The sequence below is a fragment of the Telluria sp. ZB2R32 genome (assembly GCF_059685715.1).
Map to the genome: position 1 here is coordinate 114,373 of NZ_JCASIG010000002.1, position 57,671 is coordinate 172,043.

The window sequence follows — 57,671 nt, forward strand, 5'->3', positions numbered from 1 at the left end:
TCATTCTTTCTCCTGCCGATCTGGTAAGGATGTTCAAAAGCGCCATCTATTCGAGCCTTGGTGTATCCAACGTGTTTTTCTGGCGTGAATATGGCAGTTACTTCTCGTCCGGAATCGACGAAGCGCCGCTTCTGCATACCTGGTCATTGTCGGTAGAAGAACAGTTCTACGTTGTCTGGCCGCTGCTATTGCTGGTGATTGCCCGCCTGCGGCCTGCGTACAGGAATAGCATGATCGGCATCGGCATCGTCGCCGCCATCGTCCTGTCTGAATTCGGAACCCGGAATGCGGCGTCGGCATCCTATTACCTGCTTCCCACCCGCTTCTTCGAACTCTTCATCGGCGGCGCCCTCGCCATTTTCTTTTTCTATCGAAAAGCGCCGCCAGGCCTGCGCACCTCGCATGTGCTCGGCGCGGCAGGGCTTCTGCTCACGTTCGGCAGTCTGTATTTATTGAACGAAAAATCTTCCTTCCCCGGATTGAATGCGCTCTACCCATGCCTGGGCGCCGCTTTTCTGATCGCGGCTGGAGAAAATGCAGGTTCGTTCACCGCCCGGCTCCTGGCTGTGAAGCCGCTGGTATTGGTTGGATTGATTTCTTATTCCCTCTATCTGTGGCACTGGCCGCTGATTGCGTTTATACATTACCTCGGCATTCGCATCGACATGCTTACCGGTACGCTCCTCTTCCTGCTGGCGATTTGCCTGGGCTGGGCATCATGGCGGTTCGTGGAACGTCCGTTCCGGCAATCGGGCGGGAAAATGCAATTCGGGGCTGTCGTTGGTTATCGCTATCTTGCCCCGGTTGCGGCCGTTGCCCTTGCTTTCGTCGGCGTGGCGCACACCGGGGGCGTGCCGGGCAGATTCGACGCCCGCGTTCCCAAGTATGAACAGATCATTGCCACTGCCCCGAACGAGCTGCGGCCGGACTGCCATTCCTCGGCATTCAATTACGATCGCAAGCCAGCGGCGTCGTGCCTCCTCGGCACCCCCGGCAAGGCGGCCGATGCCCTGCTCATTGGCGACTCCTATGGAAATCACTTTACCGGCATGGTGGACATCCTGGCAAAAAACGACCGGATTTCAGTGATGGACTACACCATGGACGGATGCCTGCCGGTGAAAGGCATGGGCTTCGGTGCGCAGGACTCGTATGCGCAGAAATGCAAGGCCAGAAATGCGTTCATCTACAACCACATTTCATTGAGCAAATACAAGCATGTCATCCTGGCCGGTTCATGGCACTCCCTTCGCACCGCGGGCGAACTCGCCGATGTAAAAAAAGGCTTGAATGACTCGGTCGCTGCCATTATTGCCGCAGGTGCAAAGCCAATTATTATTCTTGCAAACGAAGGTACCGAAAACGCCAACTGTCCGGTACGCCGCCTGTTGAACGGAAGTATAAAAAACTGCGACAGAAAACAGGAGCCGAACCGGATGTGGGACACGCTGTTTGCGGAACTGAAAGCGAACTTCCCGGTGCTGCATTTCGTCGATCCAAACCAGGCCATTTGCAGCAACGGCCTTTGTCACGCCATGCTGGGCGATATCCCCCTGTACCGGGACGCGGGACATCTGAACGATGTCGGATCGCGGGCGATCGGAAACGTGCTGGTTGAAAAGCGCATGCACATCGTTGGACCACAGGATTTCCTGTCGGCGCAACATTAAAGCCCGTGGGCGGTGCGCCCAATGACGCTCGGCTCACGCCCGGCGGCGAAGCACAGGGCCAGCGCCATATAACTAGTTCAACGCCCGTCAATACGCGCTAGCATGAAAGGAATATGAAATCCAGCGGCGCACAAACAAACTGCAACATTGTTACTTTTTCGCAAACGGATGCCACACACGATCCGAATTGCATTGCTGTCAGCTCATGAATTCGCCAGTATGGGGGTGGGTTTTCTCTGATCGACGTCAGATCTCATGCGAAAAACCCATCAAAAGAATGGCCGAACAATCGGCCACGACAAACAACATACGGAGAAGTTACACATGAGCTCGAACAGCATCTGGAAGTCGGCATTCGGTATCGCAGCCCTGACCCTCGCCGCCGCCGCGCAGGCAGGGTCGAACGGCGTGAAGGTGGACGTGGCCCTGGACAAGGCGGCGCTCGGCCCGAGCGACGACGTGTACGTGAAGGTCACCATCACCAACACCTCGGCCACCCCGCAGTATGTGCTCAAGGCGCGCACGCCGTTCGAGGGCCTGTCGGCGCCGCTGTTCGAGGTCACCCGCGACGGCGCGCCGGTCGCCTATACCGGCGCCCTGATCAAGCGCGCCAAGCCGACCCAGGCCGACTATTACCTGCTCAAGCCGGGCGCCTCGCACACGACCAGGGTCGAGCTGTCGTCGCTGTACGACATGAGCGTCAGCGGCGACTATGCGATTGCCTACCGCACCGCCTCTCCGGACCTGTTCCTGGCCAACGACAAGGGCGCCACCGCGGCCCGTGCCGTAGCGGACAAGGCAGCCGCCCGCGACATCGGCGAACTGCAGTCGCAAGCGGCGCAGGTGTACATCGAAGGCCGCCTGCCGCGCGGCGCCGAGTCGCCCATCATGCAGGCGCTCAAGCAAGGTAATGCCGGCGGCGGCATGGCGACCACGCAAGGCCTGAGCTATGCGTCGTGCACCGCCTCGCAGCAGAGCACGATCGCCTCGGCCATCGCAGCCGCCAAAACGATGAGCAATAGCTCGGTCACCTACATGGCGAAGACGAGCATGGGTCCGCGCTATACGAAATGGTTCGGCACCGTGAACTCGTCGCGCGTGGCGACCGTCAAGGCGAATTACGGCAAGATCAAGAACGCCTTCGATAACCAGAACGTGGTGGTCGACTGCAGCTGCAAGGACAGCTACTACGCCTACGTGTACCCGACCCAGCCGTACCGCATCTACGTGTGCAACGCGTTCTGGACGGCGCCGATGAGCGGCACCGATTCGAAGGGCGGCACCCTGGTGCATGAGATGAGCCACTTCGACATCATCGCCAACACCGACGACAACGTGTACGGCCAGAGCGGCGCCGCCAGCCTGGCGATCAGCAATCCGGCCGCGGCAGTGAAGAACGCCGATAACCACGAGTACTTTGCCGAAAATACGCCGGCGCTGAACTAACACGGCAGGCCAAAGGTCCCGGCACGCCGGGACCTTTTTATTTCAGGGTGGCGATAAAGGAGACGGGCCGCGCGGGAAATTCCAGCGGCTTGTCGAGCTGTTTCACGTCCGCCAGCACCAGACCGTTGTAGCCGATGTTGTAGTTGTGGCGGCCCTTGGCGAAGGCATAGGCGTTGGTAATGTCGATCGTATTCGTCAGCATCTTGCCGGGTGCCAGCGGCTGGTAATCGGCGGCGGTGAGCGCGGCGCGCTTGACCATCTTGCCGGTGTAGGCGATCGGTTTGCCGCCGGCGTCGCGCAAGTCGAAGCGCGCGCCCGTGAGTTCGCTTCCCGCCGCCAGCTCGCGCGGCAGCCAGACCGTGGTCTTGCCCTGGTTGGTGAACGTCATTTCCACCAGCACCTTGCCCGGTGGCGTTTTGAGGTCCATGCTGTGTTTCACGCTCACGGTCGGTTCTCCGGCAGCGCCCGCAAGCGCGGGCAGGAGGCTCGCCGCGCCCAAGGCGGCCAGCAGGATGATTCTGCGCTGCATACTTAGCTCCATATGGTTGTGTCGCTCATTGTGCGGGCGCAGGCCGAAAAAACCAAGAGTGACGGCCGCATCGTCACGGATGAAACAATATTTCATCCATGCGGTCAAAATGAAATTTTATTTCGCCCCATCCGGCACGGTGGCCAGAATGGTCACCGTCACCCGGCGGTTACGTGCCCTGCCCGCCTCATCCGTATTCGGCGCCACCGGCTGGTTCGCCGCATGCCCGACCGCCGTCAGGCGCCCCGCTGCCACGCCGCTGTCGATGAACAGGCGCACCACGCTGCTGGCGCGCACGGTCGATAATTCCCAGTTCGACGGATATAGCGGATTGGCAATCGGCAGGTTGTCGGTATGCCCTTCGACTTCGATCGCATACGGCTCGCCGCGCAGCAAGGTGGCGACCGAGCCGAGGGTGGCGCGCGCCTCGCCGCCGAGCGCGGCCTGCCCTTCCTCGAACAGGACTTTCGCATTGATCTCGACCGTCACTCCGCGCCCGGTCTGGCTCACGCGCACCTGCCCGTTCTGGACCAGCGGCGCCAGCGAGGCGCTCAGGTCGCGCGCCAGGGTATTTAACCGTTCGCGCTCGCGCCGCGCCGCGTCCGCGCGCTTGCGTGCGATCAGGTTCGTCAGGGGAAGTTGCTCGACGGTCGAGCTGGCCTGCGGCGTGTCCGGGCGTCCGCCAAAGGCGTCGCCCAGCGCATCCGATAGCGTCTTGTACTTGCCGGTGTTGACCACCGAAATCGCGTACATGACCACAAAAAAGGCAAACAGCAGCGTGATGAAGTCGGCGTAGGAGATCAGCCAGCGCTCGTGGCTGTCGCGGTCTTCCGCTTCGTCATAACGCTTTCTCGCCATCTCAGCGTTTCACCAGCAGGCTGGCGACGCGCTCCTCGACCACGCGCGCATGGTTGCCGCTGGCGATGTCGTGGAACACTTCGATCAGGATGTCGTATTGCGCGACCTGGTCGGCAACGATGGCTTTCAGCTTGTTCGCAACCGGCAGGAAGAACAGGTTGGCCAGCCCGACCCCGTACACGGTCGAGACAAAGGCCACGGCAATGCCGGAACCCAGGCGCGACGGATCGGACAGGTTTTCCATCACGTGGATCAGGCCGAGTACAGCGCCCAGGATGCCGATCGTCGGCGCATAGCCGGCGGCCGACTCCCACACGCGCGCGGCCTGGCGCTCGGCGAATTCGAAGGCGGTCACTTCCATCTCGAGCAGCCCGCGGATTTTCTCGGGCGCGATGCCGTCGACCACCAGGCGCAAGCCCTTCTGCACGAACAGGTCCTTGTTTCCCATGTACTGCTCGAGCGCGAGCAAGCCGTCGCGGCGCGCGGTATGGCTCCACAGTGCAATCTCGCGCGACAGCGGCTGGCGCCGGTTTTTGGGCGGGAAAAATACCCAGCGCAGCATGCGCATGCCGCGTGTAAACGTGCGCGCTTCGGATTGCAGCAGCACGGCGCCGAAAGTGCCGACCACGACGATGGCGAATGCCGCCGGCTGGATCAGGGAAGCGAAACGGCCGCCGTCGAGCGTGTGTCCGACCAGCAGACCGGCCAGGGCCAGGGCCAGGCCGATCAGGCTGGCGAAGTCCACAGTTTTTCCTTGAGCGAAGCACGCATGCGCGCCACGGCTTGCGTATGCAGTTGCGACACGCGCGATTCGGACACGCCAAGCACGGCGCCGATTTCCTTCAGGTTCAGCTCTTCTTCGTAATACAGGCCCATCAGGATCTTCTCGCGCGGCGGCAAGGCGTCGATGGCGGCGATCACGGCCGAGCGGAAGTCGGTGTCGAGCAGCGCGCGCAGCGGGTCGTCTTCATCCACCGCATAGCGGTCGAGGAAGCTGTCGTTGCCGTCTTCGTCGTGGAAATCTTCGTAGTACACCAGTTGGTGGCCGCCGCCTTCGAACAGCATTTCCTGGTACTCGGCCAGCGGCACGTCGAGCGACTTCGCCACTTCGAGCTCGCTGGGCGGACGCCCCAGTTGCTGCTGCAGCTTGGTCATCGCCGTCTCGACCTTCTTCATGGTCGAGCGCGTGCTGCGCGGCATCCAGTCGTTGCTGCGCAGCTCGTCGACCATGGCCCCGCGGATGCGCAGCACGGCATAGGTCTCGAACTGGGCGCCGTGGTTGTCTTCGTAGCGGTTGATGGCATCGAGCAGGCCCATCATGCCGGCCTGGATCAGGTCGTCCACCTCGACCGACGGCGGCAGCTTCGCTTTCATCTGATGGGCGAGGCGCTTCACGAGCGGGGCGTGCTCGGTGAGCAGGTGGTTCTTGTCGGCTTTTCCTTTGACGGTATACATGCTTGTTCTTTTTTCTCAGGAACCAAAATGCGCGCCGCCGCGCGTCATGCCGGACAGTGCAAAACGCCCGGCCAGCTGGCGAAAGGCCACCGAGGCCCCGGCCAGCGGAAAGGCATCGACCACCGAACGTCCAAGACGCGCGGCGCGGTGCAGGTATTCGTCCGCCGGCACCGAGCCCATCGAACTCAACGTTACTGCAAGGTAACGGCTTGCTGCCGCCGACATATTATCGTAAACCACTTTCGCCTCTGCCTCGCTTGCGCCCGTGACCAGCACGCCGAACGGACGGCGGCCCAGCGCCTGCGCCAGGCGTTTAATGAGGCCATAGGCGTTGGTGATCGAGGTGGCGCCGGTCGAGACCTGGACCACGATTTCGGAATCGGCCAGCAGCGGCACCGCAAAGCCGCCGTCGCCATCGACTTCGCCATCGACGATGACGATGCCGCCCTGCTTTTTCACCAGCACGTCGAAGGCCTTGGACAGGCGGCGCGCTTCGTCGGCATCCACCGCCGCCTGGCCGTCGCGCGCCAGCAGCGCCACATTGAAACCCTGGGGCGCGGTCTGCACCACCTGGTTCAGCGCGCATTCCTGGCGCGCCACCTGCAGCAGGCTGGCGTGGCGTTCCATCTCCAGGCGGCGGGCGACGCCATAGTCGCGCCGGCAAGCATCGACGATCAGGACATCGTTGCCGGCCTGGGCCAGCGAGGCGCCCAGGTTGACCAGCATCGCGCCCTTGTCGTCGCTCGGGGTGGCGGATAAAAACGTGACGATGCGTGGCTTGGGGCCGGCCAGCATGCGGCGCAGGCCTTCGGCCTGGTCGAAATCGAAACTAGACAAAGCGCACCTCGCGCAGGCTCTCGTCCTTGTGCACGTTGCCGGTGCCGGCCATCATCAGCGGCAGGTCGGCATCATCCAATTGATTGGCGCCGTCGCGGCGGCTGCGGAAGGCGCGGTCGACCAGCAGCGCGCGGTCGGCCAGGTGCAGGTCTTCCGGCACGCGCTGGCCATTCGAGATGTAATGCAGGTTCAGCTTCTGGCGGATGATCACGTCGAGCACGTTGCCGATCGACGCCGCTTCGTCCATCTTGGTCATGATGCAGCCGTGCAGGCCGCTGCCCTGGTAGGCGCGCACGACTTCGGCCAGGGTTTCGTTGGTCGAGGTGGCGTTCAGGCACAGCAGGCGTTTCACGTCGGCGCCGGCGCCGGCCAGCATGGCCACCTGTTCGGTGACCATCTGGTCGCGCTGCGACATGCCGATGGTGTCGATCAGCACGGTGTGCTTGTTCTTGAGTTCTTTCAGGGCGATGCGCAGGTCGGCTTCATCCTTCACCGAGTGCACCATCACGCCCAGGATCTTGCCGTAGATACGCAGTTGTTCGTGGCCGCCGATACGGTAGGCGTCGGTGGTGATCAGCGCCAGCTTTTCCGGGCCGTGGCGCATCACGCAGCGCGCGGCCAGCTTGGCGGTGGTGGTGGTCTTGCCGACGCCGGTCGGGCCGACCAGGGCGAACACGCCGCCCTTGTCGAGCAGCGTGTCTTCGTCGGCCATCGTGGTCAGGTTGCGCGCCAGCACGGTCTTGATCCAGCGCATCGCCTCGGCGGCATCCTTGTTCGCCGGCATCTTGTCGATCAGGTAGCGCGACAGCGACGCCGAGAAACCGGCGGCCAGCATTTCGCGCAGCACGACCGCCTTTTGCGGCTCGCGCGCTTGCGTGCCGCCCCAGGACAGCTCGGCCAGTTGCGATTCCATCATGCCGCGCATGGCGCGCAGTTCGCTCATCATGCCGCTCATCTCTTGCGCAGCCGATTCCTTGGCCTGGGAGATCGCGGCCGACATCATCGCGGTCATGGCGGCCATGTCGAAGGCCGGCTCCGGCTGCGGGGCGCGGCGGTTGGCGTAGCTGTGTTCGGCTGCGAATTCCGGCTCGGGTTGCGGCGCGCGGCGGCTCGCAAACATCGGCTCAGGGGCGAATTCCGGCTCAGGCTGCGGTGCACGACGGCTGGCGTAGATCTGTTCCGGCGTGGCGGCGGGCGCGGCGGCGCGACGGTTGACGAAGGCCGGCGCTTCCGGCTCGAAGGCGTTCAGGTCCAGGCGCGGCTGCGGCTGGGCCATGGCGGAATCCGGCGCCGGGGCGGCCAGGGAAGCGACGTCGTCGTTGTCGAGCGCCAGGATTTCGACGACGCCGTCGACGGGACGGTTCGAGAGGATGACGGCATCAGGGCCGAGCGCATCGCGCACCTTGCGCAAGGCTTCCCGGGATGTTGCCGCTGTAAATTTCTTCACATTCATCTTATTCTCCGCACTGCGCTATTCGATGGTGACCGGCGCGCACGAGGCCGGTCTATGGGATAGATTATTGACGATGCCGCAGAGCAAGCATCGGCGGAAAAGGATGGGGAAAGTGCGTTAATTCGATTTAGATGCGATCGGCACCCCCGCCTGCCTAGGCAAACGTCTCGACCAGGTGCAAGGGCTGCGCATGCGCATCCTTGTCCGCCAGCCGCGGTGCGAACCCGATCGGCCACACGATGCCCACGGCCGGATCGTTCCATTGCAGGATCCGCTCGAACTGCGGATGCCAGTAATCGGTCGTCTTGTACAGGCACTGTGCGCGCGCGCCGAGGACCGCGAACCCGTGCGCAAAGCCCGGCGGTATCCACATCTGGCGGCGATTCTCGGCACTCAACACCTCACCCACCCAGCGCCCGAACGTCGGCGAAGAGCGCCGCAAATCGACGGCGACATCGAACACGGCGCCTTCGATCACGCGAATCAGCTTACCCTGCGGACGCTCGACCTGGTAATGCATGCCGCGCAGGACGCCTTCTTGCGACAGGCTGTGATTGTCCTGCACGAACGGCGTGTCGATGCCGGTGGCGGCGGCGAAGTCCTGCGCGTTGAAGCTCTCGAGGAAGAAGCCGCGGCTGTCCTCGAAAGCCTGGGGAACGATCACCAGCACGTCCGAAATGGCGGTCGGGGTAACGCTCAGCCGCATACATGCCTCGTTTCGGTTAGCGAAGAGGTAATGGCGTAGTCGCCGTTCAGCGGCATCATGGTTCGCTTTCGAATATCTGTTGCAGTACCTGCATGACGCCCTCCTCCCACGGCGGCAGGCGCAGTCCGAAGGTCGAACGAAAGAGCGTGGTATCGAGGCGCGAATTGCGTGGGCGCCGTGCCGGCGTCGGATAGGCATCCGTTCCGATCGCCCGGATCGCATCCGGGCCTGCCTTCAAGGATTGTCCCGCGGCCTCGGCCGCGCGCAGCACGAAGCGCGCATAGTCATACCAGGTGGTGCTGCCGGCCGCGGCGACATGATACGTGCCGAACGCCATTGCCGGCGCCTGGCGGTAGTGCCGCAGCAGGTCGGCGCAGATGTCCGCCAGCAGCGCGGCCGACGTGGGTGCGCCGTACTGGTCGGCCACGATCGCGAACGCGGCGCGCTCCCTGGCCAGGCGCAGCACGGTTTTGGCGAAATTGCTTCCATGCGCGCCAAGCACCCAGCTCGTGCGCAGGATGAGGTGGCGCGCGCAGGCGCCGGCCAACGCGCGTTCACCCTGCAGCTTGCTGAGCCCATAGACATTCCCCGGCTGCGGCAGGTCGCGCTCGGTGTAGGGCTGATCCTGCGCGCCGCTGAACACGTAGTCGGTCGAAAAATGCAGCACCAATGCATCGAGGCGCGCAGCCTCCTCGCCAAGGATGCGCGGCGCCTCGGCATTCACGCCGAACGCCGCCGCGCGGTCGGACTCCGCCTTGTCGACGGCCGTGCAGGCGGCGGCATTGACGATCACGTCGGGGCGCAGCGCGCGCACCAGGCGACGCAAGGCCTCGGTGTCCGCCAGGTCGAGCTCGTTGCGCTCCGGTGCGACCAGCGCGCCAAGCGGTGCAAGTGCGCGCTGCAATTCATGCCCGACTTGTCCGTTTTTTCCTGTAAGAAGGATTTTCATGCCGTCCTCAGGTTACAACAAGGGGCAGGTGCCGGTAACGATGCGTCGGCCCGGCTGTACACATATCATCCACGACTCCTGAAGACCGCCGCGCCGGATATCGGAACGCTCCGCGCAGGCAATCGAGGATTATACGTGGTGCTCCTGCTCACCCAGGCGTCAACCCGCGCCGACCAGGCTGGTCACCCGGATCGTCTTGGTCTCCGGAATCTCCGAATGCGACAACACCTTCAGGTTCGGCAGCGCCCGGCGCAGGAAGCGCGACAGCAGGACGCGCAGCGGACCCGGCACCAGCAGCACCGGCGTGTGCCCCATCGCTTCCTGCTGCTGCGCCGCATTGTGCGCCTGCTGGGCGATGGTGTCGGCCAGGCCCGGCTCGATGCCGGTACCGTCGCCGCCGGCGCCCAGTGCTTGCATCAGCAGCCGCTCGAGGCGGTTGTCGAGGGTCATTACCGACAATTCGTTGGTCCCTGGGAACAGCTGCTGCACGATCGCGCGGCCGAGCGCCACCCGCACCACCGCCGTCAGGTCGCTCGGGTCTTGCGTACCGTTCGAGTGCTCGGACAGGGTCTCGATGATGGTGCGCATGTCGCGGATGTGCACGCCTTCGATCAACAGGTTCTGCAACACCTTCTGCAGCGTCGACAGCGACACCACCTTCGGCACCAGGTCTTCGACCAGCTTCGGCGTGTCCTTGCCCAGGTGATCCAGCAGCGCCTGCACCTCCATGCGGCCCAGCAATTCCGATGCATGCGTCGTGATCAGGTGGTTCAGGTGCGTCGCCACCACGGTGCCGGCGTCGACCACCGTATAGCCCAGGTTCTGTGCTTCGTCGCGCATGCCGCCTTCGATCCACACGGCCGGCAAGCCAAAGGCCGGATCGGTCGTCGCCTGGCCCGGCAACGTGCCGCTGGCCATGCCCGGGTTGATCGCCAGGAACTGGCCGTTGATCGCTTCGCCGGTGCCGACTTCCACGCCTTTTAATGTGATGCGGTAGGCCGACGGTTTCAGTTCCAGGTTGTCGCGGATGTGGACCGGCGGCGCCAGGAAGCCGACTTCCTGGGCGAATTTCTTGCGGATGCCCTTGATGCGCTTGAGCAGTTCGCCGCCCTGGGTCTTGTCGACCAGCGGAATCAGGCGGTAGCCCACTTCCAGGCCGAGGGTGTCGACCGGCATGATGTCCTGCCAGGTCGCCTCTTCCGCCTCGCTGGATGCCGCCTGCTGCGCGCCGGCCGCCGCATCGCTGGCGGCCGCTTCCGCTTCGCGCTGGGGTGCGTTTTTCGCACGCTTGGCCAGCAGGTAGCCGCTGCCGCCGAGCACGCCGCCCAGCAACAAGAACACCAGGTTCGGCATGCCCGGGATCAGGCCCATGCCGGCGATGATGCCGCCGGTGATGTACAGCACTTCGGGTTTGGCGAACAGCTGGCCGATCATCTGGCCGCCGATGTCCTGCTCGTTGGCCACGCGCGAAACGACCATACCGGCCGCGATCGAGATGATCAGCGATGGAATCTGCGCCACCAGGCCGTCGCCGATGGCCAGCAGCGTATAGGTTTCGGCTGCCTTGCCGACCGCCATGTCGTGCTGCACCACACCGACGATCAGGCCGCCGATGACGTTGATCAGCGTGACCATGATGCCGGCGACGGCATCGCCCTTGACGTATTTCGAGGCACCGTCCATGGCGCCGTAGAATTCGGCTTCCTGCGATACCTCGGTACGGCGCTTGCGCGCTTCCGGCTCGCTGATCATGCCGGCGTTCAGGTCGGCGTCGATCGCCATCTGTTTACCAGGCATCGCGTCCAGCGCGAAACGGGCGCCGACTTCGGCGATACGGCCCGCGCCCTTGGTGACGACGGTGAAGTTGATGATGGTGAGAATGACGAACACGACGATACCGACCGTGTAGTTGCCGCCGATCAGGAAGTGACCGAAGGCTTCGATCACTTTACCGGCTGCAGCGCCGCCGGTGTGGCCTTCGGTCAGGACGATACGGGTCGAGGCGACGTTGAGCGCCAGGCGCAGCATGGTCGACACCAGCAGGATCGCCGGGAAGGCCATGAAGTCGAGCGGCTTGACCGTGTACAGCGCGGTCAGCAGCACGATCACCGACAGCGCGATGTTAAAACTGAAGAACAGGTCGAGGATGAAGGCCGGCAGCGGCAGGATCATCATCGCCAGCAGCAGGATGATCAGGATCGGCGCGGCCAGGGCATTGCCCTTGGCGCCAACCGCTCCCATCCAGCCCGGCATTCTCAAACTATTCATTCAGCGGCTCCGTTATACGTTATCGGGTTTTTGTTTCACTTGCGATGCCGGGTTCAGCGGGTCCATCTCCGGCGGCACCTGCAACTTGGTCGGACGGTCCGGATAATGGCCGCCGGCCTTGCTGTAATTGCGCAGCTGGAAGACGTAGGCCAGCACTTCGGCCACCGCCGAGTACAGCTTCTCGGGAATTTCGTCGTCGATCTCGGTGTGCTTCCAGAGGGCACGGGCCAGGGCCGGCGCTTCCAGCAAGGCCACCTTGTTCTCGCGCGCCAGCTCGCGGATCTTGGCCGCCACTTCGTCGGCGCCCTTGGCGACCACGCGCGGCGCGCCGCCCTGCCCGTCCGTGTACTTCAGCGCCACCGCATAGTGGGTCGGGTTGGTGACCACGACGTCTGCAGTAGGCACATTCTGCATCATGCGGTTGCGCGCCATTTGCCGCTGCATCTGGCGAATCTTCCCTTTAATCTGAGGATTGCCGTCCGATTCCTTCGATTCCTGGATCATTTCCTGGCGCGTCATCTTCAGTTTGTTGTTGTAGTGCCAAAGCTGGTACGGCGCGTCGATCAGGGCCACCACGCCGAGCGAGCCGACGATGAACAGAAAGGCGTGCGCCATCAGGTCGGCCACGTGCCCGGTGCCCGACCCCAGCGGCTCGACGGCCAGCCCGAGTACGGCTTCCTTCTGGCTCATGACCACCACCCAGGCGACCGCGCCGACCAGCACCGTCTTGGCGATGGCTTTCAGCAGCTCGATCAGGGCGTTTACGGAAAACATGTTGCCGATCCCGCTGATCGGGTTCAGCTTGCCGAAGTTCGGCATGAAGGCCTTGGAACTGAAATTGAAACCGCCGATGGCCAGCGGCGCGGCCAAGGCGACCAGCATGATGGCAAACGCCAGCGGCAGGCAGGCCAGCATCACGCCGCCGACGTCGGCGGCGATGCGTTCGATCAGGACGTTCGGATTGTAGATTTGTGCGCGGTCGAGCGTCAGGCCGGAGGCCAGCGCGTCCGACAGGCGGCCGGCCAGGCTGCCGCCGGTGATCCAGAGGCCGGCGCCGGCGGTCATCAGGACGGCAAAGGTGGCGAGCTCGCGCGAGCGGGGAACGTCGCCGTCTTCGCGCGCCTTTTCCAGTCTTCTGGGGCTTGCGTCTTCTGTCTTTTCCGCGTCGCTGTCTTCGGCCATGCCATGCTCCTCTGCTGAGAGGAGACATTATCGCTGGAGTTGCCCTGCGGCCATATGGGGATTAGCCGGGCAAATACCTGCCTGTTCGTTCCCGGACAGCTTTGCAACATGATCAAAAAATAAAGAATCGCGCACGGTTGAATCTTGAACACCTAAGCGGCGGAATTCATGTATCGTGAGTATAGATAAACCACATTTATTGATTTACCGCAAATTCTATAAGAATGTAACGAACCCTGCGCTAGCCGTGCTAGACTCTATTTTGAACAGGGAAACAAATTTTTGGCGACTTGGAGGTCAATATGAAATTAAGAATGCCAAAACGCCCTCTGCAAAATCCCGACCCGACGATCGCCGCGCTGACCCAGTATTGCGACCGCATCGATCGCGCCGTCCCCCATCTGCGCACCCTCTTCCTGGTTGCCGGCCTGCTTGCCGCTGCATTGCAGGCAGGCATGATCGCTGACTACTTGTTTGGTGCAGGCCTGCTACTGCACTGGGCCATCTGGTTCCAGCGCTGGTGGACCAACGCCGATTGGCGCAACTGATTCACCGCGCTTTTTCCGCAGCAGCCTGCAAGGGCGCCATTCGCGCCTCCGATACCTGATCCTGATCGATTGATTAGCCGACGTTACGCACGCCGCTTGCCGCGGCATCGTCGATAGACATCGATTGCGCCGGTGATGCCGCGCCACCCGACGTGGCAGGCGCAAAGTAAAACGCCGCCTGATGCGGCGGCGTTCGAAGGAATGGTTCAGCTGACGGTACTGACGTCGTCGACTTCGACGGCGTCCATCATTGCCGGGCGGCGCGTGCGCACGCTCCAGCGTCCGCGCACGACGCGGCCATAGGCGGCCACGTAGAGTGCCAGTTGCATTGCAACGATCAGGATCGCGCTCGATACCGAATGTCCCAGGAACACGCTGCCGGCGATGCAGAGCGCGACCACCGGGCTGATGAACCAGACGACACCCGCATTGCGCTTCCACGAGCGGGCCGGATCGCGACGAATATGCTTGAACACTACGCGACGAAACACGAGCGTATGCAGGTGCAAGGCATCCGGGGCGCCAGGGCTGACATTCTGGATGAAGCGGCGGCGATAAATACTGAAGAGCACCTCGATAATCGGATAAGCGCATACGCCAAGCACTTGCCAGGCATTGATTTCGGCATGGCGCACCAGCAGCAGCACAGCCATTTCGGCCACCCAGAAACCCAGGAAATAAGCACCGCCGTCACCCAGGAACAATTTGCCCGCCGGGTAATTCAACAGGAAAAAGCCGCATGCCGCGCCACCGCTCAGGGCGGCCAGGGTCATGACGAAAGCGTCGTCGTATTGCCAGGCGATCGCACCCAGGCCGGCCGACATCAGGATAATCGTGCTGCTCGACAGGCCATTGAAACCGTCGATGATATTCACGGCATTTGCCGCTCCGGCGACAATCACGGCGGTCACCACAATGGCAACCGGTGCGAATACCAGCAGGCTGTCGAGGCCCCAGATATTCAGGTCGCTCAGCGTGGCGCCAAGCAAACCGCTGGCCAGCAGCGAGCTGGCGACCGTCGCCATCAGGCGCACGCGTACCGATACCTTCTTGGTGAAATCTTCGATCACGCCGGCGATAAAGGCAGGCAGACTGGCGGCCAGCAGCAACAGGATCAGGTTGATCTGCGATTCTTCGATCTGGCCTGGAAACAGCATCCGGAATGCCCACACGCCGAATATCAAGCCTGCAACGACGCCGATTCCGCCAATACGCGGAACGGCAACCGTATGCATCTTCTGCACACCACCGAGGTCATGATCATGAGACAGCTTCCCGTGCCAACGTTGGGAACCGACAATTGCGGCATTTGCTGCGAAGCTCGCACCTGCCGTCAGCAGGCCAATCTGTAAAACTTTCTCAAGAAGCATTCTTTTTTACATCCTTATGTTCCGTACCGCCGGGACGCCGCTCATGCCTGGCAGAGAAAATTTTGGGCAAAAAAACGGCGCAACGCGCCTGAAATTAAATGCCCTTGCTATGGCCACCCTCTGCTGCCGAACTGGGTTGAGCCTGATCAAAACGTGCGCTGAGTCAAGTTGAGACAATGCAAGATTATACTAGAGTAGCAGACTCATCCGCCACGATTCGTACTGTGCTGTCCGTTGTTTGTCTTTTTTTTGTCATCGTTGCGCCTCTGTCTGCCAATCTGCATAGATTCTATTCCCGATAAATCCGCTAGCAGTTTGTTCATTCGAGAACAAGGAACTAAAACAACACTTTGTGGTTTTTTTGAGGTCTGGCAACTTTCGTTGATATAATCATGAGGCAGTCTTTGCATCTGACCGATGTTTTGTTAATCGTAGATAAGGAAAACCACATGAAGAAGTTTCTCGCCCTGAGCGCCGCCCTGACCCTGGTCTCGGCCCAAGCCTTCGCACAAACCACCGCCCCAGCAGCCGGTTCGGCTCCTGCCGCCCCAGCCGCTGCTGCGCCAGCAGCTACCGGTCCTCTGGCTGGCCTGTCGACGGCTACCGGCCTGTCGACCGCAGCGCTGGTCGCTGTCGGCGTCGGCGTTGCAGCGATCGCTGTCGTCGTTGCTGACGACAACGATTCGAGCACCAGCCACTCGACCACGACCCACCACGGTCGTTAATTTCACGGGCATCCTGCCCGCGAAATGAAGCGTAAAAAAAAGACTGGCCGCGAAAGCGCCAGTCTTTTTATGTTTACAAGCCGGTTTTTACCGATTGCCGCCAACTGCGCTTAATACGCGGTGCTCCAGCTGACGCTGAGGGATTTCGATCCCGGCACCACGGCAAACTGCGAGCGCGAATCATCGCGTTGCGCCTGCCATAGCCAGCTGCCGATCGCATACCCCACCAACCCTCCCGCTACCACGTCGGACACCCAGTGCTGGCGCTCGGCAACCCGGCCCATCGAACTGACGGCGGCCAGCCCGTACAGCCACGGTGCATCGTATTCCTGCGCAAACGGGGTCACCGCGGCAAAGGCCACCGCCGCGTGATTGGACGGGAAGGACGCATCCGAGCGATTCGCGCTACGGTGCCAGGTGCCCAGCTCTTCGCTCGGGCGCGCGCGCTGCACGATCCGTTTGGTGAGCATCGACAAGCCGCCCGAAGCGGCAATCGACTGCAGCGAAATGATGCCGATGTTTTGCATGCGCCCGTCGCCAAAGGCAACGGCTGCACCGGCGGCACCGGCCAGCGCGACCGGCATTGCCTTGCCCACGTTGCCCCAGACGTCGGCGGCGCGTGAATCCTGGTGTTTGGCGACGAATTTGTCGACCGGCTTGTCGAGGGCCGCGCCGGCCAGTACGGCGCCGCCCGCCAGCAGCGAACCCTTGGCCCACTGCGGCAGGGTCGGCGAGTTCGACACCGATTGCTCCAGGCGCCAGCGGAACGCCGGCCAGGGGCTCGGCAAGGGCCGCACGGGTGGATTGACGCCCGGGTGGTTCTGCTCGTCCTTGCGCTCCGCAAAATTACCGAGGCCGTCCACGGTGGTCAAGTCGCGGCGCGGATCTTCCATCAGGTCATACAGGTCGCCCGGACTGGCGACCATCTGCCCGACGTCGCGCGTCCACGGCGCGATGCCGAAGCCCACGCCCGCCTGCGTATCGCTCAGCAGCATGATGTTGAGCGGTACGGAAAGGAAGACGCCCTTGTCGTTGTACGGGTCCGCCGGTGTGCCGGGGTTGGTGATGTCCTTGCCGTTCGTTTTGGTGTACCAGGCGCCGATCTCCACACCCGACCGGAAGCGGCGCTTGAATTCCATGCGCACGCCCTCGTCCTTGGCCAGGAAACGCCCCGCCCTGGCGGTGACGGTCATGTCGTAGGGCAGCTTGTAATGCAGGGCGCCGAGCGCGGTGACGGTGCGGTAGTCGCGCTTGTCGAACAGGCCCTTGAAACCACGCTGCTCGAGTGCGTCGACACTCAGGTCGACGGCCCAGCGCGTATCCTTCGGCAAATACAGGAGCTGGCCGCCGGCGCCGCGGTACATCTCTTCGTACAAGCCGGCGGAGACGCGCGCATACAGGCGCTCGTCGAGCGTCATGTACTTGTTGAGCAGCGCGCGGTTGATCTTGAAGCGGCTGCCGCGCTTGTACTCGGCAATGTCGGTACGCACGTGCGGCAGCAGGCTGTTCGACGGCTGAGTCACGCCCGACACGTTTTCGAACAGGTTCAGCTTTAATGCGCTGTTGAAATACAGCCCTTCGCCAAGGCGTCTGTCGAAGTTCGACACCGCCGCCACCTCGTAACGCAAGGCGCCGCTCGGGTCGTTGAAGAAGAACGATGCGCGCGGCGCGATCCGGAAGCGGTTGGACTCGCGGTCTTCCGACCTCAGCTGGACCATTTCGCCGTCCTGGTTGACGCGCACGCCGAGGCCGGCGCTGTCGTCGCGCACCGACGCCAGCAGGCCGCTCTCGTCCTCGCCCACCCGGTCGGCCGGATTGGCGTAGCGCACCAGCACGGTCTGCAGGAATGCCTCGCGGTCGACCAGGCCGGTAAAGTAATCGGTCAGGCGCTGCAGGTCGAAGAATTCGTAGGTCGCGATCGGCTGCTCGAGCCTGGTGTAGGTGACGTGGATCGCGCGCGTGCCCTGCGGCGCGAAGGCCAGCGCGGTACGGGTGGCGCGGCCGATGGCACGGCCCATGTTGGAAATCCGGCTGTTCGTCAGGGTCAGCTTCAGCGTACCGCTGTCGAGCTCGACGCGGATGTTCCTGAAGTTCTGCTTTGCCAGCGCCTGGACCAGCTGGGCGCCATGGCCGGCGTTCTTTTGCCACTCGGCGGCGCTGACGCGGGCCGGCGCTTTTTTCGGATCGAAAGGCGCAGGCTCGAGCAGCTTGGGCAGGAATTCGCGTTCCGCGAACGGAATGCTGACATAGGCGTTGGCGCTGAAGTGATCGCGGTGGCGCGCGATTTGCGCACCGAGCCAGCCCCAGCGGTATTCGAGGCCGACCGCGACGCCCTTGCGGCGCTCGCCGGCGCTGGTCGTACTCGCGCGGAAATCCTGTTGGTAATCATTGGCATCGTACTCGGCCACCGCGGCCCAGCCAGGCAGCGACAGCGGCGCCCAGCGCACGCCGCCGAACACGCCATCCGGCCGACTGTTTCCGACACCCAGGCTCGCCTCGATATTGCGTGCCTGGCCGAAGGTCTTGGTGGCGACGACATACTGTCCTTTGAACAGTTCAGTTCCGAGAAGGTCGGTCGCGCCGACCGCAAGCGCCGGCATCCAGGTCGATTCCTTGAATACCTGCAGCTTGGCGTCGACGATCTTGTCCTTGTAGCGGCCGTATTCGCTGCCGTACTGGCCGGGCTCGAACGTAAAGCCCGGTGTCCCGGCGATCGAGACGTAGCGGCCGGTTACCTGCAGAAAAGGAAGTATCGTCGAGCTGACCCAGAAGTTGCCGTAGGGACGGTCGTACCCATAACCAATCGACAGCGTACCGTCCTGTTCGACGACAGCCGAAGGCATGTTGATGTAGCCGGATTGTCCGCTGACGGTGGGCGTTGCACCGAAAGCATTCAGGGCGGTAAATGCGACGATGCCGCACAGGGAATATCTGAAAGGATGGCGAAATTCAACTAACAATTCGGAAAGCCTATGATTGGGACTATAGAAAAAACCGGTGGACGGCGCCACCGGTTATCGGGTACTGACCTTCCATGCCAGCGATTTCCCACGGAACCTGAAACACCCGGGCTCAGGAATTCATTTGCTTCGGCAGAAGATCTGCCACATCGGCCTCGGCGGAAGCAGGCTTGGCGATGGCGTCGAGCGCCTGGAGGTACTTTTGGATGACAAGTTGTTCGTCGTATTGCGCTTCGACCTTGCGCCGCCCGGCGCTGCCCATCGCGGCGCGCTGCGCCGGCGACAGCCCGATCATCGCGTGCATTTTTTCCGCCAGCGCGGTCGGAGATTTCGCTTCGCACAACATGCCCGTCAACCCGTCATCGACGGCATCGCGGCAGCCGACGACATCGGTTGCAATGATCGGGCGTGCCATGGCGGCAGCTTCCAGCAGCGAGCGCGGCACGCCTTCGCGATAGGAGGGCAGCACGACACAATCCGCGGCCGACAGGTAGGGACGCACGTCGTCGGTCTTGCCCAGGTAGGTCACCAGGCCTTCGTTTTCCCATGCGCGCAGCTTCTCGGCCGGAATACCGTTCGGATTGCCTGCGCCGGACGCGCCAAGCAAGTGGAACTCGACCGCCCCATTCACGCGCCGCACCTGACGCGCCGCTTCCGCGAACTCCTCGATCCCCTTGTCCTTGAGCATGCGCGCCACCAGGAGGAAGCGGAACGGCTGCTGCGGCGCCGCCGCGCTCGCGACCGGTTCGTAATGGCCGAGGTTGAGGCCGGACCCCGGCACGAGCCCGGTCAGCCGTTGCGGCACGAGCCCCGCGCCTGTAAACAGGGCCAGGTCGTCGGCATTCTGGAAAAATACCTTGTGCGAACGCTTCAAGGCCGTTTTATACAGTTGCTTGACGATCTTCGTCACCAGGCTGTCGCGAATGAACGTCGCGCCAAGGCCGGCAATGTTGTTGATGACAGGAATACCGAGGGCGTGTGCCGCCAGTGATCCGTACACGTTCGGCTTGACCGTATAGCCGAGGAATGCATGGGGACGCAGCGAACGCAGCACCCGATAATAACGTAGCAGCAATGCCAGGTCGCGGCCTGGATGGGTGCCGTTGTTGTCCATCGGGAGATCCACTACCCTGCAACCGAGCTCACGCAAACGCTGGGAATACTGGTCATGGGGTGCCAGGGCAATGACTTCATAGCCCGCTTCATTCAACGACCGAATTAAACCCGCGCGAAAATTATAGATATTCCAGGCAGTATTGATAGATATTACAATCTTGCGCTTCATTATTCGTCGTTGTCTGAATTACATTGAGTGTTACGCTTTTGCGAACACCAGATGACACCCGCGCTCTTTAGACACGGCTCACTTTCTCAAGGACAATAGGATAACGCAACAACAGCCGCGACGCTAATATTTGCCTTGCATGCTGTTGCGTATCGACAGTACCGCCTGGACCGGTCCGTTATAAGGGCATAACGCACAATGCGAATAACGCGGTCCACTGCCCCATTTAGAAAATGCTTTCGTTTAGCAGGCGTTGCAGATATTTGCCGTAACCGTTTTTCAGCAGCGGCTTGGCAAGCTGCTCCAGCTGGGCGGCACTAATATACCCGCGCCGATATGCAATTTCTTCCGGACAAGCGATCTTCAGGCCCTGACGATGCTCGATCGTCGCAATGAATTGCCCGGCTTCAAGCAGGGAATCGTGGGTCCCGGTATCGAGCCAGGCCGTGCCACGTCCGAGCAATTCGACATTCAGCTGTTTACGGCGCAAGTATTCGCGGTTGACGTCCGTGATTTCGAGCTCGCCGCGTGCGGACGGCTTTACTGCAGCGGCGATATCCACCACTGCATTATCGAAAAAATACAGCCCGGTTACCGCGTAATTCGATCGCGGCAGCGCTGGTTTTTCTTCCAGACTCATCACCTGGCGATCCGCGTCGAATTCGACGACGCCATAGCGCTGCGGATCGGTCACGTGATAGGCGAATACGGTTGCGCCCTCTTCGCGTTCGGCCGCATTGCGCAGCCGGTGCTCCAGGTCCGCCCCATAGAAAATGTTATCGCCGAGGATAAGCGCCGCGGGCGAATCGCCCAGGAATTCACGGCCGATCAGGAAGGCCTGCGCAAGCCCATCGGGCGAAGGCTGCACTGCGTAGGAGATATCGAGGCCCCATTGCCTGCCGTTGCCCAGCAACTCTTCAAAACGCGGCGTGTCCTGCGGGGTCGAGATGATCAGGATGTCGCGTATTCCCGCCAGCATCAAGGTCGTCAGCGGGTAATAAATCATCGGCTTGTCGTAAACTGGCAGCAACTGTTTTGAGACAGCCATCGTTACCGGATACAGCCTGGTGCCGGAACCGCCTGCCAGGATGATGCCTTTCCTCTGGACCTGGTTCGGCATCACAGTGCTCCCTCGTGGCTCGCGCGTTGCACGTAGTTCTGGTCGAGCCAGTTCAGGTAGGCGCCGGACTGTACGGAACTGACCCATTCCTGGTTGGCGAGGTACCACGCGACCGTTTTGCGGATGCCGGTCTCGAAGGTTTCCACCGGCTTCCAGCCAAGTTCACGGTCGATCTTGCCGGCATCGATTGCATAGCGGCGGTCATGGCCGGGACGATCGGCGACATAGGTGATCTGCTCGCGGTAGCTGCCGGCCGCGCGTGGCGCGAGTTCGTCGAGGATGTCGCACAGGGCATGCACGACGTCGAGGTTGGCTTTCTCGTTCCAGCCGCCGATGTTGTAGGTTTCGCCCGGACGGCCATCGCGCAGTACGTGGCGGATGGCCGAGCAGTGGTCGCTCACGTAGAGCCAGTCGCGGATCTGCTGGCCGTCGCCGTAGATCGGCAGCGGCTTGCCCGCGCGCGCGTTGGCGATCACCAGGGGAATGAGCTTTTCCGGGAAATGGTAAGGACCGTAATTGTTCGAGCAATTCGTCGTCAGCGTCGGCAAGCCATAGGTGTGATGATAGGAGCGCACCAGGTGGTCCGAGGCCGCCTTGGAAGCCGAGTACGGGCTGTTGGGCGCGTACGCCGTGGTTTCCGTAAAGGGCGGGTCTTGCGGCCCGAGCGTGCCATACACCTCGTCGGTCGATACATGCAGGAAGCGAAATGCCGCCTTTTCCGCCGCCGGCAATTGTGCCCAGTGCGTACGGGCCGATTCGAGCAGGTTGAACGTCCCGTTGATATTGGTCGTGACGAAGGCGCCCGGGCCATGGATCGAGCGGTCGACATGGCTTTCGGCGGCGAAATGGACAATCGCGCGCGGCTGGTGTTCGCCCAGTAAGGACGCCACCAGCTCGCTGTCGCCGATGTCGCCGCGCACGAAGATGTGGCGTGGATCGCCAGCGAGCGCCGCGAGGTTGCTCAGGTTGCCCGCATAGGTCAGTTTGTCGAGGTTGATGACGGGCTCATCGGATTGAGCCAGCCAGTCGAGCACAAAATTGGAACCGATAAAACCTGCCCCGCCCGTTACTAAAATCATTTGAAATCTCATCCACTAGTTACGATTATTCCGAACAACGCCGCGCCGGCGCCTACCGTTACCGGAAACGCAGATTCGCTTTGAGCGCCGTCATCTGTGCCGCGCGGGCCGGATCGCGCAATGCGCGCTCGCGCGCCTCGGCCATGAAGGCCCAGGCAATGGCGGCGAACAGTGCCAGCATCGTCGCAGTAATGACGATCACTGCGCGCGCCGGTTTCGCCTTGCGTTCCGGCTCGATGGCACGGTCGAGCACCTGGATGACGGCACTGTCCTTGGCCTCGTCCAGGCGCGCAGCCTCATACTGTTTCGCCAGCAGTTCGTAGAGCATCTGGTGATACTTCACGTCGCGCAGCAGCTTGATGTTCTGCAGGCCGGGCTTGTTCGCGTTCGGGGATGCCGCGGCGTCGGGACGGCCATTTTCCAGGCGCGCCATTTCTGCGCGCAGGCTCGCCAGTTCTTCCTGCACCTGCTTGTACTGGGGATTGTTCGGCGTCACGAAAGCCTTGATCGATCCGAGCTCGATTTCCTTCGACGAAATCCGGGCGCGCAGGATGCCGACCGTTTCGACGACGGCGCGGCTTTCGCTGTCGACACTGATGACGCCGGTGGTGTCGATGGCGCCCTTGAGCTTCATTTCGGCCGCGGCCAGGTTATCTTTCGTCATTTCCAGCTGGCGTTCGAAGAACAGGCGGCGTTGCGCCGCTTCGGTCACCGCCAGCACCTTGGTCAGGTTCGTCAATTCGTCGACATACGAATTGGCGATCCGGGCGACCTTTTCCTTGTCCTTGCTGTCGACGCTGATGGTAATGAGGCCGTCCTTGCCGGAATTGATGACCGTGTTGTTTTCAAGCAGCATGCGCGCACGCTCGGCCGACTCCGTGTCGTAGTCTTTCAGCAAGTCGTATTGCTTGATGAGCTTATCGGCGACGGTACGGCTCTTGAGCATGGCGACGTACACGTCGTTCGGGTTCTTCAGGCCGGCCGCCGCGCCGGCCACGGCGCCAGCCGCGCCGCCGAGCTGCGACAACAATGCGGCCGCGCCCGACTGCGCCTGCTGCGGCGGCAACAGCTTCGTCGTCGCCCGGTAAATATTGGGCAATACCAGGCTGAGGGCCACGGCTGCGATTGCGACGACCAGCGGTACGAGCAAAATCGACTTCTTGCGTTTGGCAAGGATGATCAGGAGGTCGATCAGGCTGAACGTGTTTTTCTCGCCAAGTGCATCTGGCGGCGCATTCAGGACCGGTGCAACGGGTGCGTTTTCATTCATGCTGGGGAACTGGCTTCGAGGTTTTGGTAAGCGGGAGATCGACGAATAAGGCGGGGTGGCGCCGCGACGTGTCGTATAACTATTTCCAGCCAAAAAATTTTGGTCACATGGTACGCGGTTTCATTCAAAGAAGAAATCGCTTTCATTTTTTCGTGGCCGGCCCGGGGCCGTCCGGCGCGCTCGCGCGCGCGCGGCAACGGACCCGCCGGCGGGGGGCACCGGCGTGCCCGGCCTGCCGTGCCTACTGCTCTTCCAGCCAGGACTGGAACATGAGCACATCCCACAGGTGGTATTGCCAGTTGCGCTGCCCGGACAGGTGTTCTTCCCACTTCTTGCGGATCGGTTCCGGCCGGAAGAAGCCTTCGTTGCGCAAGCGGGTACTGTCGAGCAAGGTCTCCGCCCAGTCGCGCAGCGGTCCGCGCAGCCACTCGGCGATCGGCACGCCGAAACCCATCTTCGGCCGTTCGATCATCGCCTGCGGAACATGGCGGTACAGCACCTGGCGCAGCGCCCACTTGGTCTGCCCATCCCGGATCTTCAGCGACTGCGGCAGGCTCCACGCAAACTCGACCACCCTGTGGTCGAGGAAGGGCACGCGCGTCTCCAGCGATACGCCCATTGCCGCGCGGTCGACCTTGGCAAGGATGTCGTCCGGCAGGTAGGTCAGCATATCGAGCGCCATCATGCGTTCGACGTCGGGGAGGCCGCCCAGCTGCGCGCTCTTTCCCGACAGCGGATTGGCCGCCGTAGCGCCGCCGATCACCACCGCTGCGGGATCGTTCCAGTGCGATACCAGGCGCAGGTAGAGCTCGTCGCATGACGGACTCGACAGAACACCCGCCGCCTTGTGCAGCTTGTCGCCGGCGCGTCCGCCGCGCAGCGCGGCCGGCGCCAGATTGCCGAACATGCCGGCAACGCGGTCCCAGTGACGCGGCGCGACGCCGGTGATGCCGGTGGCGGCCACACGCCGCACCGGCACCGGCAGCATGGACAGCTTGCTCCACAGTCCCGCGGTCATCTGGTAACGGTTGTAGCCGCTGAACAGCTCGTCGCCCGCGTCGCCGGACAGGGACACCGTCACGTCGCTGCGCGCCAGTTGCGACACCAGGAAGGTCGGGATCTGCGAAGAGTCCGAAAACGGTTCGTCGTACAGGGCGGGCAGGCGCGGGATCACGTCCAGCGCCTGCTGCGCCGTCACGTACAGTTCGGTATGGTCGGTGCCCAGGTGGCCGGCGACCGCACGCGCATGGGTTGCCTCGTCGTAGCCTTCTTCGCTGAAGCCGATCGTGAAGGTCTTCACCGGACGCGACGACTGTGCCTGCATCAGGGCGACCACGGTCGAGGAATCGACGCCGCCCGACAGGAACGCGCCCAACGGCACATCGGCCATCATCTGCTGGCCGATGGCGTCCTTCAGCAGCGTCTCGAGCGCGTCGATTGCGCCGTCGGCGCTCCCGGTATAGGTTTGCGCGGCGCCGCGTTTGGCCACCTCGGCGCCGGACCAGTACGTCGTCAGCGCCGGCTCGCGCTGGCGCAGCGAGATGGTCAGCAGCGAGCCGGGCGGCAGCTTGCTGATGCCCTTGTAGATCGAGAACGGTGCGGGAATATAGTTGAACCGCAACTGGAGCGACAAGGCGTTCCGGTCGATATCGTTTTCGAAGGCCGGGTGGGCACGCAGGGCCTTCAGTTCCGAACCGAACAGGAACACGGCCTTGTCGCCCTTGCCCTGCCAGCCGTAGTACAAGGGTTTCTCGCCCAGACGGTCGCGCCCGAGCGTGAGCGTCTTTTGCTCGCGGTCCCAGACGGCGAAGGCGAACATGCCGATGGCGCGCTCGACGGTTCCGGCGATCCCCCAGGCATCGAAGCCCGCCAGCAGGGTCTCGGTGTCCGAATGGCCGCGCCATGCGCCTCCCTGTCCGTTCTTTTCCAGTTCCGCGCGCAGCAGGGCATGGTTGTAGATCTCGCCGTTGAAGGCGATCATGTACCGCTGCGAAAACGATGCCATCGGCTGGTGCCCCGCCGGAGACAGGTCGACGATCGACAGGCGCCGATGGCCAAGGCCGATCCGCTGGCTTTCGTCGCACCAGTAGCCGGCATCGTCAGGGCCGCGATTGGCGATCGGATCGGCCATCTTCTTTAACAGGGCAGCGCCTTGCGCTTGCGCGCCGACAGGTTCACCGCCCAAAAATCCAACAAAACCGCACATCAGCGCCTACCCTTTTCTGTTACTCGTTGATAAATTGCCTCGAATTTTTCCCGCGACCGTTCGATGGTGAATTCCGCGGCGACCCGGGCCTGGGCACGCAACCCAAGCGCGCGCCGCGCCGCCTGCGTCATCCCCAGAACCTGTCCGAGCCCGGTTGCCAGCGCCTGGGGGTCTTCCTTCGCCACCAGGACGCCGGTGTCGCCGACCAGCAGCGCGGCGTCGCCGACCCGGGTGGAAACGCAGGGCAGTGCCACCGACATCGCCTCGCCGATCACATTCGGGAAGCCTTCGGACAGGGACGACAGGCAGAAGACGTCCATCGCAGCCAGGCAGTCCGGCACGTCCGAGCGCTGGCCCAGCAGGATGAAACGGCCGGGGGCGCCGCTGGCGGCGATCCAGTCCATCAGTTCCGCGTTCGATTCGTCCAGCCCGCGTCCTACCATCAGGAAGCGCACGTGCGGGTGGCGCGCCGCGGCCAGTCCGGCCGCGGCGACGAAATTCCTGTGGTCCTTGGCCGGATCGAAGCGTCCGACCGTGCCGACGACGAGGTCATCGGCGCCGATGCCCAGTTCACGCCGCTTCGCGTCGCGGTTGGCGGCCGCCTGCATCAGGCCAGCCACGTTGAAGCCGTTGGGCACCACCACCATCCTGCCGGCGTCGTAGCCGGCGCGCACATGGGTGTCGCGGGCAGCCTCGGCTGCACAGATGATCTCGCGCGGAATTGTACGCGATAGAAACGCGCACAAGGCCATGACCACCGACGTCGAGCGCGTCCCGCCCGATTCGACGTCGGTTGTGCGGATTCCCCACAACACATTGCGCACGCCGGCCAGGCGGGCACCGAGTCCGCCCAGCAGGTCGGAGTGGTACATCCAGGTCTGGACGACGTCCGGCTTCCTGCGCCGGATGAGCGCCGTCAGGCGCCACAGGACGGATGGAAACTGCAGCGGCGAGCGCATGCCCAGGGGGGTCACCTCGATCCCCATCTCCTGCAACTTCGGGCCGATCGTGCCGACCGTGGTCAGGGTAATGACCTCGTGGCGGTAGGCGCCGCTGGCGCAATGCGCGCTCACCAGGCGGCTGAGCATCAGTTCCGCGCCGCCGACGTCGAGCCCGACGATCACGTGCAGCACCCGGATCATGGCGCCCTCCCCGCCTCTGCCAGCGCACCCGGCGCGGGACGCCGGTACAGCGAGCGGCTGACGGCGATTTTCATCGCAAGGAATACCATCATGGCGTAGATAAACGCCGTAAACACCGTAAACCATGGCGGCAGCAGGTAGACCAGCCAGGACAGCCACAGCATGTCCCGCCCAAGCTCGGAGATGCCAATCTTCTTGAGCAGGTAAAACGACAGGAACGTCAGCAGCACCGTATAAGCGAGATAGACCGGAATCAGATGCGGCGCGATGAACAGCCAGCTGACATAGCCGATATTGGTATTCCAGTCACCCAGCGTTTCGGCATCGAAGTCAAAGGTCCCATACTGGGTAAACGCAACCCCGATCGTCGTTGATTTTTCACCGGTGAACAGACGATCGTAAATGATGCCGTGCAGGCCTTCAGCCCAGAAAGGCGCGAATTCTCCGATCATGAATTTTTCCTGCAACAGGTCGCGCAGGCGTATTACTTCCACGACCATCGATGTCACCTGGAGTCGGCCGACGATATGGCCAATGCCTTCGCCAATCATGTCGAAATAACCAATATCGCTGGAGTTTTCAAGCAGCGAGGTGGCCACGTCGCCCAGCGACACACCGGACGCAGAGAGCCGGAACAACCATTTAATATTCGTCAAGACCGGATACAGTGCAATGACGACCACACCGATGACCAGCAATAAGCGCACATTCAGTTTTCTGGTCCTGAGAATTCGGCACGATTCGAAGAACAAAATGAAGAGGTACATGCCTGCCCAGCCGCGCAGCAGGTTCGATACGAGCCAGATGGCGGCGTTCGGCTTGAAATAAGGCGAATCGCGATACAGCCCGTAGTAAATGACGAACATGGCGTCGACGGGTACCAGGACCCATAGCATGCCCAGCGGGTTCTCGGCACGCGTCGTATTGGCGCCGGCAATGTTGACTCCCGTCGTGAGGTTGAATGCCATGAAGCCTAATTGCAAGACCATCAACAGCTTGCCGATACGTGCAGCCACGCGTGCCTCGTCGACACCGAAGTTCACCGGCGCGACGGCGATCTTGTCGAGTGCATTGAACAAGGGTCCCAGGATCAGCACATAGGAAAGGAGGACCAGGGAAACCGCGGCCCACAGCGCGCCGACATCGTAGAGCGGGTTGCCCTTGACGTCGCCGATGAGCATGCCGCTGTCGAACATCATCCACGCTCCGATGAGGTTGACGGCGACATACAGCCAAAGCCAGGCGAGGCGGGGTTTAGTCAGCTGCACGTTCATTACCCTTGCCAACTGGCGAGCACACGCCCGCCTCCAACGTCCGGCGGTGGCCGCCGGACGGCATCGGAGCGGTCACCTGCCGCAGGCTGCTGCCGTACATTGCCCCATGTCTACCCTCGTTCCTCAAGGCGACTCCCTTAAAAATCGTGCGCCGCCGGCCGATCACGGTGTCGCGACCATGCAGCGGTAAAATATTTGCATCCGTCATTGCCTAACGCACCGCATCAGGAATACGCAACATGGACATGATCTCGCGGTTGCGGAGCAGGTCGATAACGCTTCCCAGGCGCAGTGTCTTCAACAATACATAGCCGAACAACCGGACGTTCGTCCAGTGTCGATTTTTTAGTGCGGCAGCAAACTGCAGCAGCGCGGCACATGCGACATCGCGTCGATGCTCCGGGTATTTATCGGCGAAAAAGAGAAGCGATTTCTGCAGCAGTACCCGGGTGCCATTTCCGGCCGTGGCGATGCCGATACCAACCCGGTACACCCCCAGCGGCATGTCGGAAACGAAATTCGCCGTTCCGGTGCCGATCTTTTCCACGTTTGCGAAATAGTCCATGACGGGAAAGTCGGGCTTGGCGAAATCGCGCACGGCGGCGCGATACATTTTCGAGCTGTTCATGCCGATGGCAAGCAGCCGCACGACATCGGCGCGCCGGAACCCGGGATAACCGAGGCGCGGCAAGTCGAGCAGATCTTCCACCATCAAGCCGGTGCGGTCGTTCAGCAAATACATCCGGTGCCACACGATATTGCAATCCGGATGCGCGTCCAGGTAGGCGGTCTGCGCCTGCAATTTGCCTGGTAGCGCATAGTCGTCGCCGTCGATGTGGGCGATATATTTGCCCCTCGCTATTTCATGGACGGAGAAGTAATTCTTGTCGGCGCCTACGTTCTTTTCATGCAGCACCGCCCGGACGACGCCAGGATAACGTTGTGCGAAGTCGGCAACGATTCCAGCGGTCGCGTCGGTCGAGCAGTCGTCGCCGACGATTACTTCGAAATCGAAATCGGTCTGCTGGTCCACCAGGCTCTGCAGGCAGTGGCCGATGAACTTCTCCTGGTTGTAGGTAACGACGCATACCGATACCTTCGGCATGCGTCCAGTCGATTCCTTCATTTATCTCTGTCCGGTTGGTGAAAGCTGCAGCCTGGCGCGCAGGGCCCCGCGGCCCAGCGAGGAGCACAGGCCGGCCACGAGCAGCATGCTCAGGCTGATAAACATGATCATGCCGCCGACGGCGAGGCGGTCCTGCGGCCAGGTCACCAGGGCGGCCAGGAGCAACCCGGCAGCGGCGGACGGCACGGCAATCTGCAGCACGTCCTCGAACAGCCACTTCAGGTGCAGGTGCGTGGTGAAGCGGCGGTGCACGATCGGTATCCACAGGACGAAATAGAGGGAGTTCGCGCCCAGCCAGGCCCAACCCGCTCCCTTCACGCCGAAATGCATGGTCGCCAGCACCAGCGCGGGCACCAGCAGCAGCACGAACAGCACATTGCCGAGCAGGTGCAGTTTCAGGTCGCCCTTGGCGAACTGCAGGTAATACGGAAACGCGGCCAACGCAAGGACGCCGTTTCCGAGCGCGTACAGGGACAAGACCGGGTGGGCGGCGCGCGCGATGGCGGCATCGCCGGTCCATGCCCACAACACCTGTTCGGAGAAGATGGCCAGCACGAGGGCCGCCGGGGCGGCGATCACGGCGACCAGCTGGGTGGCATTCCGGTAGAGCCGGTAGAGGCCATCGTCATCGCGTTCGGCGGCCAGCCTGGCCAGGCGCGGCAGCAAGGCGCCGCTGATCGGGCCGCTGATGACCATCACCCCGCTCGCCACCAGGACCGCCAGCGAAAAATGCGCGTAATCGGACAACAGCAGTAATTTCGACAGCAATAATTTGTCGACCTGTGTGACCAGTACCCAGACCGAACTCGTGAACGCAATGCTCAGCGAGAACTTGAGCACCGCGCGCAGCGGCGCCCATTCCATCGGTGTGCGGCCGGCAAGCTCGGCCCTGGGGAAGAGCCGGTAGGTCTGGAATACCAGCACAGCCAGTTCGGCGACGGCCAGCACCAGCTGGTAGGCGAAGAAATCCGAAGGCCGGCTGCCGACATAAATCAGGAAGGGCAGCACCAGCACGAACCGGAAGGTGGCGATGGCCATGTTGAAATAGCTGAGCCAGACCAGTTGTTCGAGGCCGCTGATGGCGCCCCGGTACAGTCCGGCAACCCAGCGCAGCGCAACGATCAGCGCCATCAGCCTGAGTGCGTGTTCCACCTCGGCGATCGGCAACTGTTCCACCTTGAGCCAGGTTTCGGCAATCGTGGCCGCGCCGAGCACCATCGTCCCGCCGCCCAGGACGGCGACGGCGACGAAGATCACCTCGAGCGAGCGCAACAGGCGGCGCAGGCTGAGCGCATCGGTCGCGCCGCCCTTGAACCGCGCCGTCTCGCGCGCCATGGTCGGCGTCAGGCCCATGTCGAGCAGCTGGAACCAGGCCTGCAACATCGCGAAGAAGCCGACCAGTCCATAGGCTTCGGCGCCCATGTAACGGACGTACAGGGGCACCATCACGATACCGATGAGGGTAACGTAGATCTGGCTCGCGTACGTGGCGGCGATATTGCGTTTGATTGACAAAATAGGACTCGATCGGTGCAACGGTTAATCAATGCGCCGCGGCTGGCGCGCGGCCTCGCGGCCGGTCAGGCCCCGGCGCCGGCTTGCAGGGGCAGCTCGAGAAATGCCGAGCCCGCGGTTTCCCGTGCCACGCCAAAACCCAGTTTTGTGTACAGCCTGAACGCGTTCAGGTTCGACTTGTACACTTCCAGCGCTACCTTCTCGCAGCCGATGCGCCGGGCATGCGCGATCGCGGTGCGTACCAGCCCGGAACCGAGGCCGGTTGCGCGGCTGGCCGGGTCCACCGCCACCATCGTGATGTAGGCAGTCCGGCTCGCCGGGTCGTTGCAGTACATCGCGACGAAGCCGGCGAGACGGCCGGCGTCGAGCATCGGGAACAGCGCGGCGTGCGCCATCATCTTGTCGACGTAGGCCGCGATGTCGAGCCGCTGCGACAGCGGTGTCTCGAACTCGCCATCGACCCGTTCCAGCAAACGAATGAGTTGTTCATGCAACATGGGACGCAATCAGCGGGCGAAGAACTGGCGCACGTTGTCGCACACCACGCGCACGTCGTCGAGCGTCGTGTCCTGGTGCACCGGCAGGTTCAGGATCGACTGCGACAGGGCGATCGACTCCGGGTAGCGGGCCGGATCGATCTGGTCGATCATTCGGTAATACAAGGCCGTGGTCGGGACATCCCGCTCCATCAGGTAGAAATACAGGGCCTCGCGCTGCCCGTCCTTTACGCGGATCGGGAAGGTCTGCGGCGTTTCCGTGTCGTTGAGTGCATACATCATCTCGACCTGTCCGAGTCCGTCCAGCAGCTCGGCGTAGAGGGCGTAATTCTGGCGGCGGATGGTCTTGATGAGGTTAAAGTCCGACAGGGCATACTGCTCGAGCACCTCGCGTGCCGCCGCGTCTTCGGGGCGCAGCGGCGGGAGTTCGATCACGGGACGGTTCGTCTTCAGGATGCCGCCGCTGTCGGTTGCGATGAACTTGTGCAGCGAGTAGAAGGCGAAGTCGCCGACCGTGCCCAGCGCCGAACCGGGCGTTTCGAGGTGGAATGCGTGGGCGCAGTCCTCGACCAGCAGCGCGCCATGGGCGTCGCACAGGGCACGAATGGCCTGCATGTCGCTGCGGCAGAAGCCGAAGTAATGAATGACCAGGACGATGTCCGCTCCCGCGGCCAGTTGCGCACGCAGGTCGTCCATGTCGACGCTGAGATCGGCGTTGACGCGGTAGAAGGTAGCCTCGCTATGGTTTTCCTGGACCGGATCGAACACGCCCGACCCCTCGCGTTCGGTGAACCCGATATAGGCCGGCAGCAGCACGCGCTGGGTGCGGGCGGCGGAGGCGGCGCGCACGATGTGGCTCCATGCCGAGCGCGCGCTCCGGGTGAACTGGGCACCTGTCGTGCAGTTTTGCCTGTTTGTAGCAGATTTGGAAATCATCGTTACGCTGGTAAAAAAGTTAATCGAGCCGTCGACGTCAATCGAGCCATTTACAGCCAGAAGGTATCGTCGAGCAGTGCGCGGATTTGTTCGGGCGAATTGAACATCATGACATCGATGATCGACAGACCCGGTTCGAAGACCTCGCGCCGCTGGCTGTAGGGCGTGAGATTGTTGCCCAGGAATTTCAGTTCAATGCCGGCGGCGTCGTATTGCTCTTTCTGGAAAATCTCGGCCCCGCCCGTCGGATTGATATAGGTCGTGCCTCCGAGTGCCTTGGTGATGTTCAACGCCCATTCGCCCGGGTGGGTGACGTCGTCGATGGCGAGGTCCATCCTGCTGTAAATGTCGATATCGAACGGAATACCGATGTAGTTGCAGGTGTTGACCAGCACATTGCGGTTCATCTCGACGATGCTGTCGGTCTCGATCGCGATCGCCTTGGTGATGACCGCCATCGCTTCCGCATAGAACGGCGAGCGCTTCTTGTAGTGCATCAACTGGCGCAGCATCTTGTCGCGCCAGTCTTCGGTCGACCTGATCCTGACGTCCTTGATCTTCGTCCCGAGCGGGAATTTCTCGAGGGGAGCGGCGACGTACTGCCAGCCTTCGACAGGCTTCAGGATACGGTTGCGTTCGATCCAGCCGTGGCGGATGAACTGGACATCATCGAACAGGATGAATTTGTCGGACTGCCGGATCAGGCTGTAATAGCCGAGATACGGGAAGAAGTACGGCTGCATGATTGCATATTTCATACGGCAGCTTTCGTTGCAATGAGGGTCGCGATGCGGTCGATGCTGGCGGCGTCGAGCCCCGGGTAGATCGGCAGGCAGATGACCTGGCCGGCAGCCCTGGCGGCCAGCGGCAATTGCCCGGGCGCGGCCGACGGTGCGTCGCGGTACAGCGCGAAATCGGAAATCAGCGGGAAAAAATAGCGGCGGGCGACGATGCCGTTCTCCTTGAGCCACTGGCACAATTCGTCGCGGCTGAGCGGATACGGCGCCGAGACGAGCACCGGGAAATACGAGTAATTGTGGCGCCCGCCAGCCGGCAGCGGCAGGCAGTCGATCCCGTCGATGTCCGCCAGCGCGCTGCGGTAGGCCGCGTCGACCTGGCCACGTTCGGCGATGGCGGTGTCCACGTACGACAGCTGCAGCAGTCCGAAGGCGGCGTTGACCTCGCTCATCTTGCCGTTCATGCCGCACTCGGCGACCGTGGACTCGTCGACGAAGCCGAAATTCTTCAACTGGTCGATGCGACGCTTGGTGTCGAGGTCGTGGCAGACGATCGCACCGCCTTCGAAGGTATTGAAGACCTTCGTCGCATGGAAACTCAGCACCGACAGGTCACCACGGTTGAGCACGCTGCCGGCGCCATCGTCGACGCCGAATGCATGGGCGGCGTCATAGATCACCTTCAGGCCATGGCGGTCGGCGATCGCCTTGATTGCGGCCGTGTCGCAAGGAATGCCGTAGCAATGGACGGGCATGATGGCGCGCGTCTCGGGCGTGATGGCCGCTTCGATCTTTGCCGGGTCGAGGCTGAGCGTAACCGGATCGATGTCCACGAAGACCGGCTTGATGTTATTCCAGACCAGGGAGTGGGCAGTGGCGACGAACGAATAAGGGGTCGTGATGACCTCCCCTTTGATGCCGAGCGCCTGCAGCGCGGTAATCAGGGCAATGGTACCGTTCGAGAACAGGCACAGGTGTTTCACGCCCAGGTAGTCGCACAGCGCCTGCTCCAGCTGCTGATGGAAGGGGCCACCGTTGGTCAGCGTCTTGTTATCCCAGATCTGCTGCAGGTACGGAACGAATTGCTCCAGTGGCGGCAAGTGCGGCTGGGTGACAAAGATGGGTTTCGTATTATTCATGTTTCCTCGATGTAGTCTGTTTCTACCCGACTGCCGGCCGGCGCGGCGGGGTTTCCCCGGCCGCGCCGCGCGCGCTAGCCCTGGCGGCGCCCCAGATACCAGGGCATGGCCTTGGCCAGGCCTGCGGCGATGCGGAACTGCGGCGCGTAGCCCAGGCGTTCCGAGATCTTGCTGATGTCGGCCAGCGAATGGCGGACATCCCCGGCGCGGAAATCGCGGTAGACCGGCGCCAGGCGATAGTCGACGCCGTGCTCGCCGAGCAAGCTGCGCAGGCTGTCGATCAGGCCGTTGAGCGAGGTGGCGTCGCCGACGGCGACGTTGTACACCTGGTCCTTGTGCTCGTCGTCGGCGACGGCAGCCAGCAGGTTGGCTTGCACGGTGTTTTCGATGAAGCAGAAATCACGGCTGGTTTCGCCGTCGCCGTTGATCTGGATCGGCTCGCCGACGATCATGGCGTCGATCCATTTCGGGATCACCGCCGCGTAGGCGCCGTTCGGGTCCTGGCGCTTGCCGAAGACGTTGAAATAGCGTAGCCCGATCGTCCGGAAACCATACGAGCGTGCGAACACCTCGGCGTACAGTTCGTTCACGTACTTCGTCACCGCGTACGGCGACAGCGGCTTGCCGATGCACGCTTCGACTTTCGGCAGCCCCGGATGGTCGCCATAAGTCGAGCTCGATGCGGCATAGACGAACGAGGTCACGCCCGCACGCTGCGAGGCGACCAGCATGTTCAGGAACCCGGTCACGTTGACGTCGTTGGTGGTGACCGGATCGTTCAGGGAGCGCGGCACGGAGCCGAGCGCCGCCTGGTGCAGGACGTAGTCGACGCCGGCCGCCGCGCGTTCGCAGGCGGCGAGGTCGCGGATATCGCCCTGCATGAACTCGAAGCGCGCCCAGCGCTGCGCGCCGACGGCTGCCTGGACTTCGTCGAGGTTGTGCTGGTGGCCGGTGGCGAAATTATCGAGCCCGACAACCTGCTGGTCGAGCATCAGCAAGGTTTCCAGCAAGTTCGAACCGATGAATCCGGCACAGCCTGTTACCAGCCATTTTTTGGGTTGTGCTGCCAGGTCCTGGCGCACGATGTCGAATTTGGTCATGTTTCTCTGATGGCGGACGATTACAGGCGCAGGTCGGATTCTTCCTGCGTGAACACGTACTTCAGGTCGTAGAGAACATGATCGGTCTTGCCCCAGCGGCGAATCTGCGCCGCGCCCATGTTTTTGAACTGCTCGTGGGCGACGGCCACCACGATCGCGTCATAGGCGCCCTCTGCCGGGTCGGCAACCGGCGTCACGCCGTATTCGTGCTGCGCATCCTCCGCGCTGACCCACGGATCATGCACGTCGACCGCGACGTTGTAGTCCTGGAGCTCGTTGAGGATATCGACCACTTTGGTGTTGCGCAGGTCCGGACAGTTTTCCTTGAACGTCAGGCCGAGCACCAGCACCCTGGCGCCCTCGACCTGGATCCGGCGCTTGAGCATCAGCTTGACCAGTTGCCCGACCACGTAGGGTCCCATGCCGTCATTGATGCGGCGTCCGGCCAGGATCACCTGCGGATGGTAGCCGATCGCTTCGGCCTTGTGGGTCAGGTAGTATGGATCGACGCCGATGCAGTGACCGCCCACCAGGCCCGGACGGAACGGCAGGAAGTTCCACTTCGTCCCCGCCGCCTGCAGGACGGCTTCGGTATCGATGCCCATGCGGTTGAAGATAATGGTCAGCTCGTTCATCAGCGCAATGTTGAGGTCGCGCTGCGTGTTTTCGATCACCTTGGCCGCCTCGGCGACCTTGATCGTCGGGGCCTTGTGGGTACCGGCGGTAATGATACTCGCGTACAGGGCGTCGACCAGGCCGGCCGTTTCAGGCGTCGACCCGGACGTCACTTTCATGATGGTCGTCAGGCGGTGCGACTTGTCGCCCGGATTGATCCGCTCCGGGCTGTAGCCGACGAAAAAGTCTTCGTTGAACTTCATCCCGGACACGCGCTCGATGACGGGCACGCAGCACTCTTCGGTTGCACCCGGATAGACGGTCGACTCGTAGACGACAACGTCGCCCTTCTTCAGGACCTTGCCCAGGGTTTCGGACGCCTTCACCAGCGGCGTCAGGTCCGGCTGCTTGTGGGCATCGATGGGCGTCGGCACGGTCACGATATAGACGTTCGCCTGTTTCAGGTCTTCGATACTGGTCGAATAGGTCAGCATGGTTGCCGACTTGAGTTCTTCCGGTTCGACTTCAAGCGTTGCCTCGATGCCATCCCTGAGTTCCGCGACGCGGCGCTGATTGATATCAAAGCCCAAAGTCCGGTATTTTTTGCCGAACTCGACGGCGAGCGGCAAGCCGACATATCCCAGGCCGATGACGGCGATGCTTACATTCGTTGGAAGATTCATTTTTTTAAATTGCAATTTCAAAATACGGGTCAACAAATTTACGACCGGCAGCAATCGTGCTGCCGTCTGCACCGCAAGCGGCGCGATCGCGGTCGCCGGACAGACACTGCCGCAATTGGCAGCGCAGGTCTGCCAACGCGGAACAGGAATGCTTAGTCACGCAAGGTCTTGATCGCCGCGGCACCCAAACCGAAGTTCGCAAAAATCTGCGCCCACTCGCGGGTACCCTTGGTGAACTTGGTCCAGGCAGTTTCCTTGTCGAACTTTTCAGGGATGACGATGCTGTCACCCGGCATCACTTCCATACCGCCGATACCCGTCGACAGCCAGCCACTCGAACTGTTGGTCATGACCGTGCCATCGACGCGGATCACGAACACGTTCTCGACGTCGGCATCGGTCGTCAGGCCAGCCATCCGCAGGTAATCCTTGACGCGGCTGTTCGCCCGCCACAGCGGCGACGCTTCCACGTTGACGGCGCCGAACACGTGCACGAAGTCAGGCCGTGCCGGCACCACCAGACGGTCGCCGTTGGCCAGCTTGATGCGCGGCAGGATGGCGAACGACTTTTCGTCCGGCTGCAGACCGAAGGCGATCCGGCCGGTCGGCTTGAGCTGGCGGAAGCGACGGATCGTCTCCTCGGCAATTTGCATCTCGACCTGGCGCTGCGAAGCGGCCGCGGCGGCGTCGGCGGCGTTCATGGCGCCGATGTTGGCGATCCCTTTCGCCTGCTGCGAACGCAATTGCGATTCGAGACGCACCGCCGCCTTCTCCAGGTTCACCTGCTGCTCCTTGCGCACCTGCTCGCGATAGAAGGCGGTGCCGAACAGATAGGCGTTTCCGGTCGTGCCGCCGGCCTTGGCCAGCAGCGATTGCAGCGTTTCGCCGGCGCCCATCTGGTACACGCCGGGTACCTGCACTTCGCCCTCGACGCGCACGAATACGCGACGCTTGTCCATCGGCACCGCGACGTCTTCGTGCGAGAACACGGTGACGGTGTCGCCCGGCTGCAGCTGGATGTTGTCGGCGCCTTGCGGATTGCTGAAGACGTTACCGAGATTGAATGGAATCAGGCTCACGCTCAGGTCGGCGCGGTTGATGCGCTCGACGACGGCATAATCCCAGTTGATTTCGTCGATCAGGCCACCGATCCGCGCGGCGATCGAACGTTCTTCGCCTACGGTCGTGCGCTCGCGCTCGCCCATTGCCGTGCGCTCGCCTTCGCCCAGCGCGGCGCTGCGGCTGATGCCCATCTGCTCGCGGTCTTCGTCGGTCAGGCGCGTGTCGCTGCGCAGTTCACGGACCTGTTCGCTCGTCGTCACCGCATTGTTCTGGCGCTTGAGCGAGCTGCGGCTGATCAGGTATTCCTTGTTCGGAATCAGGTCGCTGATGCGCATGTTCGACTTGAACGGCACGCGCACGGCCTGGTCGACATTGCCGCGCAAGACCACGGCATTCGAGAAGTCCGGGGTGATCGAGGTGATGTTCAGGACGTCGCCGTTCTTCAGGCTGCGCTTGAGGCCTTCGCCGTTCAGGGCGAACTGCTCGACGCTGCGCGGCTGGTTGCGGGTCGGGTCGATGCGCTCGAGGAAAGCGCGGCGCGGATCGGCCACCACTGGCAAGCCGCCGGCCAGGTCGAGGAGCGACTCGATCGTGTCGCCGCTGCCCTTGACTTCATAGATGGCCGGGGTGTTGACGTTGCCCACCAGGGCGACGAAGCCGCCCGCCGGCGGGATCACGATGGTGTCGCCGTCCTGCAGCTTGATGTCGCCGGATTTGTCGCCCTTGGCGATGAAGGCATACAGGTCGAGTTCGGCGGCGATCTTGCCGGCACGCTTGACCTGCACGCGGCGCATGCTGCCGTTGGCGGTCGGGCCGCCGCTCGCGAACAGGGTCGTCACCAGCGTCGACAGGCTCGAGACGGTATAGGTGCCGGGGCGCCTGGCCTGGCCGACCACGTACACGGTCATCGAGCGCAGCTGGCCGAAGGTGACGTTGACGTTGACGCCCTTGTACAAGCGGCCGATGGCGGTGCGGATGACGCTCTCGGCCGAGCCGGCCTTGACGCCGGCCAGCACGACGGTGCCGACGGTCGGGATCGAGATGGTGCCGTTGCGGTCGATCGTCGCGCGGTAGTCGATGTCGATGGTGCCGGTGCCGCGGATGAGCAGCTCGTCGCCAGGGCCGAGGGGCTGGTCGGCCGGCAGCGGTCCGCTGCCGATCGGATCGAACTGGGACTGGGCGGACTCGAAGAAGCCGGCGCCGAAGACAGGCAGGATGCGCCCGGTGCTGTCAGACAGGAATTTCTGGAATTCGCTGATCGCTTCGGCGTCGCGCATGCGTTCGCCGTCCTGCAGCGCCGCCATGTCGCCACGCGCCTGGCCGAACTGGCCGGAGCGGGCCTGCTGGGCGCCGCGGCGCTGCGCCGATGCGCCGGCGCCTGGCTGCGTACCCGGGCGTTCGCTGTTCGTGATACGTACCTTGGCGGGCGCGCCTGGCGCCGCTACAGGGAGGTCGCTGCTCGGCATATCCTGGCCGAACATGTCGTCACGGCTGGGCAAGTTCTGCGCCGACGCGCCAATGCTGGATGCGGCCAGGGTAACGGCCAAAAAACCGGTGCTTATTTTGAACATTGAGGATAAGGAGCGCAAGGCGCGATGAGCGTATAGGAACAGTCCGCTATCTTAACTGAATTCATTGGTATCGGGAAATGGGCCAGCGCCCCCCCAGCTGGATAAATGCACGGTTTTGGGCCTACCTTCAGCACATATACCACACCCTTGCATTGCGTTATCTCAACAAAGCGGCGGCGATTACGCCTGCGTTTCTCCTATGGGAACAAGCCTCATGGCCCGTGTCAGGCCGGCAACATGATATTCCGCAGAAGCAATGACATTAATCTGACCAAAATACCGGTGTGCCGATTTTCCATGCTTCAATTTTTGAATTGACATGGTGAGAATTGGAGAGAATTAACGGCTCTTTTAGGAGACGTAATCCATGCCGCCATTCGGAAAATATCAGTGTCGTTTTATCCGCGCGCTTATATGGAGCGGCGTGTTCCTGCTCGGCCATCAGGCCTTGGCTGCAAATGGGCTTCCGGCCGAAGCGGCCGCGGCAGCCGACGCCGACGTCGCCCGCGCGCTGGACGAGGCCGAGCTGCGCAAGGCCATTGCCGACGCCGAGCGCGCCGAGATGCTGGCCCGGCTGCCGCCGGCCAGCGCGAAAGCGCTGCCCGGCGCCGTCGACACGCGCCAGTTCGGCGCCGCCGGCCTGGTGCGCGCGTTCGACCTGGCGCGCGGGCTGGCAGTCGAGGTCTGCGCGGCCTTGCCGCAGGATGCGCGCACCGCGGTGTACGATCCGGCCACCAGCGCCGGGGTTAATGCCGCCCGCGGCGTCGACGATGCCCTCATGCGCCTGGCCGACGAACTGGCGCGCCGCAACAAGGACATGCAGGCCTACATCGATGCCCATACGCCGCCTGGCGCCGTCGGCGGCACGCTGGCCGTGGCGCTGACGGTGGTGCCGGGCGTGCTGCGCGCCGCGGCCGACACCAGTTCGCTATTCAAGACCGACGTGACCGCATCGAGCATCGCCTATGGCGAGGGCGCGCGGGCGCTGTTCGTCAGCGCGCTGGCCGAAGCCTGTCCGCAGCGCATCGCCGGCCTCGGCGGCGGCTATCTGGGCGAACTCGATGCCACGCAGCACGCGCGCCTGCTCGGCAAGCTGCGCTCGCTGGCAACCCACCGCGCCGACTACGCGAACCGGATCGCGCTGCTGCAAAAGCTGGCCGAGGCGGCCAAGGGCGACGAGAAACGCGACATGGCCGCCGTTGCCGGCGCCGCCGGCGCGGTGCTGAAAGCCGTGGACGCCTTTATCGAATCGCTGCGCGCCGGCGAAAGCGGCGACAGGAGTCCGCTCTCGAATGCGGCGCGCTACCTCGGCTATGCCCAGCGCACCGGAGGCGCACCGGTGCTCGACTTCGACCTGCGCCTGGAAGGCATGAGCATCGTCAAGGACAACCTGTTTATGGGACAAAAACTGCGCCTGTCGGCGATCGCCCTGCTCTGGTACCGGGTGCATGCGCCCGACGGCAGCCTGCGCCTGGCGCGCACCGTGAGGAAGATGGCGCAGCCGCTGGAGATGGATCTGCGCGGGGAAGCGGTGGCCGACGGTTTCTGGGAAAGTCCATAGGAAGGTAGGCGCTGCAACGCGTGGAGTCGGGAGCGGTTCGCCGCCCGCTCCACCCTATCCACTGGCCGCCTTACCCCGCCCTGACCACCTTCTGCGCAATCGCCCCGAACACCGATTTCCCCTTCTCGTCGTCCATCTCGATGCGGATCGTATCCCCAAAGCGCATGTACGGCGTACTCGGCGCCCCGTCGGCACTCGTCTCGCCCCTGCGCTGGTCGGCAATGCAGGCGTAGCCCGGCGCGACCGCGCCGCGTTTGGTGCCGATCCGGTTCGCCACCGGCCCGGCGCCGACGATGCTGCCGGCGCGCAGCCCGCGCGTCTTGCACAGGTGCGCCGCCAGTTGCGGGAAATTGAAGGCCATATCGACGCCCGCGTCGGGCTGGCCGACCGGGTTGCCGTTCCAGCTTGTCGCCAGGCGCAGGTGCACCTTGCCGCCGCGCCAGGCGTCGCCGAGTTCGTCCGGGGTAACCGCCACCGGCGAACAACTCGTCGCCGGTTTCGATTGCAGCACGCCGCCGCGTGCGAGTTCGTCCGGCATCAGCTGGCGCAGCGCGACGTCGTTGACGAGCATTAGCAGGCGGATGCGGCCGTGCGCTTCGTCGGGCGTGGCTTTCATTGGCAAGTCGTCGAAGATGGCCGCCACGCCGGCGCCGAAATCGATGCCCCACTCTTCATGGGCCAGGACGATGTCGTCGCACGGGCCGAGCAGTTCGTCGCAGGCGCCGCGCGTCATGGAGGGCTCGCTCGATGCGTCGCCTGGGAAATACGCGGCGCCGATCGTCCAGCCGCAGGCGCGCGGCAACGGCGCCATGCACTGGGCGGGGTCGAAATCGAAGGCGCGCCGGGCCGCGCCGGCGTTCAATTGCACGTACAGAGCGTCGAGCTGGGGCGCCATGAAGGCCCAGTCGTCCAGCGCGGCCTGCAGCGTCGGTGCGATGGCGTCGGCCATGTGCGCGGTTTTCAGGTCGCGCGCGACGACGGCAAGCTGGCCGTCGCGGCTGCCATCCTTGATCGTTGCGAGTTTCATCGGCGGGAAGAACGAGGTGTCAAACCCGCCATTGTAGAGCAAGGACCGATCAGAACGTGGCGAGCACGCCCACGCCGATCGAGCGCTGGAAGTAGTTGTAGTCGATCAGGCTCTGGCCATAGCCGGCGAAGGCCTGGGCATAACCCTTGACGTTGCCGGCCAGCGGAAAGGCCCAGCTCGCCTGGATCGCGCCGCGGTCGGTGTGCATGTTGTAGCGCAGGGTCGACGAATAGATGTGGCCGTCGCGGCGGTAGGCCAGCGCCAGGTCGCCGCGGCCCATGTAGTCGACCAGGTCCGGGTTGTCGTCCTCGTCGGCGCTTTCGTTCAGGCGTTTCCAGACGCGGGCGGTGGCCGAAAAGCCATCCTTTTCGATGCCCAGCTGCGCGTACACGCGGTTCCAGCTGCGCGACAAGGTGCCCGACTGGCCGTTCGACTGGTGATTGACGCCCAGGCCGGCATGAGTGAACTTGACGCCGCCGAGGTCGAATTTCAGCGGCGCGATGGCCATGAACTCCGGCTGGTAATTGGTCTCGCGGAAGGGGCTGGACGCCTTGCTGTTGGCCGCCTGCCAGAAGCTGTTCTGGGTATAGCCGAACCACAGGTCGACCGGCTTGCCGAATGCGCCTTCGATCATTTTCATCTTGAAGCTGAGCTGGAAGGCCAGTTCGCTCTTCGACAGCCCGGCATCGTTATCGGTCAGGTCGCGGTAGGGCAGGTAGGGCGCCTCGTTCTGCCGGTAGCTGCGGGTGGCGATCAGGTAGCTGGCGTTGTGCGGACGGAACTTGAAGACGCCGCGGCGGTAGGGCTGGTCCAGCTCCCAGTGGTCAAGCTGGCTGAACTTGGCGCTGCTCTCGGCCGATGGCTGGGCGGTGACGACGGCCACCGTCGCCACGGCCGGGGCGGCTGCGCCACCGGGTTCGGTCGTTGCCGGATTGACGACGACTGCGGCTTCGGTGCGCGGCGCAGGCGTGGCGGCCAGCTTGTCGAAGCAGGCCAGGCGCGCGACGTTGTCCCCGATGTTGGCGCAATCGCCGAGCACCTTGGGAGCATCCTGGGCGGCAGCGTTAACGGCGTATAACAGGGGAAGGGAGAGCAGGAGGGAACGGTAGGATTGCGGCATCGTGAGCACTGGATCGGTTGCGAAAATACGCCGTCGCGTCCGACTGCATGCCTGCGCGCCGACCACGATCTGACGCGAGTCAATACGCATTTTGCTGGATAACCAATTTTGGGGTCGCACAGTTAAACGCCGTGCATAAAGCCTGCTCCAAAGGCCCCCCCGTGGAGTCGGGACTCCACCCTACGAACATCGGTACACATAGGGTGGAGTCCTGACTCCACGGATTTTTAGCTCTGCCGACAGCTTAAGCCTGCGACGGCACCAGCAAATCCAGCTGCGCCTGCTCCAGGAAGCACCACTCCCCCTCCTTCAACCCCAGCGATTCCAGCGTCAAGCCGCCGATCGCCGAGCGATGCAGCGCGCTGCAATGGTTGCCGGCAGCGGCCAGCATGCGCTTGACCTGGTGGTACTTGCCCTGCTCGAGCACGATTTCGATGCCGTTGTCGCCATGGGCGACACAGGACACGGCGCGCAGCGGCGCCGGTTCGTCGTGGAGTTGCACGCCAGCCAGCAGCTGTTCGACCAGTTGCGGCGTCACCGGCTCGGCCGTGGTGGCCTGGTACACCTTCGGCACGTGGCGCTTGGGCGAGGATTGGGCGTGAATGAAGGGGCCGTCGTCGGACATCAGCAGCAGGCCGGTGGTGTCGTGGTCGAGGCGGCCGACCGGTTGCACGTCGCGCCAGCCGAACTGCTCCGGCAGCAAGGTCAGCACGCCCGGATGGTGGCTGGGTTTGCGCGAACACTCGAAATTGGCCGGCTTGTACAGCGCGATATAGACGCGCTCGCGGTAGATCCATTCCTCGTCGAAGACGGCGAGGACCAGGTTGTCGGTGTCGACGGTCAGTTTGTAGTTGTCGACGATGCTGCCATTGACGGCGACATCGCCATCTTCGATCAGGGCGCGGCAATATTTGCGGGTACCAAAGCCCTGCGATTGCAGGATACGGTCCAGGGATAATTTACTCATGGGCGAGACTTTAACAGAAGGGGACAGGACTTTCACGGAAGGCTTGCCCATAGCCAAGTTGACAAGGCACTGTTTCCACACGGATCGGAGATAGACATGCCTTTGCGCTAGATCAATCGGAACAGGAGAACCATTGATAGACTTCAAGTCCATTAGGAATCGCCCTACAGCGTGTTCGGAACTGATGAGGAACCGCTAGGACAAACCACCAGACAAAAAGAGGACAACATGCAAGCAGTGAAACCTACGCCCTACGATGCCGCCATGCCCACCGTCGCCTCCGCATCGGTTCGGGCCGCGCGCCTGTCGCTGGCGCGCTCACAGTGCGCCCAGTTCCCCACGCGCCTGGCGCTGGCACGCTGGACCCGTGGCGGCAATACGCCGCATCTGCAGGCCAATGCCCAGGCGCCGCTGCGCGCCGCCTGGTTCGACCGTGCCCAGCGCGATTTCCAGGCCTGGCTGGAACAGGGCGGGTTCGTGCAGCATGACGAGGCGGAAAGTGAAATGTAGATGTGCGCGGCGCTTGCCGCGCGGACGCAGGGTGAGAGGCCCTGCCCGGCCATGGACCTACTCGCACCTGTCGCGCCGGCCACGCTACCCCGCGGTATTGATGAGCTGCCCTCATGAATCCTCGGCATGATTCATCAACCACCCGCATAAATGAAAACGACGGCTTGCGCCGTCGTTTTCGTTCCCGGGAGGGGTTATTACTATGAGGAATTTAATTCTCTCGAAAACCGCACGTATGCGGAGAAGGTAGTGTCACCAGATTTTTTACGACTGCGAACAGGTTGGCACGTGTTATTGATTGCCCCTCCTGGAAGAACTACAAGAACCAATATAGACCATCTTGCAGAACATTCAAGGACATATTGAGCAAAATCAGTTCAGTTTAGGAAGGGTCGTGTGCGACATTGCCTTCAATGCTCCCTCGCCCACCGAGGCGCCAAACTTCTTCAGTACCCGCTCCGGCAAGCCTTCGTGTGCCGTGTAGTCGACGATGTCTTCGGCCTTGACGATGTCGCGCGCCACCGTGTCGACGGTGCCGAAGCCATCGGCCAGGCCCATGTCGACCGCTTTCGCACCGGTCCAGTACAGCCCCGAGAACATGTCCGGCGTTTCCTTCAGGCGTGTGCCGCGGCCGGCGCGCACGACCGTAATGAATTGCTGGTGGATCTCGTTGAGCATTTCCTGGGCATGCGCGCGGTGCTTGTCCGACTGCGGACTGAACGGATCGAGAAATCCTTTATTGGCGCCGGCCGTCAGAAGGCGCCGCTCGACGCCGAGCTTTTCCATGGTGCCGGTAAAGCCGAAGCTGTCCATCAGCACGCCGACCGAGCCGACGATGCTGGCTTTATTCACATAGATGCGGTCGGCCGCGGCGGCGATGTAGTAGCCGCCCGAGGCGCAGATTTCATCGACGACGACGTACAGCGGCTTGTCCGGATAGCCGCGCTTCAGGCGCCGGATTTCGTCGACGATGATGCCTGCCTGCACCGGACTGCCGCCGGGGCTGTCGATGCGCAGCACCACTGCGGCCGAGCCGGCGTCGGCGAAGGCCTTGTTCAGCGAGGGGATGACATTGTCCGCCGCGCCGCTGCCTTCTGCTTCGATCTCGCCGTTAATTTCGATTAAAGCAGTGTGGCGGCCGAGGTTTTCGTCGTCGCTGCCGAAGCTCAGGTCGAAATAGGTCCAGAGGCCGACCACGATCACGGTGAGAAAGGCGAGCCGGAAGAAAATGCCCCAGCGCCGCGCCGCGCGCCGCTCCTTGATGGTGGCGAACACGAGCTTTTCGAGCGTCTCGCGTTCCCAGTTGCCGGCCGTCGGGTTGTCGACAAAGCGGCCGTCGCCGTCGTGCTTGATGTTGTCGCTCATTACGCTTTCTCGATGCTCCGTGAATTAAAGGAATTTCTTTAGTCACCTGCAGGCAGACCGACGCGCTCGTCCGGCTGCCAGTACACTTTGCCGTCGACCTCGCGCACCGCGATCGGGCGCAGCTTGCCGCCGCGGCAAGGCCCGCCTGCGCACACGCCGCTCTCGGGCCGGTAGACGGCGCCATGGGTCGCGCACATCAGGAATTCGCCGCTCGACTCGAAAAACTGCCCCTGCACCCAATCGAGTTCCATCGGCACATGGGCGCAACGGTTCAGGTAGGCATAGGCCGTGCCTCCATACCGCACCACGAAGCCGGTTGCCGCCTCGCCGAAAACGGCGACCGGAAAGCGCACGCCCTCCCCGCCGTCGACCAGCAGTTCGGAATCGCAGATCAGCACTGGCGTGAGCGCATTTGTCATCGCTTATGCAAACTCGGCCAGCCAGGCATGCAGTTCAACCGCGGTTTTTGCCGAGTACAGCGGGCGGCAGGCTTGCAGCTGGTCGACCGGGTGCGCGCCGTACTCGACCGCGATCGCCGCGGCGCCGGCATTTTTCGCCATCAACAAATCGTGGGTGGTGTCGCCGATCATGACGGTGCGGCGCATGTCCTGGCCCAGTTCGCGCGTCAATTCCTGCAGCATGGCCGGGTGCGGCTTGGAAAACGTTTCATCGGCGCAGCGCGTGGCATCGAACAGCGACAGCAGCCCGCAGGCGTTCAGCGCCCGGTTCAGCCCGACGCGGCTCTTGCCGGTGGCCACCGCCAGGAAGTAACCCTGCTGCGAAAGTTCATTCAACATCTCGCGCACGCCCTTGAACAGCACCAGTTCGTGGTCTTTCGTCAGGAAGTGGTAACGGTAGCGCTCGACCATGCGCGGGTACAGCGCCGCCGGCATGTCGGGCACCGCCGCCTGCATCGCTTCGGGCAGCGCCAGGCCGATGACGTGGGCGGCGGCCTCGTCGCTCGGCACCGGCAAGCCGACGTCGCGCGCGGCAGCCTGGATGCACTTGACGATGGCGACCGTGCTGTCCATCAGCGTGCCGTCCCAGTCGAACACGATCAGATCAAATTGCTTTCTTGGCATTTCTTCCGGCTATACACCGGCTCCTCGTTATTTTCGTGCTGGTTGGACCGAGCTTCAATTTACCGCTTGCCCCAAGCTTAGCAAGAAACGGTCGCACTCGGCGGGCAAGGGTGCCTGCAAGGTCATCGGTTTACCGGTTTCCGGATGCGTGAACGTGATTTTATAGGCGTGCAGAAACATCCGGCGCAAGGCGCCACGCGTCGCATCGGCCTTTTGCAGCTGCTTGTTCAGCGCAAAATCGCCGTATTTCTCGTCGCCGAGGATAGGAAAGCCCGACGAAGCCAGATGAACGCGAATCTGGTGGGTACGGCCGGTTTTCAGTTCCGCTTCCAGCAAGGCAAAACCTTCCCATTTGCGCAGCAAATTGAAAATCGTGTGCGATTCCATGCCGCCCGCTTGCACCACCACGCGCCGCTCACCATCCGGGGTCGAGAATTTATGTAGCGGCAATTTGACGTGCTGGCGCTTGTTGATCCAGTCGCCGGCGACGGCCGCCAGATAACGCTTGTCGGTATGACCATCGCGCATCTGCTCGTGCAGGTTGGTCAGTGCCGAGCGCTTTTTGGCGAGCAGCAGCAAACCCGAGGTTTCGCGGTCGAGGCGGTGCACCAGCTCCAGGAACTTGGCGTCCGGCCGCGCCGCGCGCAACTGTTCGATCACGCCATACGACACGCCCGAGCCGCCATGCACGGCCACGCCGGCCGGTTTGTCGATCACCAGCAAATGGGTGTCTTCGTGGACGATCCGGAATTCGGCGCCCGGCACCGGCGCGGTATGCGTTTTTTCGGCGAGGCGGATCGGCGGAATACGCACCAGGTCGCCGGCGGCGAGGCGGTACAACTGGTCGATGCGGCCCTTGTTGACGCGCACTTCGCCGGAACGCAGGATGCGGTAAATGTGGCTTTTCGGTACGCCTTTGCAGACGCGCAGCAGGTAGTTATCGATGCGCTGTCCGGCTTCTTCTTCGGTGATCGTAACGAAACTTGCTGCCAACGCCTGTGATGAAGGGGGAACAACATCGCTTTGCATCTTCATTTGGATTGTCTTCCCAGAAATTCTCTCTAAGTCCTTCATTTTGAATATATAATCGACAGGCGGCGGTCAAACCTCTGCAGGTGTAAGAATTAAAACGATATTTTACACAGGGGCGCGCTCCATCGGCCCCGCAGGCATGCAAATTCGATGGAAAAAACGTGTACGCACATTCCTGCGCAGTTCAAGGTTGCACCGCAGTTGTAATCGGATCGCGTGCAGGAGTGCCGGATTGGATTGATTGGAACTATAAGGATAAGTACCGGCAAGCTGCTTCTTGCGGGCTCGCCGGTTGATGGTGTCGATAACGCTTGTCGTTTCGCCCGACCCGTTGCAAGCCTCATCACAAGGCTTGAGAGACAAGGCTGATGAATCGCCTGTCATCGAAGTCCTGGAATGTGTTCGCTGTAAACGGTCAGGCTGGTTTTGCGCGCACCGCCTGCACCATGTTGCGCCGCTCGGGATGAGCGGCCCTGGGTGCGGCGTGCCCTCGGCATGACGATCGATCCCATGCGCCCTGTTGCGGCGGCGAGCCCCTGGCCTCGCCTTGCCGCACGTCCGGGCATACCCCCTCCAGCTCTCCCCTCCCGCGTACGTCCCTGTACTTTCGCCGCCCTGGCAAGGCGGCCTGGAACGGCCCACGGGTCGCGGAGTAAAAAATGAAACGTATGTTGTTTAACGCTACGCAGCAAGAAGAGTTGCGCGTAGCAATCGTCGACGGTCAAAAACTGATCGACATCGATATCGAAACGGCTGGACGCGAACAGCGCAAGTCGAATATCTACAAGGGTGTCATCACCCGCATCGAACCCTCCCTCGAAGCTTGCTTCGTCAGCTACGGCGAAGACCGCCACGGCTTCCTCCCCTTCAAAGAAGTTGCCCGCACGTATTTCCGTGACGGCGTCGACGTGCGCAATTGCTCCATCAAGGAAGCGCTGCGCGAAGGCCAGGAAATCATGGTGCAGGTCGAGAAGGAAGAGCGCGGCAACAAGGGCGCGGCCCTGACCTCGTTCATTTCGCTGGCCGGCCGCTACCTGGTGCTGATGCCGAACAACCCGCGCGGCGGCGGCGTGTCGCGCCGCGTCGAAGGCGAAGAGCGCCAGGAACTGCGCGAGACGATGGACAAGCTGGACCTGCCGCAAGGCATGTCGGTGATTGCCCGTACCGCCGGCATCGGCCGCAACGTCGAAGAACTGCAGTGGGACCTGAATTACCTGATGCAACTCTGGCGCGCGATCGAAGGCGCCGGCAAGTCGGCCTCGGGCGCCTTCCTGATCTACCAGGAAAGCTCGCTCGTGATCCGCGCGATCCGCGACTACTTCCAGCCGGACATCGGCGAAGTCCTGATCGACACCGACGAGATCTATGAGCAGGCCCAGCAGTTCATGAGCCACGTGATGCCCGACATGGCGCACCGCGTCAAACGCTACAGCGACGACGTGCCGCTGTTCTCGCGTTTCCAGATCGAACACCAGATCGAAACCGCCTACGCGCGCACCGTGCCGCTGCCATCGGGCGGCGCGATCGTCATCGACCACACCGAAGCGCTGGTCTCCATCGACGTCAACTCGGCACGCGCCACACGCGGCTCGGACATCGAAACGACCGCCTTCAACACCAACTGCGAAGCGGCCGACGAAGTGGCGCGCCAGCTGCGCCTGCGCGACCTGGGCGGCCTGATCGTCATCGACTTCATCGACATGGAAGTGGCGAAGAACCAGCGCGAAGTCGAAACCCGCCTGAAGGACGCCCTGCACCATGACCGTGCCCGCGTCCAGATGGGCAAGATCTCCCGCTTCGGCCTGATGGAACTGTCGCGCCAGCGCCTGCGTCCGTCGCTGTCCGAAGGTTCGCACGTGACCTGCCCGCGCTGCTCGGGCACCGGCCACATCCGCGACACCGAATCGTCGGCCCTGCAAGTCCTGCGCATCATCCAGGAAGAGGCGATGAAGGAAAATTCGGCCACGATCCACGTGCAGGTGCCGGTCGACGTCGCCGCCTTCCTGCTCAACGAAAAGCGTGGCGAAGTCCTGAAGATCGAGAACCGCCACCGCATCACCGTGATCCTGGTGCCAAATAAACACCTCGACACGCCGCACTACAAGCTCGAGCGCATCAAGCACGACGATCCGCGTCTGGAAGAAGCGCCGTCCAGCTACACCCTGGCCGAGACCGCCGAAACCGACATGGCCTACAGCAAGCGCCAGAAGGAAGAAGCCAAGCCACGCCAGGAAGCCATGGTCAAGACCATCACCCCGGCCCAGCCGGCGCCGGTGGTCGACCGCAGCGAAGCGGCCAAACCGGTGAAAGCGGTGGAAGCACCGGCCGCGCCGATCACCCCGGTGGCAGTCGCACCGACCGGCTTCTTCGGCAAGCTGAAGAGCTTCTTCTTCGGCGCACCGGAACCGGTGGCGCCAGCGCCAGTGGTGGCCGAGCCGGTCAAGCCGGCCGCGGCGCCAGTACAAGGCGAGCGCGGCGAGCGCAATGGCCGTGGTCCACGTGCCCGTAACGGTCGAAATGAGGGTCGAAATGAGGGTCGAAATGAGGGCCGCAACGAGGGCCGCAATGAAGGCCGCGGCAACAAGCCGGAGCGTAACCGCGAAGAACGCGACACGACGGCCAAGGCCGGCGTCGACGAGACCGTGAAAGCGGGCGAGTTCGAGGGCAAGCCGGCGCGTCCACCGCGTCCGCCACGCGAGCCGCGCGCCCCACGTGAAGCGCGCGAAGGTGCCGAGACTGCCGTCCCGGCACCACGCGCCGAGCGCGCAGAACGTGGCGAGCGTCCGGAACGCGCTCCGCGCCAGCCGCGCGAACGCACCGAGCGCCAGCAGGCGTTCGAGGCCAAGCTGGAAGAGCTGAACATTCCGGCAGCCGTGCCCACGCCTGAATCGGAACTGTCGACCACGACCCCGCACGGCGACCAGCTCGAGCACGCCGTCAAGGCCGTGACCGGCAGCGGTCCGCAGGGTGAGGAGATCGAAGGCGAAGGCGGCGACGAGCCGCGCCGCCGCCGCCGCCGTGGTGGCCGCAACCGCAACCGCCGCGACCGCGACGGCAGCGAGATCGAAGGCAGCGAACTGGGCGATAACGACGGTACGCCGGCATTCATGCCGGTGGCCGACGAAGAAGCCGCGAAAGTTGCTGCCGCCGAGAAGTCGAACCGTGGCCGTGGCCGCGGCGAAGGACGCCAGCAGACCGCCAAGCAGGCGCCGTGGCCGTTCCCGACCGCAGCCTCGGTCGCCGCGGCGCAAGCCAAGGCTGCCGCGCCTGCCGCCCCTGCAGCGCCGGTCGTCAAGCCTGCCCCGGCAGCGGCGCCGTCGTTCGGCGTGCCGGCAGCGACCGCGCAGACCTGGTTCTTCCCGACCGCCGCCTCGATCGCCGCAGCGCAGCCGAAGCAGGCTGCCCAGCCGGCGCCAGCCGCACCGGTTCCGGTTACCGAGGTTTCTGTTGCTGAAGCACCGGCTGCAGTTACGCCCGTTGCCGAGGCAGCGGTTGCTCCTGCTCCTGCTCCTGCTCCAGTGGCCGAAGCACCGGTCGCTGCGCCTGCTGTCGAGGCACCAGCCCCTGCGCCACAAGCTGCTGCGCCAGTCGCGCCAACGCCGGCACCTCAGCCTGCGGCCGACCTGAGCGACGTACTCGGCGCCGCCGGCCTGACGCTGGCCTCCACCGATCCGGAAAAGCTGCGCGCAGCCCAGGAAGCGGCCGCCCAGGCAGCCGCCCCGGTCCGCATCGGCCGTGCCCGCAAGCCGGCACCGAAGCTGGTCGACGAGCCCCTGATCCAGGTCGATACGCGCCAGTAATCCTGGCGGGTCAGTCCGGTAAAAAGGGAAGCCGCGTGCTTCCCTTTTTTATTGCCGTGTTCCCTACTTGGACCCGCGCCTGTGTGTGCGCGCCCCTCGTGCTATCGTATCGGCATGTCTGAAAAAATCATCATGCTCCACGACCTGCGCGCGCCCACGCTGGCCGTGCCGGCGGCACCGGCGGCGCCCGTCGGGATTCTCGCCGATGCCTTGGCGCGGCCCCTGCACGACCTGCGCATTTCGGTGACCGACCGCTGCAATTTCCGCTGCGTGTACTGCATGCCGAAGGAAGTCTTCGGCAAGGATTACCCCTACCTGCCGCACGGCGACCTGCTCTCGTTCGAAGAAATCACACGGGTGGCGCGGCTGTTCATCGCCCATGGCGTCGAAAAGATCCGCCTGACCGGCGGCGAACCGCTGCTGCGCAAGAACCTGGAGCACCTGGTGGCGATGCTGCGCGCCTTGCCGACGGTGTCCGGCCGCCCGCTCGACCTGACGCTGACCACCAACGGCTCGCTGCTGGCGCGAAAGGCGCGCGCGCTCAAGGATGCCGGCCTGGACCGGGTCACGGTGTCGCTCGATGCGCTCGACGACGCCGTCTTCAAGCGCATGAACGACGTCGATTTTGCCGTCGGCGACGTACTGGCCGGGATCGACGCGGCGCACGCCGTGGGCCTGGGGCCGGTGAAGGTCAACATGGTCGTCAAGCGCGGCACCAACGACGACCAGATCGTGCCGATGGCGCGCCACTTCAAAGGCTCGCCGACGATCCTGCGCTTCATCGAATACATGGACGTCGGCGCCTCCAACGGCTGGAACATGGACGAAGTCGTGCCCTCGAGCGAGGTGGTGCGCCGCATCGGCGCCGAGCTGCCGCTGGTGCCGGCCGCCGCCAACTACACGGGCGAAACGGCGGCGCGCTGGCGCTATCTCGACGGCGGCGGTGAAGTCGGCGTCATTTCCAGCGTCACCGGCGCCTTTTGCAAGGATTGCAGCCGCATGCGCCTGTCGACCGAGGGCAAGCTGTACACCTGCCTGTTCGCCACCCGCGGCCACGACCTGCGCGCGCTGCTGCGCGCCGGTCACGACGACCTGGCGATCAGCGGTGCGATCGCGCAGTTGTGGCGCGGGCGCACGGACCGGTATTCCGAAACGCGCACGGTGGAAACGCAGGGCAGCGCGCCTGGGGCGCGCAAGGTCGAAATGTCATACATTGGTGGATAATGCGCGGCGGCTGAGTTAACTCGAACAACAACATGACACAACAAGCATCGATCAGTGGACTGATCCTCGCCGGCGGGCGCGGCACGCGCATGGGGCAGGTCGACAAGGGCTTGCAGCCGTTTCGCGGCAAGACCATGGCCGCCCACGTACTGGAACGCCTGGCGCCGCAAGTGGCGGGCGTGGCCATCAACGCCAACCAGAACCTGGAAACCTACGCCGCGCTCGGCGTGCCGGTGTGGCCGGACGACCTGCCCGGCTTTGCCGGGCCGCTGGCCGGCATGGAAACCGGCATGCGCCGCTGCCGGACCGAATTCCTGCTGACCGCGCCCTGCGACTCCCCGTTCCTGCCGCCCGACCTGGCCGAACGGCTGCTGGCGGCGCTGCGCGAACAGGATGCGGATCTCGCCTTTGCCGTGACCCGGGAAGCCGGACAGCGTCCGCAACCGCACCCGGTGTTCTGCCTGGTGAAGGCGTCGCTGCTGCCGATCCTGTCCGCGTATCTGCGCGAAGGCGGACGGCGCATGGATGGCTGGTACAAGGATCTGAAGGCGGTCGAGGTGCTGTTCGACGACGCCGACGCCTTCCGCAACATCAATACGCTCGACGAGCTGCACAGCCTGGACGCCACGCGTGCGCCGCGCCTGGCGGACGTGACGAGCTGCCTCTCCGCCTACGATCCGGACGCGCTACCGGTCAAGGATGCGCAGCGCATCATCCACGAGTTCGTCCAGCCGGTGCAGGCCGTCGAGCAGGTCGCACTGCGCGCCGCCCTGGGCCGTGTGCTGGCGCGCGACATCGTCTCGCCGATCGACGTGCCGGCGCACGACAACTCGGCGATGGATGGCTACGCGCTGCGCGGCGGCGACCTCCCGGCCGAAGGCCAGGTGCGCCTGACCGTGATCGGCACCGTGTATGCGGGCAAACCGACCGGCCTGGCGCCGGCGTCGGGCCAATGCGTGCGCATCATGACGGGCGGCGTCATGCCCGACGGCTGCGACAGCGTGATCCCGCAGGAATTCGTGGCCGAGGAAAGCAAGGAATCGATCGTCATCGCGGCGGGTGCCCTGAAGCCGGGCGACAACCGGCGCTTCGCCGGCGAAGATCTCAAGGCAGGCAGCGCCGCACTCAAGGCCGGCAAGATGATCCGCCCGGCCGATCTCGGCCTGGTCGCTTCGCTCGGCATCGCGGAAGTGCCGGTGCGGCGCCGCCTGCGCGTCGCCTTCTTCTCGACCGGCGACGAGCTGCGCTCGATCGGCCAGCCGCTCGACGAAGGCAGCGTCTACGACAGCAACCGCTACACGATCTACGGCATGCTGCAGCGCCTCGGCTGCGACATCATCGACATGGGCATCGTGCGCGACGACCCGGCCGCGCTCGAGGAAGCGCTGCGCAGCGCCTGCGAGAATGCCGACGCCATCATCACCTCGGGCGGCGTCTCGGTCGGCGCCGCCGACTACACCCGGCAGATCATGGCGCGCCTGGGCGACGTCACCTTCTGGAAGATCGGCATGCGTCCCGGCCGTCCGCTCGCCTTTGGCCGCATCGCCTCGAACGGCCACGGCGCCTTCCTCTTCGGCCTGCCCGGCAACCCGGTGGCGGTGATGGTCTCGTTCTACTTCTTCGCCCGCGACGCCCTGCTGCGCATGATGGGCGCCGACGCCCCCCTGCCCCTGCTGCGCGCCCGCTCGGTCGCCGCCATCCGCAAGAAGCCCGGCCGCACCGAATACCAGCGCGGCGTGCTGACCCAGGGCGAGGACGGCATGCCGCAGGTGCGCATCACCGGCTCGCAAGGCTCGGGCATTCTGCGCTCGATGTCGGAGGCGAATTGCATGGTGGTGCTGCATGATGGGCAAAGCAATGTGGCGGCCGGCGACATGGTCGACGTGCTGATGTTCGAGGGGCTGGTGTAATCGGCGGATTGATCGACGTAAGGTGGGCGGGTTTCCCGCCCACGCGTTCAACCGACCCATGCTCATCCGCAATTTATGCTTGACCCATCTCATCGCTCACTACGCTTGAATCGTGCGCACCGTCGCACTGTTCTACGATCTCGCGATGTCCCGATATCGCCGCGCCCTCACCGGCTCCACCTACTTTTTCACACTGATCGCCTACCGCCGCCGCCCCATCCTGTGCGACGACGCAATCCTGCGCGCCCTGCGTGACGCCATCCACGCCGTCCGCGCGCGTCGTCCATTCACGATCGACGCCTGGATTCAACTTCCGGACCATCTTCACTGCATCTGGACACTACCGCCGGACGATCACGATTTCGCGCGACGTTGGTCCGAGATCAAGCACCACGTCTCCTACCGCTGCCGCCATTTATACGATGACGTTCCTGTTTCAGCCAGCATGAGGCGAAAGCGCACAGCGACGATCTGGCAACGGCGGTTTTGGGAACATCAAATCAGGGACGAACGCGATTTTTGCGCGCACATGGATTACGTTCACATCAATGCGGTGAAGCATGGGCATGCCACACATGCGTCGTTGTGGCCGCATTCGAGTTTTGCGCGGTGTGTGCGGGATGGAATGTATCCGGCGGATTGGGGTGGGCCGGTGAATGAAATAACGTTGGAGTGGGATTAAGTCGACCGCACGTCGCGATTGTTCTCATTGCGGTTGAACGCGTGGGCGGGAGACCCGCCCACCTTACGGGTCAGCTCAATTTGAGTCGACAAGGCGGGACCATGAAAACGCCAACATGTCATTCATCCCGCCCGCCGTCCGCGCCCAGCATCAATTGCGCCGCCTCGCTCGGCAACGCCTCCACCGACTTCAACTTCCTCGCCATCTGCCTGCTGCGCACCTCGGCGCTTTCGATGTTTTTCGCCGCCTTTTCCAGCGTGAGCTTGGTCGCGGCCAGCACGTCGCCGAACTTGCCGAACTCGGTCTTCACGGCGCCCAGCACCTGCCACACTTCGGACGAGCGCTTCTCCAGCGCCAAAGTACGGAAGCCCATCTGCAGGCTGTTGAGCAGCGCCGACAGGGTCGAGGGGCCGGCAATCGTCACGCGCAGGGTACGCTGCAGGTCGTCGGCCAGGCCGGGGCGGCGCATGACTTCGGCGTACAGCCCCTCGGTCGGCAGGAACAGGATGGCGAAGTCTGTCGTCTGCGGCGGCGAGACGTATTTTTCGCAGATCGTTTTCGCTTCATTGCGCACCGCGCGTTCCAGCTCGCCGCCGTAGCGCGCCACGCCTTCGGCATCGGCGCGGTCCTGCGATTCGAGCAGGCGCTCGTACTGCTCTTTCGGGAACTTGGCGTCGATCGGCAGCCACAGCGGTGCGCCGCCATCGCTCACGCCAGGCAGCTTGATGGCGAATTCCACGCGCGCATTCGTACCGCGCACGGTCTCGACGTTCTTGGCGTACTGGTCGACCGTCAGCACCTGCTCGAGCAGCATTTCGAGCTGCACTTCGCCCCAGGTGCCGCGCGTCTTGACGTTGGTGAGCACGCGCTTCAAATCGCCCACGCCGATCGCCAGCTGCTGCATTTCGCCGAGTCCCTGGTGCACCTTTTCCAGCCGCTCGGAGACCTGGCGGAAGGATTCGGTCAATCTCGTTTCCAGCGTCGTGTGCAGCTTTTCGTCGACCGTCTGGCGCATCTCTTCCAGGCGCTTGGCGTTATCCGTTTGCAGGTCGCGGATCTTGTGTTCGAGCGTGGCGCGCACTTCCTGCATGCGCTGGGCGTTCGATTCGGTGAGATTGCCGAGGGTTTGCTGCAGCGTGTCGGCAAAGCGCTTCAATGCGCGCGCCTGCTCCTCGCGTCCGCCGGCCGCGTGCAGTTGCATCTGCTGGCGCATGCTCTCCAGCTGCTGGGCGGTCGCGCCCTGGTGCTGGCCCATGTGTCCGGCCAGTTCCTGGCGCGTGGCCTGGGCGCTGTGCTGCAGCTCCTGGCGCAGTTCGCGTTCGAGACGTTCGAACGCCAGCGCACTGCCATCACTACGGCCGCGCAGGAGCAGCAGCACCTGCAAGGCGATGACGGCCAGCACGCCCGCGGTTAACACGGCGAATTGAAGAGTGGACATCAGTCGGCCTTGTTGCGCATCCAGTCGGCGGTCTGGTAGAAGGATTGCATCAGGCGCATGCGCAGGTCGTCGTCCATGCCGATGTCTTCCATTGCCCAGGCCATGGCACGCAGCCACTGGTCGCGTTCGCTGGTTCCGATCCCGAACGGCAGGTGGCGCGCGCGCAGGCGCGGGTGGCCGTGGCGCTCGACGAACAGGTCGGGCCCGCCCATCCAGCCGGACAGGAACATGAAGAGTTTTTCGCGCGAACTGTCGTTCGGCTTGGGGTGCAGGGCGTGGATGCCGGCAAATTCGGGCTCCAGCTCCATCAGGTCATAAAAGCGGTCGACCAGTTCGCGCAGGCGCGCTTCGCCGCCGATGATTTCGTACAGGGTTTGGTTCTCGGACATGGCGTCATGATAGCGCACCGGTGGCGGCCCGTGGGACCGCCACCGCCCGCCACGGCGATTGTTTACGCCTCGCGCAGCGTCTGCAGCGGCGGCTGCCGCAACACGCTGCGCAGCCCCAGCCAGCCGCCGACCAGCGCGCACACGGCGCCGACCACGATCCCCGCCAGCCACACGCCCGGCTCGAAGGTCCATGGAAACTTGAACTGGTACGTGGCCAGCGCCCAGCCCAGCGCCGCCGCGCCGCTCGCTGC

At 63.3% G+C, this 57,671-nt stretch carries 48 protein-coding genes (2 of these 48 only partly in view); 10 read left to right on the forward strand and 38 right to left on the reverse strand.

Annotated elements, in window-relative coordinates:
- On the forward strand, positions 1 to 1,670 hold the 3' portion of the coding sequence (locus AC56LG_RS05525; protein WP_497165123.1) for an acyltransferase family protein. Its footprint begins 283 nt before the window's first position; only the last 1,670 of its 1,953 coding nucleotides appear in the window; its start codon lies off the left edge, out of view; the stop codon is at positions 1,668 to 1,670.
- A 324-nt stretch (positions 1,671 to 1,994) separates the two neighbouring features.
- Complete coding sequence (locus tag AC56LG_RS05530) at positions 1,995 to 3,116, forward strand: M35 family metalloendopeptidase (RefSeq protein ID WP_497165124.1); 1,122 nt, start codon at positions 1,995 to 1,997, stop codon at positions 3,114 to 3,116.
- Between the two features lie 37 nt (positions 3,117 to 3,153).
- Here the strand turns inward: AC56LG_RS05530 and AC56LG_RS05535 are convergent, their stop codons facing one another.
- From AC56LG_RS05535 to flhB, 10 genes are all read right to left on the reverse strand, one after another.
- Positions 3,154 to 3,645, reverse strand: a complete 492-nt coding sequence (locus tag AC56LG_RS05535; RefSeq protein WP_497165125.1) for a hypothetical protein — start codon at positions 3,643 to 3,645, stop codon at positions 3,154 to 3,156.
- Positions 3,646 to 3,762: 117 nt separating this feature from the next.
- Positions 3,763 to 4,503, reverse strand: coding sequence for a flagellar motor protein MotD (gene motD, locus AC56LG_RS05540; RefSeq protein ID WP_497165126.1), 741 nt, complete (start codon positions 4,501 to 4,503; stop codon positions 3,763 to 3,765).
- A 1-nt stretch (position 4,504) separates the two neighbouring features.
- The gene (locus AC56LG_RS05545; protein ID WP_497165127.1) at positions 4,505 to 5,248 is read right to left on the reverse strand and encodes a flagellar motor protein; all 744 of its coding nucleotides are present in this window, start codon (positions 5,246 to 5,248) and stop codon (positions 4,505 to 4,507) included.
- Positions 5,230 to 5,958, reverse strand: a complete 729-nt coding sequence (locus tag AC56LG_RS05550; RefSeq protein ID WP_192051562.1) for an RNA polymerase sigma factor FliA — start codon at positions 5,956 to 5,958, stop codon at positions 5,230 to 5,232. Before AC56LG_RS05550 ends, AC56LG_RS05545 begins: the two co-directional genes overlap by 19 nt.
- Before the next feature lie 15 nt (positions 5,959 to 5,973).
- Positions 5,974 to 6,795 carry a MinD/ParA family ATP-binding protein gene (locus tag AC56LG_RS05555; RefSeq protein ID WP_497165128.1) on the reverse strand — a complete coding sequence of 274 codons (822 nt, stop codon included), beginning with the start codon at positions 6,793 to 6,795 and terminating at the stop codon, positions 5,974 to 5,976.
- On the reverse strand, positions 6,788 to 8,248 hold the full coding sequence (flhF, locus tag AC56LG_RS05560) for a flagellar biosynthesis GTPase FlhF (protein WP_497165129.1): 1,461 nt from the start codon (positions 8,246 to 8,248) through the stop codon (positions 6,788 to 6,790). Before flhF ends, AC56LG_RS05555 begins: the two co-directional genes overlap by 8 nt.
- Before the next feature lie 154 nt (positions 8,249 to 8,402).
- A complete protein-coding gene (gene rfbC, locus AC56LG_RS05565; protein ID WP_497165130.1) occupies positions 8,403 to 8,954 on the reverse strand; it encodes a dTDP-4-dehydrorhamnose 3,5-epimerase in 552 nt (183 codons plus the stop codon).
- A gap of 55 nt (positions 8,955 to 9,009) precedes the next feature.
- Entirely contained in the window at positions 9,010 to 9,903 is an 894-nt protein-coding gene (gene rfbD, locus AC56LG_RS05570) for a dTDP-4-dehydrorhamnose reductase (RefSeq protein ID WP_497165131.1), read from the reverse strand.
- A 159-nt stretch (positions 9,904 to 10,062) separates the two neighbouring features.
- Positions 10,063 to 12,171: a flagellar biosynthesis protein FlhA gene (flhA, locus tag AC56LG_RS05575; protein ID WP_497165132.1), complete on the reverse strand. Its 2,109-nt coding sequence runs from the start codon at positions 12,169 to 12,171 to the stop codon at positions 10,063 to 10,065.
- A gap of 12 nt (positions 12,172 to 12,183) precedes the next feature.
- Entirely contained in the window at positions 12,184 to 13,353 is a 1,170-nt protein-coding gene (gene flhB / locus AC56LG_RS05580; RefSeq protein ID WP_497165133.1) for a flagellar biosynthesis protein FlhB, read from the reverse strand.
- A gap of 302 nt (positions 13,354 to 13,655) precedes the next feature.
- Between flhB and AC56LG_RS05585 the strand changes: the two genes are divergently transcribed.
- Entirely contained in the window at positions 13,656 to 13,901 is a 246-nt protein-coding gene (locus tag AC56LG_RS05585) for a hypothetical protein (protein ID WP_497165134.1), read from the forward strand.
- Between the two features lie 206 nt (positions 13,902 to 14,107).
- Here the strand turns inward: AC56LG_RS05585 and AC56LG_RS05590 are convergent, their stop codons facing one another.
- On the reverse strand, positions 14,108 to 15,271 hold the full coding sequence (locus tag AC56LG_RS05590) for an MraY family glycosyltransferase (protein WP_497165135.1): 1,164 nt from the start codon (positions 15,269 to 15,271) through the stop codon (positions 14,108 to 14,110).
- 449 nt (positions 15,272 to 15,720) lie between these two features.
- Between AC56LG_RS05590 and AC56LG_RS05595 the strand changes: the two genes are divergently transcribed.
- Positions 15,721 to 15,996 carry a hypothetical protein gene (locus AC56LG_RS05595; protein WP_497165136.1) on the forward strand — a complete coding sequence of 92 codons (276 nt, stop codon included), beginning with the start codon at positions 15,721 to 15,723 and terminating at the stop codon, positions 15,994 to 15,996.
- Between the two features lie 110 nt (positions 15,997 to 16,106).
- On the opposite strand, the gene AC56LG_RS05600 is transcribed toward AC56LG_RS05595, so the two are convergent.
- The 17 genes from AC56LG_RS05600 to AC56LG_RS05680 all read right to left on the reverse strand — a co-directional run bounded on the left by AC56LG_RS05600 (position 16,107) and on the right by AC56LG_RS05680 (position 39,241).
- Positions 16,107 to 18,956: a YjbH domain-containing protein gene (locus tag AC56LG_RS05600; RefSeq protein ID WP_497165137.1), complete on the reverse strand. Its 2,850-nt coding sequence runs from the start codon at positions 18,954 to 18,956 to the stop codon at positions 16,107 to 16,109.
- A gap of 112 nt (positions 18,957 to 19,068) precedes the next feature.
- Entirely contained in the window at positions 19,069 to 20,241 is a 1,173-nt protein-coding gene (locus AC56LG_RS05605) for a glycosyltransferase family 4 protein (RefSeq protein ID WP_497165138.1), read from the reverse strand.
- 226 nt (positions 20,242 to 20,467) lie between these two features.
- The gene (rfbA, locus tag AC56LG_RS05610) at positions 20,468 to 21,361 is read right to left on the reverse strand and encodes a glucose-1-phosphate thymidylyltransferase RfbA (protein WP_497165139.1); all 894 of its coding nucleotides are present in this window, start codon (positions 21,359 to 21,361) and stop codon (positions 20,468 to 20,470) included.
- Positions 21,361 to 22,440, reverse strand: a complete 1,080-nt coding sequence (rfbB, locus tag AC56LG_RS05615; protein ID WP_497165140.1) for a dTDP-glucose 4,6-dehydratase — start codon at positions 22,438 to 22,440, stop codon at positions 21,361 to 21,363. Before rfbB ends, rfbA begins: the two co-directional genes overlap by 1 nt.
- 58 nt (positions 22,441 to 22,498) lie before the next feature.
- Positions 22,499 to 23,710 carry a GumC family protein gene (locus AC56LG_RS05620; protein ID WP_497165141.1) on the reverse strand — a complete coding sequence of 404 codons (1,212 nt, stop codon included), beginning with the start codon at positions 23,708 to 23,710 and terminating at the stop codon, positions 22,499 to 22,501.
- A gap of 241 nt (positions 23,711 to 23,951) precedes the next feature.
- Positions 23,952 to 25,916, reverse strand: a complete 1,965-nt coding sequence (asnB, locus tag AC56LG_RS05625) for an asparagine synthase (glutamine-hydrolyzing) (RefSeq protein WP_497165142.1) — start codon at positions 25,914 to 25,916, stop codon at positions 23,952 to 23,954.
- A complete protein-coding gene (locus AC56LG_RS05630; RefSeq protein WP_497165143.1) occupies positions 25,916 to 27,058 on the reverse strand; it encodes a glycosyltransferase family 4 protein in 1,143 nt (380 codons plus the stop codon). Before AC56LG_RS05630 ends, asnB begins: the two co-directional genes overlap by 1 nt.
- Positions 27,055 to 28,332 (reverse strand): oligosaccharide repeat unit polymerase, encoded by a 1,278-nt coding sequence (wzy, locus tag AC56LG_RS05635; protein WP_497165144.1) that lies wholly within the window; start codon positions 28,330 to 28,332, stop codon positions 27,055 to 27,057. The genes AC56LG_RS05630 and wzy overlap by 4 nt, the downstream gene beginning before the upstream one ends.
- A gap of 211 nt (positions 28,333 to 28,543) precedes the next feature.
- Positions 28,544 to 29,458, reverse strand: coding sequence for a glycosyltransferase family 2 protein (locus AC56LG_RS05640; RefSeq protein ID WP_497165145.1), 915 nt, complete (start codon positions 29,456 to 29,458; stop codon positions 28,544 to 28,546).
- Positions 29,459 to 30,973, reverse strand: a complete 1,515-nt coding sequence (locus AC56LG_RS05645; RefSeq protein WP_497165146.1) for an oligosaccharide flippase family protein — start codon at positions 30,971 to 30,973, stop codon at positions 29,459 to 29,461. It lies immediately after the preceding gene.
- A gap of 65 nt (positions 30,974 to 31,038) precedes the next feature.
- Positions 31,039 to 31,470, reverse strand: coding sequence for a GNAT family N-acetyltransferase (locus AC56LG_RS05650; protein WP_497165147.1), 432 nt, complete (start codon positions 31,468 to 31,470; stop codon positions 31,039 to 31,041).
- Between the two features lie 9 nt (positions 31,471 to 31,479).
- Positions 31,480 to 32,319, reverse strand: a complete 840-nt coding sequence (locus AC56LG_RS05655) for a DegT/DnrJ/EryC1/StrS family aminotransferase (RefSeq protein ID WP_497165148.1) — start codon at positions 32,317 to 32,319, stop codon at positions 31,480 to 31,482.
- Between the two features lie 137 nt (positions 32,320 to 32,456).
- Positions 32,457 to 33,164: a WbqC family protein gene (locus AC56LG_RS05660; protein WP_497165149.1), complete on the reverse strand. Its 708-nt coding sequence runs from the start codon at positions 33,162 to 33,164 to the stop codon at positions 32,457 to 32,459.
- Positions 33,161 to 34,282: a DegT/DnrJ/EryC1/StrS family aminotransferase gene (locus AC56LG_RS05665; protein WP_497165150.1), complete on the reverse strand. Its 1,122-nt coding sequence runs from the start codon at positions 34,280 to 34,282 to the stop codon at positions 33,161 to 33,163. The genes AC56LG_RS05660 and AC56LG_RS05665 overlap by 4 nt, the downstream gene beginning before the upstream one ends.
- 74 nt (positions 34,283 to 34,356) lie before the next feature.
- Complete coding sequence (locus AC56LG_RS05670) at positions 34,357 to 35,382, reverse strand: NAD-dependent epimerase/dehydratase family protein (RefSeq protein WP_497165151.1); 1,026 nt, start codon at positions 35,380 to 35,382, stop codon at positions 34,357 to 34,359.
- A 20-nt stretch (positions 35,383 to 35,402) separates the two neighbouring features.
- On the reverse strand, positions 35,403 to 36,680 hold the full coding sequence (gene tviB, locus AC56LG_RS05675) for a Vi polysaccharide biosynthesis UDP-N-acetylglucosamine C-6 dehydrogenase TviB (protein WP_497165152.1): 1,278 nt from the start codon (positions 36,678 to 36,680) through the stop codon (positions 35,403 to 35,405).
- Positions 36,681 to 36,832: 152 nt separating this feature from the next.
- Positions 36,833 to 39,241: an SLBB domain-containing protein gene (locus AC56LG_RS05680; RefSeq protein WP_497165153.1), complete on the reverse strand. Its 2,409-nt coding sequence runs from the start codon at positions 39,239 to 39,241 to the stop codon at positions 36,833 to 36,835.
- A 439-nt stretch (positions 39,242 to 39,680) separates the two neighbouring features.
- On the opposite strand from AC56LG_RS05680, the gene AC56LG_RS05685 reads away from it, so the two are divergent.
- Entirely contained in the window at positions 39,681 to 40,874 is a 1,194-nt protein-coding gene (locus tag AC56LG_RS05685) for a hypothetical protein (RefSeq protein WP_497165154.1), read from the forward strand.
- A gap of 70 nt (positions 40,875 to 40,944) precedes the next feature.
- Here AC56LG_RS05685 and AC56LG_RS05690 read toward each other — a convergent pair whose 3' ends face one another.
- The 3 genes from AC56LG_RS05690 to AC56LG_RS05700 all read right to left on the reverse strand — a co-directional run bounded on the left by AC56LG_RS05690 (position 40,945) and on the right by AC56LG_RS05700 (position 43,988).
- Positions 40,945 to 41,901 carry a fumarylacetoacetate hydrolase family protein gene (locus AC56LG_RS05690; RefSeq protein ID WP_497165817.1) on the reverse strand — a complete coding sequence of 319 codons (957 nt, stop codon included), beginning with the start codon at positions 41,899 to 41,901 and terminating at the stop codon, positions 40,945 to 40,947.
- A 49-nt stretch (positions 41,902 to 41,950) separates the two neighbouring features.
- Positions 41,951 to 43,021 (reverse strand): phospholipase A, encoded by a 1,071-nt coding sequence (locus AC56LG_RS05695; protein WP_497165155.1) that lies wholly within the window; start codon positions 43,019 to 43,021, stop codon positions 41,951 to 41,953.
- Between the two features lie 244 nt (positions 43,022 to 43,265).
- The gene (locus AC56LG_RS05700; RefSeq protein WP_497165156.1) at positions 43,266 to 43,988 is read right to left on the reverse strand and encodes a pseudouridine synthase; all 723 of its coding nucleotides are present in this window, start codon (positions 43,986 to 43,988) and stop codon (positions 43,266 to 43,268) included.
- Between the two features lie 228 nt (positions 43,989 to 44,216).
- On the opposite strand from AC56LG_RS05700, the gene AC56LG_RS05705 reads away from it, so the two are divergent.
- Positions 44,217 to 44,498: a hypothetical protein gene (locus AC56LG_RS05705; RefSeq protein ID WP_497165157.1), complete on the forward strand. Its 282-nt coding sequence runs from the start codon at positions 44,217 to 44,219 to the stop codon at positions 44,496 to 44,498.
- Between the two features lie 372 nt (positions 44,499 to 44,870).
- On the opposite strand, the gene AC56LG_RS05710 is transcribed toward AC56LG_RS05705, so the two are convergent.
- From AC56LG_RS05710 to AC56LG_RS05725, 4 genes are read right to left on the reverse strand one after another with little or no spacing between them, the layout of a single operon-like run.
- Complete coding sequence (locus AC56LG_RS05710; protein ID WP_497165158.1) at positions 44,871 to 45,863, reverse strand: S49 family peptidase; 993 nt, start codon at positions 45,861 to 45,863, stop codon at positions 44,871 to 44,873.
- Positions 45,864 to 45,901: 38 nt separating this feature from the next.
- Entirely contained in the window at positions 45,902 to 46,282 is a 381-nt protein-coding gene (locus tag AC56LG_RS05715; RefSeq protein WP_497165159.1) for a Rieske (2Fe-2S) protein, read from the reverse strand.
- Between the two features lie 3 nt (positions 46,283 to 46,285).
- Positions 46,286 to 46,945, reverse strand: coding sequence for an HAD-IIIA family hydrolase (locus AC56LG_RS05720; RefSeq protein WP_497165160.1), 660 nt, complete (start codon positions 46,943 to 46,945; stop codon positions 46,286 to 46,288).
- A 54-nt stretch (positions 46,946 to 46,999) separates the two neighbouring features.
- Entirely contained in the window at positions 47,000 to 47,980 is a 981-nt protein-coding gene (locus AC56LG_RS05725) for an RluA family pseudouridine synthase (RefSeq protein WP_497165161.1), read from the reverse strand.
- 656 nt (positions 47,981 to 48,636) lie between these two features.
- Between AC56LG_RS05725 and AC56LG_RS05730 the strand changes: the two genes are divergently transcribed.
- The 4 genes from AC56LG_RS05730 to AC56LG_RS05745 all read left to right on the forward strand — a co-directional run bounded on the left by AC56LG_RS05730 (position 48,637) and on the right by AC56LG_RS05745 (position 55,593).
- Complete coding sequence (locus AC56LG_RS05730; protein WP_497165162.1) at positions 48,637 to 51,777, forward strand: Rne/Rng family ribonuclease; 3,141 nt, start codon at positions 48,637 to 48,639, stop codon at positions 51,775 to 51,777.
- 114 nt (positions 51,778 to 51,891) lie between these two features.
- Positions 51,892 to 53,001 carry a GTP 3',8-cyclase MoaA gene (moaA, locus tag AC56LG_RS05735; protein WP_497165163.1) on the forward strand — a complete coding sequence of 370 codons (1,110 nt, stop codon included), beginning with the start codon at positions 51,892 to 51,894 and terminating at the stop codon, positions 52,999 to 53,001.
- A 32-nt stretch (positions 53,002 to 53,033) separates the two neighbouring features.
- Positions 53,034 to 54,911: a molybdopterin molybdotransferase MoeA gene (moeA, locus tag AC56LG_RS05740; protein ID WP_497165164.1), complete on the forward strand. Its 1,878-nt coding sequence runs from the start codon at positions 53,034 to 53,036 to the stop codon at positions 54,909 to 54,911.
- A 112-nt stretch (positions 54,912 to 55,023) separates the two neighbouring features.
- Positions 55,024 to 55,593, forward strand: a complete 570-nt coding sequence (locus tag AC56LG_RS05745; protein WP_497165165.1) for an REP-associated tyrosine transposase — start codon at positions 55,024 to 55,026, stop codon at positions 55,591 to 55,593.
- Positions 55,594 to 55,711: 118 nt separating this feature from the next.
- On the opposite strand, the gene AC56LG_RS05750 is transcribed toward AC56LG_RS05745, so the two are convergent.
- The 3 genes from AC56LG_RS05750 to AC56LG_RS05760 all read right to left on the reverse strand — a co-directional run.
- Positions 55,712 to 57,031 carry a DNA recombination protein RmuC gene (locus AC56LG_RS05750; protein WP_497165166.1) on the reverse strand — a complete coding sequence of 440 codons (1,320 nt, stop codon included), beginning with the start codon at positions 57,029 to 57,031 and terminating at the stop codon, positions 55,712 to 55,714.
- Positions 57,031 to 57,420 (reverse strand): group II truncated hemoglobin, encoded by a 390-nt coding sequence (locus AC56LG_RS05755; protein WP_192049367.1) that lies wholly within the window; start codon positions 57,418 to 57,420, stop codon positions 57,031 to 57,033. Before AC56LG_RS05755 ends, AC56LG_RS05750 begins: the two co-directional genes overlap by 1 nt.
- Before the next feature lie 62 nt (positions 57,421 to 57,482).
- Positions 57,483 to 57,671: the end of an ABC transporter permease gene (locus AC56LG_RS05760; protein WP_497165167.1), read on the reverse strand. The gene runs 2,343 nt beyond the window's last position; the window shows 189 of its 2,532 coding nt (coding positions 2,344-2,532); its start codon lies beyond the right edge, outside the window — the gene reads right to left on this strand; it ends in the stop codon at positions 57,483 to 57,485.

What these genes read in the sequence shown, in the direction of transcription:
- AC56LG_RS05700 (WP_497165156.1), bottom strand. Translation starts at nt 43,988, where the DNA reads ATGAGTAAATTATCCCTGGACCGTATCCTGCAATCGCAGGGCTTTGGT.
- flhA (WP_497165132.1), bottom strand. Translation starts at nt 12,171, where the DNA reads ATGAATAGTTTGAGAATGCCGGGCTGGATGGGAGCGGTTGGCGCCAAG.
- AC56LG_RS05730 (WP_497165162.1), top strand. Translation starts at nt 48,637, where the DNA reads ATGAAACGTATGTTGTTTAACGCTACGCAGCAAGAAGAGTTGCGCGTA.
- AC56LG_RS05670 (WP_497165151.1), bottom strand. Translation starts at nt 35,382, where the DNA reads ATGACCAAATTCGACATCGTGCGCCAGGACCTGGCAGCACAACCCAAA.
- AC56LG_RS05605 (WP_497165138.1), bottom strand. Translation starts at nt 20,241, where the DNA reads ATGAAGCGCAAGATTGTAATATCTATCAATACTGCCTGGAATATCTAT.
- AC56LG_RS05755 (WP_192049367.1), bottom strand. Translation starts at nt 57,420, where the DNA reads ATGTCCGAGAACCAAACCCTGTACGAAATCATCGGCGGCGAAGCGCGC.
- AC56LG_RS05720 (WP_497165160.1), bottom strand. Translation starts at nt 46,945, where the DNA reads ATGCCAAGAAAGCAATTTGATCTGATCGTGTTCGACTGGGACGGCACG.
- AC56LG_RS05550 (WP_192051562.1), bottom strand. Translation starts at nt 5,958, where the DNA reads ATGTATACCGTCAAAGGAAAAGCCGACAAGAACCACCTGCTCACCGAG.
- wzy (WP_497165144.1), bottom strand. Translation starts at nt 28,332, where the DNA reads ATGAACGTGCAGCTGACTAAACCCCGCCTCGCCTGGCTTTGGCTGTAT.
- asnB (WP_497165142.1), bottom strand. Translation starts at nt 25,916, where the DNA reads ATGTGCGGTTTTGTTGGATTTTTGGGCGGTGAACCTGTCGGCGCGCAA.
- AC56LG_RS05640 (WP_497165145.1), bottom strand. Translation starts at nt 29,458, where the DNA reads ATGAAGGAATCGACTGGACGCATGCCGAAGGTATCGGTATGCGTCGTT.
- rfbA (WP_497165139.1), bottom strand. Translation starts at nt 21,361, where the DNA reads ATGCCGAACCAGGTCCAGAGGAAAGGCATCATCCTGGCAGGCGGTTCC.
- moeA (WP_497165164.1), top strand. Translation starts at nt 53,034, where the DNA reads ATGACACAACAAGCATCGATCAGTGGACTGATCCTCGCCGGCGGGCGC.
- rfbC (WP_497165130.1), bottom strand. Translation starts at nt 8,954, where the DNA reads ATGCGGCTGAGCGTTACCCCGACCGCCATTTCGGACGTGCTGGTGATC.
- AC56LG_RS05650 (WP_497165147.1), bottom strand. Translation starts at nt 31,470, where the DNA reads ATGTTGCATGAACAACTCATTCGTTTGCTGGAACGGGTCGATGGCGAG.
- AC56LG_RS05530 (WP_497165124.1), top strand. Translation starts at nt 1,995, where the DNA reads ATGAGCTCGAACAGCATCTGGAAGTCGGCATTCGGTATCGCAGCCCTG.
- flhF (WP_497165129.1), bottom strand. Translation starts at nt 8,248, where the DNA reads ATGAATGTGAAGAAATTTACAGCGGCAACATCCCGGGAAGCCTTGCGC.
- flhB (WP_497165133.1), bottom strand. Translation starts at nt 13,353, where the DNA reads ATGGCCGAAGACAGCGACGCGGAAAAGACAGAAGACGCAAGCCCCAGA.
- AC56LG_RS05630 (WP_497165143.1), bottom strand. Translation starts at nt 27,058, where the DNA reads ATGATCCGGGTGCTGCACGTGATCGTCGGGCTCGACGTCGGCGGCGCG.
- AC56LG_RS05590 (WP_497165135.1), bottom strand. Translation starts at nt 15,271, where the DNA reads ATGCTTCTTGAGAAAGTTTTACAGATTGGCCTGCTGACGGCAGGTGCG.
- AC56LG_RS05715 (WP_497165159.1), bottom strand. Translation starts at nt 46,282, where the DNA reads ATGACAAATGCGCTCACGCCAGTGCTGATCTGCGATTCCGAACTGCTG.
- AC56LG_RS05710 (WP_497165158.1), bottom strand. Translation starts at nt 45,863, where the DNA reads ATGAGCGACAACATCAAGCACGACGGCGACGGCCGCTTTGTCGACAAC.
- rfbB (WP_497165140.1), bottom strand. Translation starts at nt 22,440, where the DNA reads ATGATTTTAGTAACGGGCGGGGCAGGTTTTATCGGTTCCAATTTTGTG.
- rfbD (WP_497165131.1), bottom strand. Translation starts at nt 9,903, where the DNA reads ATGAAAATCCTTCTTACAGGAAAAAACGGACAAGTCGGGCATGAATTG.
- AC56LG_RS05705 (WP_497165157.1), top strand. Translation starts at nt 44,217, where the DNA reads ATGCAAGCAGTGAAACCTACGCCCTACGATGCCGCCATGCCCACCGTC.
- AC56LG_RS05690 (WP_497165817.1), bottom strand. Translation starts at nt 41,901, where the DNA reads ATGAAACTCGCAACGATCAAGGATGGCAGCCGCGACGGCCAGCTTGCC.
- motD (WP_497165126.1), bottom strand. Translation starts at nt 4,503, where the DNA reads ATGGCGAGAAAGCGTTATGACGAAGCGGAAGACCGCGACAGCCACGAG.
- AC56LG_RS05750 (WP_497165166.1), bottom strand. Translation starts at nt 57,031, where the DNA reads ATGTCCACTCTTCAATTCGCCGTGTTAACCGCGGGCGTGCTGGCCGTC.
- moaA (WP_497165163.1), top strand. Translation starts at nt 51,892, where the DNA reads ATGTCTGAAAAAATCATCATGCTCCACGACCTGCGCGCGCCCACGCTG.
- AC56LG_RS05725 (WP_497165161.1), bottom strand. Translation starts at nt 47,980, where the DNA reads ATGAAGATGCAAAGCGATGTTGTTCCCCCTTCATCACAGGCGTTGGCA.
- tviB (WP_497165152.1), bottom strand. Translation starts at nt 36,680, where the DNA reads ATGAATCTTCCAACGAATGTAAGCATCGCCGTCATCGGCCTGGGATAT.
- AC56LG_RS05585 (WP_497165134.1), top strand. Translation starts at nt 13,656, where the DNA reads ATGAAATTAAGAATGCCAAAACGCCCTCTGCAAAATCCCGACCCGACG.
- AC56LG_RS05685 (WP_497165154.1), top strand. Translation starts at nt 39,681, where the DNA reads ATGCCGCCATTCGGAAAATATCAGTGTCGTTTTATCCGCGCGCTTATA.
- AC56LG_RS05665 (WP_497165150.1), bottom strand. Translation starts at nt 34,282, where the DNA reads ATGAATAATACGAAACCCATCTTTGTCACCCAGCCGCACTTGCCGCCA.
- AC56LG_RS05595 (WP_497165136.1), top strand. Translation starts at nt 15,721, where the DNA reads ATGAAGAAGTTTCTCGCCCTGAGCGCCGCCCTGACCCTGGTCTCGGCC.
- AC56LG_RS05535 (WP_497165125.1), bottom strand. Translation starts at nt 3,645, where the DNA reads ATGCAGCGCAGAATCATCCTGCTGGCCGCCTTGGGCGCGGCGAGCCTC.
- AC56LG_RS05660 (WP_497165149.1), bottom strand. Translation starts at nt 33,164, where the DNA reads ATGAAATATGCAATCATGCAGCCGTACTTCTTCCCGTATCTCGGCTAT.
- AC56LG_RS05695 (WP_497165155.1), bottom strand. Translation starts at nt 43,021, where the DNA reads ATGCCGCAATCCTACCGTTCCCTCCTGCTCTCCCTTCCCCTGTTATAC.
- AC56LG_RS05620 (WP_497165141.1), bottom strand. Translation starts at nt 23,710, where the DNA reads ATGAATGAAAACGCACCCGTTGCACCGGTCCTGAATGCGCCGCCAGAT.